Origin of the sequence: Streptomyces sp. E11-3 (assembly GCF_046540415.1) — a bacterium.
In the GTDB taxonomy this organism is placed as follows: Bacteria; Actinomycetota; Actinomycetes; order Streptomycetales; family Streptomycetaceae; genus Streptomyces.
This window is the reverse complement of the sequence record NZ_JAZGRL010000001.1, coordinates 1,547,542-1,605,212: the sequence shown is the minus strand read 5'-3', so window position 1 is coordinate 1,605,212 and position 57,671 is coordinate 1,547,542. Positions and strand designations below refer to the sequence as shown.

The window sequence follows — 57,671 nt, the reverse complement described above, 5'->3', positions numbered from 1 at the left end:
CGAGTACGCCTCCATGGCGCTGATGACCCTCGCCTACCGCAGGGCCGACGCCGACCTCCCCGCGGGCAGCGGCTTCCTCGTACCGCCCGTGGACGGCCACACCATCAAGGCGTCCACCTTCGCGAGCCAGAAGTGGGGCTGGATCGCCGACGAGGACCCGGACCTGCTGGTGCTGCGCACCTCGGTCGGGCGGTACGGCGAGGAGCGGGACCTCGGCCGGGACGACGCCGACCTCGTCGACGTATCGCGGCACGACCTGCGCGAGGCCACCGGACTCACCGCCACACCCGTCGCCACCCGCGTGACCCGCTGGACCGACGGCCTGCCGCAGTACCCCGTCGGCCACCACGCGCGCGTGGCGCGCATCCGCGAGCACGTCGGCAAGCTGCCCGGACTCGCGGTGTGCGGCGCGGCGTACGACGGGGTGGGCATCCCGGCCTGTATCGCCAGCGCGTACGCGGCCGTGGACCAGCTCGGCGGCGATTCCGGTGGCCTGGATCGGCTCAGCGCGAACCCGGTCCAGAGTCTGCACGGCGGCGCGGCAGAATAGCCCCATGAGTGACGACGCCCCCGCCAAGAGCCCGAACGCCGGCAAGAAGGCCAAGGACCTCAACGAGGTCATCCGCTACACGCTGTGGTCCGTCTTCAAGCTGCGCGACGTACTGCCAGCGGACCGGACCGGCTTCGCCGACGAGGTCCAGGAACTGTTCGACCAGCTCGCCGCCAAGGACATCACGGTCCGCGGCACCTACGACGTGTCCGGCCTGCGCGCCGACGCCGACCTGATGATCTGGTGGCACGCCGAGACCGCCGACGAGCTGCAGGAGGCGTACAACCTCTTCCGCCGCACCAAGCTCGGCCGCGCCCTGGAGCCGGTCTGGTCGAACATGGCCCTGCACCGCCCGGCCGAGTTCAACAAGTCGCACATCCCGGCCTTCCTGGCCGACGAGACGCCGCGCAACTACGTCAGCGTCTACCCGTTCGTACGCTCCTACGACTGGTACCTGCTGCCCGACGAGGACCGCCGCCGGATGCTCGCCGACCACGGCAAGATGGCCCGCGGCTTCCCGGACGTCCGCGCCAACACGGTGGCGTCCTTCTCGCTCGGCGACTACGAGTGGCTGCTCGCCTTCGAGGCCGACGAGCTGTACCGCATCGTGGACCTGATGCGGCACCTGCGCGCCTCCGAGGCACGGATGCACGTACGCGAGGAGGTGCCGTTCTACACCGGGCGCCGCAAGTCGGTGGCCGACCTGGTGGCGGGGCTGGCCTAGCTGACACCTGCCGGGGCGTACGGGGCGGCCGTCCGGCTGCCCGTCGCCTCGGGCTCCGGCTCCGGGCGCGGGTCGCAGCCCGCCGCGCGCCGCGCCGGGAGCCGGCCTTCCAGCAGGTAGGCGTCCAGGTGCCCGTTGACGCACTGGTTGGGGCCACCGGCGACACCGTGCGTCCCGGCCTTGCGCTCGGTGACCAGTGCGGAGCCCGGCAGCCTGCGGCGCAGCTCGTAGGCCCCGTGGTACGGGGTCGCGGCGTCCCGCTCGGCGGCCAGGATCAGTGTCGGGGGCAGGGCGCCGTCGGCGAGCCGGATGTCCAGCGGGCGCTGCCGGGGCACCGGCCAGTAGGCGCACGGCAGGTTCATCCAGGCGTTGTCCCAGGTCTCGAAGGGCGCCACGCGCGCGAGGCGGGTGTTGTCCTGGTCCCAGGTCCTGAAGTCCGTCGGCCAGGGCGCGTCGTTGCACTCGACGGCCGTGTAGACGGCGGTGCTGTTCTCGCTGTCCGCTGCCCTCGCCGGGTTGGGCGCGGCCTGCTCGACGAGCGGCTTCGGATCGCCCTTCAGGTACGCGGCGAGCGCGGCGGCCCGCTCCGGCCAGACCTCGTCGTAGTACCCGGTCTGCAGAAACGCGCTCTGCAGCTCGCCGGGGCCGACCTTGCCGCCCGCGGGCTTGAGCGCCAGCGCGGCCCGTACCTTCTCGTAGGAGCGCGCGACCTGCTGCGGGCTGCGGCCCAGGCCGTACGTCGTGTGGTGCTCCGCCACCCAGGTGCGGAAGTCCGCCCAGCGGCGCTCGAAGGCCAGCGACTGGTCGAGGTTGTTCTGGTACCAGATCTGCGACGGGTCGGGGTTGACCGCCGAGTCGAAGACCATCCGGCGCACATGGGAGGGGAACAGCGCCGCGTATAGGGCGCCGAAGTAGGTCCCGTACGAAGCGCCCAGGAAGTTGAGCTTCCGCTCCCCGAGCCCGGCGCGCAGCACATCGAGGTCGCGCGCGTTGTTGAGCGAGTGGTAGTGCCGCAGCGCCTCGCCCGTCCGGCTCAGGCAGCCCCGCGCGTACGTCTTAGCCCGCGCGACGCGCTCCTTCTTGTACGTCTCGTCCGGGTGACGCGGCGCGAGCGTCGGCGCCTTGTCGAGCCCCGCCGGGTCCTGGCAGGACACCGGAGCGGAGCGGCCGACACCGCGCGGGGCGTAGCCGACGACGTCGTACGCCTCGGAAATGCGCCGGAACGCGGGGAGATCGGCCGTCGAGACCATCGGGAAGTACATCCCGGAGCCTCCGGGGCCACCGGGGTTGAAGACCAGCGCGCCCTGCCGCTTGGCCGGGTCCATGGCCTTCACCCGACTGACCGTCAGCTTGATCTGCTCGCCGTCGGGGTCGGCGTAGTCCAGCGGTACGGACACGGTGCCGCACCGCACCGCCGACGGCAGGCGCTCCACCTCGGGGCAGCGGCCGAAGGTGATTCCGGCTGCCGCGGCGCGCTGGGCGGCGAGCCTGGTGCCCAGGTCCTCCGGAGCCTTTGGGGCGCCGCCCGCGGGCGATGCGGCCAGGCCGGTCAGGGCCAGCGATCCGGCGATGGCGTACAGGACAGGCGCTTTCCCGCGCTTCGGCATCCCTCGGCATCCCTTCGAGCGGCACTCGTATCAAGCGGCACACGTGTCCCGTGCACCACTCGCATAAAAGGGATACTTCGGTTGGCGGCGGGCGAAGTAAAGCACCGGGCTGCCGGTGTCGGAGCCATGACCCCGATGCCCGGCGCGGCGGGTATCGGTCACCGGCGTGGCGGGCATCGGCGTGGCGCGCCGGTCACCACCTCACGCGCCCCGCCAGCTCCTCACGCGCCCGCCCGTCACCACCTCACGCCCCCGCTCGTCACCTCCTCAACAGCGCGTAGCGGGCCGTCCTGGCCAGCCGGGCCATGGGGCGGCCGGTGAGCGGGGCCGGGCCCGAGCGCTCCAGCCACCACCGGGTCAACTCCCGCCGCGCGCCCGGCGAGCGGGGCCTGCGGGCGCGCAGCAGATACTCGGCGAAGTCCAGCGCGTCGCGCCGGTGCCCGGCGGTCAGCGGCCGGTTGCGTGCGTACGTGACGAAGGCGGGCCGGTACTCCGCGCCCAGAATCCGCGGGAGCTCGGGCGCCACCTTGGCCACCACATCGGCCCGCTTCCCCGTCAGCGCCCGACTCTGCACCCGCAGCCGCTGTGGGTCGAACCCCTCGGGTACGGGCGTACCGGCGACGAGCGCGGACAGCAGCGAGGCCTGCCGCAGGCCGACCCGCTGGCGCGCGGCGTCGCTCGCGGGTGCGGGGGCGGGGGCGGGTACGGCTGGCGGCGTTGGCGTCGGGGCCGGGGCGGTGGCGACGGGAAGCGGGGCACCCGACGGCCGCCCCGCGGTGACCAGAACCCGCTCGCGGGGCACGGCCGCCCTGTGCACGCCACGGGTCGCGGCGCCACGCACGTCGCGGGTCGCGGCCTGGCGGACGGCGTCGAGTTCGCGCTCCAACTCGGCCTGATCCGGGTAGTCCTCGTCGCGCTCCAGCAGGACGCCCGGTGGCGTCACCCGGGACGCGAGGTCGGCCAGGATGTCCAGGACCGGCTGCGGCACGGGGTGCGCGTGGCTGTCGTGCCAGACGCCGTCGCGGTGGACGCCGCCCGCGACATGGACGTACGCGATCGCCTCGACCGGCAGCCCGTCGAGCGCGGCTGACGCGTCCTCACCACGGTTGACCTGATTGGTGTACAGATTGGCGACATCGACGAGCAGCCGTACCCCGGTCCGCTCGACCAGCTCGGACAGGAACTGGCCCTCGGTCAGCTCCTCTCCCGGCCAGGAGATCAGCGCCGCGATGTTCTCCAGGGCGAGCGGCACCGGCAGCGCGTCCTGCGCGATCCGGACGTTCTCGCACAGCACGTCCAGCGCGTCCCTGGTGCGCGGCACCGGCAGCAGATGCCCGGCCTCCAGGCGCGGGGACGCGGTCAGTGCCCCACCCGCCCGTACGAACGCGATGTGCTCGCTGACCAGCGGCGCGCCCAGCGCCTCGACCCGCTCCGCGAGCGCCGCGAGCCGTCCCGGGTCCGGCCGCTCCGCGTCGCCGAGGCCGAGTGAGACGCCGTGCGGCACGACCGTGACACCGCGCTCGCGCAGCCGTAGCAGCGACGGCGCGACATGCCCCGGACAGACGTTCTCCGCCACCACCTCGACCCAGTCCACACCGGGCATCCGCTCCACCGTCTCGGCGATCTCCGGACGCCAGCCGATCCCCGTACCCAGCTGTACTCCACTGCTCATGGTCCCCCTCCTTCACTGCACGGCCCGGGGCGCGGGGCGCCGCGGGCCAGGTGTGCGTGAGGTTCTTCTCGCCCCGCAGGGACGGGTGAACCCACCTGGGGGGACGTTCAGAGCTTGATTTGAGGTTTCACCGGTGGGTTTCGGCCGTGGTCGTCATCGCGGCGCCTATCCCACCTCGGGACGGTTGGTGTTGATGTTCGCTGTGCCGGGTGCGGAGGGCCGCGAGGTGAAGGACTGGTCGCCGCCGGTCGGCCCGGCCGCGGGGGGCGGGAGCGGGGTGCTGCCCGGAGTGGGCGGCGGCGGTCCGGTCGGGCTGGCCGTCGACCGGCCCGCCGCGTCCCTGGCCAGAGCGTCGAAGTCCACGTTCCCGGTCCGTTCCAGCATGGTGATGTGGTCCAGTACCGCCTGGTTCGCGTCGGTGGCCAGCTGCCGTACGAGCGCGTTGCGGGTGGTGTGCCGGACCTGCGCGATCAGGGCGAAGACCTTGCCGTGGGAGTCGCGCAGCAGGTTCGCGAACTTCCGCTCGTACGTCTCGCCCTCGGCCTCCGTCAGCTCCTGCAGCCAGCCTCGCTGCTGCTCGGTCGGCTGGCTGGGCAACTCGACGCCGAGTTGCGCGGACACCTGCCGCACCCGCTTGTCCAGGTCGGTGTGCCCGACCACCAGATGGTCACCCGCGTCCTTGATGGCCGCGGTGGGCGCCCGCTCCATCGCCTGCTGACCAGCGGGGATCTCCCAGAGCCCGGCAAGCCTGACCTTCACCAGCAGGTCTCGGTCGGTCGCGCTGAGCGGGCCCCACTGCGTGGCGACGGTACTGGCCTCAAGGTTGGCCTCGCCGGTTCCCGAGCGGTCCGCGTAGGACCAGACGGGGTAGGCGAGCGCGGCGAGCGTCGCCACCAGCGCCGCGATGATGAGGGCCGTGCCGTTGATGCGTCGCAACAAAGTAACTCCCGGGGTAGCGCGTTCTCCGCACGAACCAACCGTCAACCGGGCAGCCGTACAACCCGAATGACAGTATTGAGAGATACGCGATGGCCTACGGGTGTGTTCAGCGGGCCGTGTGGTCCGGTGGTGACCAGTGGTGCGAGCGCCCACGATGGGCACGCACGATCCGTACGTGGTCGGGGCGGCTCACGAACTCCTTGAGCCACAACTCTTGAGCCACAACTCATCGGCCCACACCGAGACGGAGCCCGAGCGGCGGTGAGGCTCACGGTCATGGGGCCGGGGGAGGGGGATGCGGCCTCCAGCCCCTCGACGGACGCGAGGCCGACGGTATGCCGCAGCACCAGCTGCCGGGTGCGGTTACCGCGCTCGACCTTGCCGTCCAGACGCGTTCGGGCCATGACGCCCCTATCTGACGTTCGACATGACCCACACGCAACTGTCCCGGAAATCGTGGATCATGAGCGGGCGTAGAGGGGCGGGGCAGCTCGTCATGCGGAAGAATGCTCCGTATGACGACTTGAAGAGCACGGGGTGCGCGGCAACGGTGGCTCAAGCTCGGGACGTGGGAGACGGTCCCGGATGGAAACCGGCGGGTCTGTGAGACCTGCGGGACGGCTGTCCGCTCGTACCGATATCGGTTCCATCCGCCCGCGTCCTCCATGTTCGAACGATGCATCGGGCTCGCATGGTGTTCTGGCTGCCGGGTCTACTCCGGTTCGATGGTGCATGTTCCCCGGGAGCAGGTGCTCGTTGACGCCCTGGCATCGCTGCCCCGCGATCACAGGGAACGTCTCGAACGGAGCGAAACGCGGTTGGTCGAGTTTCTCGACCAGCGGTTCCAGCGCGAAGACACGCCACCTCGTTCTTGATGGTCGGACACTCGCGTCGGGTGACGTTGGCGTCCGTGCCTGCAATGCCTGCTCGATCCAGTCGGAGCCGGGGTGTGCGGTAGCACCACGGTCACTTGCGACTACCTCGGGCGCTCAGCGCGCGGATCGGCCCGATCAGCGCCCGGTAGACAGGCCGCACCACACGGCCGGGAAGATTGCGGTGACGTTCCTCCTGCCAGACCCTCGCCCTGCGGTGCGCCGCGAGGGGCGACCACCGGTCGGGATCGCGGGGTTGGGATGTGTGGAGTTCGATGCGGCAGAGGTGCTTTGTACTGACGAAGCCGTACTGGCTGGGGCTGACCAGTCGCACCGGAGCGCCGTGGTCGCTGTCGAGCGGCCGCCCGTTGAGACGGTCGGCGATGAGCACGTCGTCGGCTAAGGCGTCCTCAAGCAGCACGATCGACCGGTGGCCGTCGAGACCTTCGAAGGCGATATGGCTGATCGACGCGTCCGGGGCGAGCAGCGGTTCCACCCGTGTGCGGTAGAGGGTCTCGAACGCGGTTCCTTCCCACAGCAGGTTGGTTGCCGACCATCCGGCGACACAGTGGAAGTCCGCTCCGAGCTCTTGTCGTGGCAGCTTCGCGAGGTCGGTCACGGGCAGGGTGACGGCCTCGGCCAGAGCTCCGCCGATCTCGATCACCGGGTCGGCTGGGACGGGCGGCGGCGGGTGATGGAGATGTGTGCCGAAGCGTGGGAATCCGTCGACTGCACGTTGGCCTGGGGGAAGCGTCACGTCGGTCCTCCGTGAGCGTGTATCGAGATGTTGCGGGGTGGACTACCTACCTTTGGTGCCTCGGTGACGCGGTGCGTCGGTGCCTCTGATAGTCGCCTACGACCGGCAGGAGCGTCACGCGCGGCAGCACTGATCCGGCCGCGTCCCGCGGACGCAGCGCACCGACCCAGCGGGCAGGCCCTATCCCTCCAGGACGCCCAACTGCTGCAACAGGCCCAGCTCGTCTTCGTTCGTCCAGCACTCGGCCAGCTTCCCGCCCTCGCAGCGGAAGGTGCAGTGGCCGGTTCCGGCAACGTCCCGGTGGGTCGCCTCGATGCCCTGGAAGTCGCGGACGTGCCGGGCCTTGAAGGAGAACCGCACGGCCACGAGGTCGCCCTCGGCGACCATGCTCTCGACGGCGATCTGGGGCCCGAACGCCTCAATCCGGTCCCGGTATGCGCGCTTGGTCTGCTCGAGGTCGTGGGTCGAGAGGGCCGGGACGTTCTCGCGGTAGTCCGCGTAGTCCGGGGTGCACAGGGCGTCCACGGCGTCGACGTTGCCGCTGTTCACGACCTCCTCGAAGAACCGTTGAACGGTGTCCTTGTTCAGTTGCTCGTCTCGTACGACATCCAGATCGGTGAAGGTCGGCGCCACGTCGCACAGCGCCACCATCTCCTGGAAGATCCGGTCGGTCTCGGGAAGGTGCGAGTTCTTCATCGCCTCCTCGTACGAGGGGAACTCCACGATCTCCATCACATGCGAGGAGTCCGAGCGGTCCTGGCCCATGATCGTGTGGGTGGCGGTCCGCTTGCCCTTGGTGGCCTCGGCCCAGCTGTCCAGCAGCTGGTTCAGCTCGTCGATGCGGCTTGTCTGGCAGTCGATGACCTGCACGAATGTCATGACGCTCATCTCCCGGTCTCGGAGCGTCCCGATGTTTTCAGGCTATGCCCGCCCCACTGCCCTGTCGCGGGCGCGAACCGACGCGGTGGTGTCCGTCATGGAACGACCGTGCGGGAGCCTGACCGTCTACGTCGTCGACCGGACCCCTGACAAGTTGCCCCTGCTCATGGAAGGAGGCCCTGGACCACGATCGTGGTCCAGGGCCTCCTCGTGCTTGCACGAGCCATGGCAACGGGCGGCGGCGCCCGGCTGGGCTCAGCGCTTGGCCACGAAGACGTGCGTGGCGGTCTGCGTGGGGAGCTCAGTGGCCTCCCCGCCACCGCCGACTATCACGCCGCCGGGCAGCGACGTCACGCTGACGACCGCGCCGGGCCGCACTCCGGCGTGCCGCAGGATGTGCATCAGCTGAGAGTCGGTCTGAACCTGCTCCCCTATGCGCCGTACGACCACGCTCCCGCCGTTCGGCCCGAGCTCCAGATCGCTGAGGCTGACCATGCTCTCGTCGGGGAACGGATCCACCGCGCTCTTCCCGCCGAGCTCCTCCAGGCCCGGGATCGGGTTTCCGTAGGGCGAATGTGTCGGGTGCCGCAGCAGATTGAGGACGCGGCGTTCGACGGCCTCGCTCATCACGTGCTCCCAGCGGCAGGCCTCGGCGTGAACGTGCTCCCACTCCAGGCCGATGACGTCGACGAGCAGGCACTCCGCGAGGCGGTGCTTGCGCATCACGCGTGTCGCCAACCGGCGGCCCTCGTCGGTCAGTTCGAGGTGCCGGTCGCTGGCCACGGTCACCAGACCGTCCCGCTCCATCCGGGCCACCGTCTGGCTGACCGTCGGGCCGCTCTGCTTCAGGCGCTCGGCGATCCGGGCGCGCAGGGGGACCGCACCTTCCTCCTCCAGCTCGACGATGGTGCGGAGGTACATCTCCGTGGTGTCGATGAGGTGGGACATGCTGCTGGTCAGGCGGGTGTTTCGGCGGTGGCGGTCAGGACCGCGCGGCCGAGGATGTGGCCGGCCATGGTGAAGCCCAGGACGGCAGGGGTGGCGTCGGCCGCAACGCCGATGGACTCGACGTCGAGGGCGTGCACCACGATGACGTACCGGTGAGGGCCGTGCCCGGCCGGCGGGGCGGCACCGATGAAACGGGCCGCGCGGGCGTCGCCCGGCAGCTGGAAGGCGCCCTCGGGCAGGCCCGAGCCGGTGTCGTCGCCGGCGCCCTCGGGCAGTTCGGTGACGGTGGCGGGGATGTCGGCGACCGCCCAGTGCCAGAAACCGGACCCGGTGGGGGCGTCGGGGTCGTAGACGGTGACGGCGTAGCTCTTGGTGCCTTCCGGGGCGCCGCTCCAGGACAGCTGCGGGGAGACGTCCTTCCCGCCAGGGACGCCGAAGATGCCGGAGAACTGCTCCGGCGACCAGTCGGCGCCGTCGGTGACGGTGGTGCTGGTGACGGTGAAGGAGGCCGCCTCGGGGAGGCGGGCGAAGGGGTCGTTGGCGCTCATCGCGTCGTTCCTTTCATGCCGTGCTGTGGGGTGGCGTCATGCCGTGCTGTGGGGTGGCGGTGATGCGGCAATGGAGGCCCCGCGGCGTCCGCCGCGTAGAGGCACCGCCGTCACCGTCCATCTGTCGTAATCGACCATAACACTAATAATCGATTATTCACTGGATCGTCTATGCTGCAGTCATGACCCAGACGGTTCACACCTCGACCTCATCGGCCAAGCAGATGCTCTCCGAGCAGGTCTACGCGCATCTGCGGGGAGCGATCCTGCGCGGGGACTACGCCCCCGGTGACGCCCTCAAGCCCCATGACCTGGCCAAGGAACAGGGCGTGAGCCTGGCCGTCGTGCGCGAGGCGCTCGTGCGGCTGGTCGGCGAGGGCCTCGCCGACCGGCTGCCCAAACGCGGCTTCGCCGTCCCGGCCTTCTCCGACCGCCGCTGGCAGGAGATCGCGGAGGCCCGCCGGACCGTCGAGCCGGTCGTGCTGCGTATGTCCATCGAGCTCGGCGACGTCGACTGGGAGGCCCGCGTACGAGCCGCCCACCACCGTCTGGCCCGTACCCCGGCGTACGTGCCGCAGGAGGGCGAGTACTACAGCGCCGCATGGTCCGAAGCCCACCGGGTCTTCCACCGCACCCTGCTGGAGGGTTGCGGCAACCTGGTCCTGCTGGAGACCTTCGACCGGATGTGGACCGCGAGCGAACTGGCCCGCCGCTGGTCGGCGCACCGCCGCCCCGACCGGGACCACGTGGGCGAGCACCGCCGGCTGGAGGAAGCGGCGCTGGCCCGTGACGCCAACACCGCTGCCGAGGTGCTGGCCCAGCACCTCACTCTGACCGCGGCGGGGCTAACCGGGTGCACCCACCACGACGCCGCGAAGGAAGCCTGAGCGCCTCGACGGGAGCTGAGCGGCGCCGTCCGCCCGGCTCGTCAGGTCAGCGGGTCCCTGCAAGAGAGCCGTACCCGCAGCGGGTCACGCCCGTGGTGTGCGTGGCAGGGAACCGACACGGTGGTGGCCATCCGCGACGACTGTGCAGGAGCCCGGGGCGATCTCCGTGAAGCCCGCGTCGCGGACCACCGGCCTGCCGCTGGTGGTGAGTTCGTGCCAGCGGGCCGGGTCCGCGGTGCGGACAGTGAGAGGGAAGCCCGCGTCGCGCCAGGCGGTGCGGTCGGGGGCGGAGAGTTCCCACCAGGCGAGTTGGGCGCCGTGGCCTGCCTGGGCCATGGCCTTTCCGGCCGACATGTCGACTTCGGGGTTCATCCAGAGGACCGGGGCCGAGGCGTCGGGCGCGGCCGGGGGCTCCGGGTCGTCGAGGTCGGTGCCGGAGACCTGGAGGCGGGCCAGGTCCTTGGGCCAGCCGTCCAGGGGGACCGGTGGGAACACCCGGACCTCGGCTGTCTCTCCGGTGACCGTGATGCCCGGCAGCGCCTCGGCCCGGCGCCACTCCGCGCCCCGGGCCCGCCGTACGACCTTGCGGATCCTGGCGTCCTGCCAGTCGCGGATCGCCTGCGCCCACTCGCCGTCGCCGACCGACCGCTCGTCGCTGAGCATCACCAGCACGGCGCGAGCCGCGGTCTCCAGCGCGTCCGTACGGGCCGGGGGAGCGGCCTTCTCGATACGGGCGACCAGAGGCAGGACGAACTGCGGGGCTACGTCGCGTGCCTCGCTCTCGCGGCGGAACGGGCTGTCGGCGTCGGCGGTGGTGTTGGTGCTAGTGGTGGTGTCGTGGCTGCTCACGCTGTTCAGTCTGCCAGCTGCCTGTGGGGGCTACGGGCACTCTCGGGTGCGGCGGTAGTCCTGGCCGCTGACGTACTCGACGCGCAGGTCCGCGCTCTCCTCGACGATGAAGAGCGTTCCGTCCTGGGGGCTCCAGTGCCGGGGTACGAGGAAGAGCCGGTCGCCGGAGACATGGAAGAGCCGGAGTCCCGCGTACCGGTAGCGGTAGGGGCTGCCCTTCTCCGCGACGACGGCCAGGCAGCTGCCGCCGCCGCGGATCAGCAGGTCGTCCTTGCTGAAGGCGACGACGGCGGGGAAGCCGTCGGCGACCGTGTCCGCCGTCAGCGCGGCTCGGCCCCGACCGACGATCTCGGCGTACGACGAGACCGACCAGAACAGGGCCAGTACGGCGATCAGTACGGCCGGGCCCCACAGCCTCAGGCTGCGGCGGCGGTCCGCGTCGGAGGCGCTCGGGTCCTCGGGGCGGGGGTGGGTGAGTGCGTACGCGGTGAGCGGGGCGCCGGCCAGCAGGGCGAGTGGGATGAGCAGTTCGAAGAGGGCGGGGGAGAGCGCGTAGAAGGGGAGGAGGAGCAGGGCCGGGCCCCAGGCGTATCGGAGTGGGCGCAGCACTCGGCCGGCCCGCCGCGGCGGCACGCGGTGTACCCAGCGGTGCGCCGCCGTCGCGGCCAGCGCGGCTGCCATGGCCAGCAGCACGGGGATGTAGAGGGCGTCGACACTGCGGAGCAGGTAGTCGGCGGTGGAGAACCTGAAGAGCGTGGGGTGCAGGCCCAACGTCTGGGTCTCGGCGTCGGTGCTGGCCCAGCCGAAGTAGAAGAGCACGGCGGTGAAGAGGGAGAGCAGCGAGCCGATGGTGCCGAGGAGCTCCGGCCATCGGGTGATGGCCGACGGGCGCGGCGTGGGTGGAGTTGGTGGAGTTGGTGGGGGAGGGGCTGTGGACGGGNTCGTCAGACTCCCGTCGTCCGCCCGGAGGGCGGGCCGCGCGCCCGCTGCGAAGCAGCTGATGTCACTGTGGTGCGTGCGATCGCAAGGCGCCGGAATGGTCTCGAATGGGGTCTCCCCTGCTCGAGCGAAGCCGAGAGCTTGGGGAAGGAGCTACTAGGGCATTTCGGCAACGCGGCGAGCGTGCGCCCGCCGCGCCAGCGGCTGATGTCACTGCGGCGTCGCGCGGCAGGCGGGAGTCTGACGACAGGGCCTGGGGTCATGTAAGACTGCACCGCATGCGCAGCTTGTTCCCTGTGACCGACGAGACAGGCCAGTCGGGCGAGACAGACGAGACGGACGAGGCGGACGAGGCGGGCGGGACGGCAGGCCCCGGACGGGGAGCCGACCGCGAGTGGGAGCTCGACGCGCTCGCCGACTACTACGCCTATCCCGAGAACGAGCGTGCCGAGGGCGTCTGGCTGCGGGGCAACATGGTCTCCACGCTGGACGGCGCGGCCCAGCACGAGGGGCGCTCGCAGCCCATCTCCTGCCCCGCCGACATGCGGATCTTCGGGACCCTGCGGGGGCTCGCGGACGCGGTCGTGGTCGGCGCGGAAACGGTACGCCAGGAGGGTTACCGGCCGCCGCGCGCCCGGGAGGTGTTCGCCGCGCGCCGGGCCGCGGCGGGCCAGGGGCCCGCGCCCGCGATCGCCGTGGTCAGCGCGAGCCTGGACCTCGACTTCTCGCTTCCGCTTTTCACCGCGCCGCTGGTACGGACCGTGGTGCTGACCGGCGCCGAGGCCCCCGCGCAGCGGCTGCGGGCCGCCGAGAAGGCGGGTGCCGACGTGGTGGTCGCCGGGGACGGCAGAGGTGTGGACCCCGCCAGGGCCGTACGGGCGCTGGGGGAGCGCGGACTCACCCGGTTGCTGACCGAGGGCGGCCCGCGGCTGCTCGGCCAGTTCGTGGCGGCCGGAGTGCTGGACGAGCTGTGTCTGACCGTGTCGCCGATGCTGGTGGTAGGCGACGCGCAGCGGATCGCCCACGGACCCACTCTGGCGGTGCCTGAGCGGTTCGTGCTCGCCTCGGTGCTGGAAGAGGACGGGTTCTTGTTCACCCGCTACCGTCGAAGCTGACAGGCAGCGGAATTGGTCGTTCCGTTTAGCCTCCGCTGGGCACACTAAGACTCGGGGACCCCGTGCGGGTACGGGGCAGGATGGTTTCCGCAGGGGCCTGACGGCCCCCGAAGGAGAAGGGCGCCGGTCGTGTTCACGAGCGTATTGATGATCGAGAAGGCACTGTCGGCCGTCGACGTGGAGTTCGTCACCACCCTGCACGGCGACGAGCGGGTCTCCTTCGTCGTCCTCATGCAGCCGCGCGGCGACCAGGACCGCCTGCTGCGCGCCGTCGACGACGTCGCGCTCGGCGAGCTCGACGAGGCGGTCCGCGAGGCCGGCAAGGGCAAGGGCGGTGCCGCCGCGGCCCCCGCCCAGGTGGCCCTGGAGCACTCGCTCGGGGAGCTGCGCAAGGCGGGCAGCGAGGCGGTGGGCCAGCTCGTCGAGGACCACCCGCTGGACCTGCTGACCTCCGTCACCCAGGAGACCGGGGCCGACGAGGTGATCGTGCTGACCGCGCCGCACTACGTGGAGGAGTTCTTCCACCGGGACTGGGCGTCCCGGGCCCGCCACAAGGTCGGCGTACCGGTGCTCAAGCTCTACGCACACAGCGAATAGGCTGGGGGCGGGCGGCCCCCGCGCGCGACGCGGTCGCCGCCCGCACCGACGTACCGCCGCGCCCAGGAGACGTATATGACCCCCGGCCTTCCCCCCGCCATGGACCGACCGCACTTCATCGGCATCGGCGGAGCCGGAATGTCGGGGATCGCCAAGATCCTCACCCAGCGCGGCGCCGAGGTCGCGGGCAGTGACTCACGTGAGTCGGTGACGGCCGAGGCGCTGCGCGCGCTCGGCGCGACGGTGCACATCGGGCACGCCGCCGAGCACCTCGCCGCCGACGCCAGCTGTGTCGTCGTCTCATCGGCCATCCGCGAGGACAACCCGGAACTGGCCGCCGCCCGCGAGCGCGGCATCGAGATCGTGCACCGTTCCGACGCGCTGGCCGCGCTGATGAACGGTCTGCGCCCGATCGCCGTCGCGGGCACCCACGGCAAGACGACCACCACCTCGATGCTGGCCGTCTCGCTCTCGTCGCTGGGTCTCGACCCCTCGTACGCGATCGGCGGCGACCTGGACGTCCCCGGCTCCAACGCCCTGCACGGCACCGGCGAGATCTTCGTCGCCGAGGCGGATGAATCGGACCGCAGCTTCCACAAGTACGCCCCCGAGGTCGCCATCGTCCTCAACGTCGAACTCGACCACCACGCCAACTACGCGTCGATGGACGAGATCTACGACTCCTTCGAGACCTTCGCGGGCAAGATCGTCCCCGGCGGGACCCTGGTCATCTCCGCCGACCAGTCCGGCGCCGTCGAGCTCACCTCCCGGCTGCGCGACCTCTCCTCGCTCAAGGTCGTCACCTACGGCGAGTCGGAGTCCGCGGACGTACGCATCCACAAGATCACCCCCCGTGGTCTCACCAGCGAGGTCACCGTGGTGCTCGGGGGCAAGTTCCTCACCTTCACGGTCTCGGTCCCCGGCAGCCACTACGCGCACAACGCGGTCGCCGCGCTCGCCGCGGGCGTCGCCCTCGGCATCCCGGCGCACAACCTCGCCTCCGCGCTCGGCAAGTACACCGGCGTCAAGCGCCGCCTCCAGCTCAAGGGCGAGTCGGCGGGCGTGCAGGTCATCGACTCGTACGCGCACCACCCCACCGAGATGACCGCCGACCTGGAGGCCATGCGCTCCGCCGCCGGGGACTCCCGCCTCCTGGTCGTCTTCCAGCCGCACCTCTACTCCCGCACCCAGGAGCTCGGCACCGAGATGGGCCAGGCCCTGACCCTCGCCGACGCCTCGGCCGTCCTGGACATCTACCCGGCCCGCGAGGACCCGATCCCCGGCGTCACCAGCACCCTCATCATCGACGCGGCCCGCGCGGCCGGCGCCGACGTCACGCCCGTCGCGGACAAGGAGAGCGTCCCCGACGTGGTGGCGGGAATGGCCCGCCCCGGCGACCTCGTTCTCACCATGGGCGCGGGCGACGTGACGGACCTCGGCCCGAAGATCCTGGCCCGCCTGTCGCACTGACGCACTGGCCCCGAACCGAGGGAACGAGGAAACCGCTATGCCGTACGAGGTCGACAAGCCGGACGAGCAGTGGCGCAAGGAGCTGACCCCGGCGGAGTACGCGGTACTGCGCGAGGCGGGCACCGAGCCCGCCTTCGTCGGCGAGTACACGGACACCACCACGCACGGGGTGTACTCCTGCCGCGCCTGCGGGGCCGAACTCTTCACCTCCGGGACGAAGTTCGCCTCACACTGCGGCTGGCCGTCGTTCTACGACCCGAAGGACACCGACGCCGTCGAACTGGTCCAGGACCGGTCCCATGGCATGGTGCGCACGGAGGTCCGCTGCGCGAAGTGCGGCTCGCACCTGGGGCATGTCTTCGAGGGCGAGGGCTATCCGACGCCCACGGACCAGAGGTACTGCATCAACTCGATCTCGCTGCGGCTGGCGGCGGACGAGGGCTGAGGAGCTCGCGACACACTCCGGTACTCCGGGCGGTGCGCGCGAGGCGACCGGAGCGGGTTGAACACCCGCTCCGGTTTTTCATGCCCGGACGCCTCCGCACCGTCCGGGCATGGTCGTTTTTCAGCCGACCCCGATGAGTAACCCCACGCCTCCAGGAGCGTAATCCGAGACGGCCGGCGGGTGTGCTTTACATAAAGATGGATTCAGCCGCGCAGGGTCAGGTAAACATGGCTGTGCAGATCTGTTCGATCGGGTGTTCCTGTCGCGTGACCGGGGAATGACTGACACCGACTCAAACGATTGTGCGCATCTGTGACGTATGTAATAGTATTCTTGATCCTTGAACCGACCGTAGGGTGACCGGCTATGGTCGGCTGGGTAATTCATTCCCTTGACCAGGAATGCATTTACCCCTGTTCGTAGCTTGGACTCTCAATACGGGGTGATTCGGATGGATGCCACCACGGGCGTTCAGGATGCCAAGATCTCATGGCCGCGCAGGTCCTCGCCTTCGGTGCTTCGAAACGAGGGGGCTGGTGGTGAGCGACCCACGCGCGGCCAGGTGCTCACGACCGGGGTCGGCCTTCAGATGCCTGCCGACCTCACCTTTGAGGACTGGGAGCGGGCCGGTCAGCAACTCGCCGGTGTCGTCAACTCGTCCGTGTGGTGGCTGGGTGACTGGCTGGTCCACGGGAAGGATCATTTCGCCGACCGTTATGAGCGGGGGGTGCGTACCGCTGGGTTACGCTATCAAACCCTGCGTAACTACGCATGGGTTTCGCGTCGATTCGAATTACATCGACGACGGCCTCGGCTGAGCTTCCAGCATCATGCCGAGGTTGCCTCGCTTTCGGTCGACGAGCAGGAATTGTGGCTCGATCGGGCCGAGCAACTGCACTGGAATACGAAGCAGCTTAGGAATGGCATTCGGGAGGCACATGACAGTGCGTCCCGAGTGGGCAAGAAGGATTCGCCCGTGCGGCGGCTCGCCGTGCCGGCGAACCGTGTCCAGTGGTGGCGTGAGGCCGCTGAGCAGTCGGGGATCGACTTCGAGAAGTGGGTGCTGGAAACCCTCGACGGTGCGGCTCGGGAGGCGTTGGACGAGATCGAGTCGAGCGTCGAGTAGGTGACGGCTCCGAAGGGTCCGTGAGGCGTGGCGCGCGTACGAGGTCGGTGTGTTGCTCGGTGGAGAGCTGCAAGCCGGCCTCGACTGCTGTCTGGTTGCCTATGGTTTGGCTGAAATTTCCGCTTTGAGGTGTGATGGGCGGCCGGGGTGCTCGGCGGTGCCGCCGCGCTGTGTGGCGATTGCCGTGCCCATAGTGCGCGGGCCCGTCGGGTGGACCCATCGGGGATGGCCCCTCCTTCCGTAACGGCGCGGGTCTGACCCCGGATTCCGGTGCCGTTTCGGTGCGATTGCGGCTCGTGTCGTCTGTCCTGTTGACCGGACAGTGTCCGGTCGGTGTGTGGCGCCATCGATGCGCCATTGCTGCGCCACCGGGTGCCACCGTAGGACAGGCGTGGCGCCATCTCAAGCGCCCCTGAAGGCAGTGATGTTGAGAGCGGCGGGGGTGGGCCCGACCCTGCGGCGGAATGGGGCTGAGTCACTCTGGCACTTGCCATGGCGCCACATGTGCGCCACTATGGCGCCATGGACCTGACGCCCTATGTCGACAACCTCCGCCACGAGTTCCTGGCCGCGGCAGAGGCTCGCGGCGAGGAGGCTCTCGTCGTGGGAGAGGGCCTCACCGCAGCACTCGACTCGTCAGTCCGGCTCACGCTGCTCAAAGCGCTGTCGGATGCCGCGGATGAGATCACCCGCGACCTTGTGCCGGGCTCGGTGGATGTGCGGCTGCGCGGCCTCGACATCAGTTTCGTGGTGACACCACCGCCGGAACCGTCGCACGACGACGCCGCCGAGTACGGCGACGAGGCCCCACCGGCCGACGCCGGCGGTGCCCCGGCACGGATCAACTTCCGCCCTCCCGAAGGGCTCAAGGCACAGATCGAGGAAGCGGCGGGCACAGAGCGGCTTTCGGTCAACGCCTGGCTGGTGCGCACCGTCACCGGCGCCTTGCGCGCCGACGGTCGGCGTGCCGAGCGGCGCGGGCCACGGGGGAACCGGCACTACCGCGGCTGGGTGCGGTAGTAGAGCCATGAATAGGCAAGCGGACCCATGACGGAAGGACCGGCCGTGGCCAGTTTTGACACCCCTGAACCGATCTCCGTAGCAGTCGAGATCGCCATGGGTGACATCAGGCTCATAGCGAGTGACCGCACGGACACCGTCGTCGAGGTACGCCCGACCGACAGCTCCAAGGCGTCCGATGTGAAAGCCGCTGAACAGCTACGGGTTGGCCTCTCCCGCGGCACGTTGACCGTCAGGACGCCCACCCGGCTGTTGCGACGGTCCGACGTGGAGCGCGACGGTGGCTCGGTCGACGTGACGATCGAGCTCCCCGAGGGCTCCCGGCTGCGCGGTGGCTCGGTGTGGGCGGCGCTGCGCTCCGAAGGCCGGCTCGGGGAGTGCCGGTTCGAGACCGTGGAGAGCGACATCAGGCTGGACCGGACAGGGCCGTTGCGCCTGACCGTCGTCTGCGGCGACATCACGGTGGCTCGCGCGTCGGGTCACGCGGAGATCACCAACAGGTCCGGCAGGGTCCGGATCGGCGAGATCGACGGCTCAGCGGTGATCAAGAACGACCACGGGGACAACACGGTCGGCGAGGTCACCGGCACCCTGCGGGTGACCGGGATCAACGGCGACATCGACATCGACCGGGCATACGGAGGCGTCGAGGCCAAGACGGCCCACGGCAGCATCCGGGTCGGCGAGGTCAGGCGAGGCCTGGTCCTGCTGACGGCAGCGTCCGGCGAGGTCGAGGTCGGAATCCGGGAGGGCACCGCGGCGAAGTACGACGTCACCACGGTCTCCGGCGCCGTGCACAACTCCCTGGAGTCCGTGGACGGTCCCGGCAGTTGCACCGACATCGTGGAAGTCCGTGTCCGCACCTTCGACGGAAACGTAGCGATCCGTCGGTCCCAGTGACCACGTTGGTCCCAGCGACCACGTCGGTCTCACTGACCACGTCGGTCCCAGTGACCACAGAGCTGCCGACGGGAGGCGAGTGTGCCTCGCGTCGGTGTCAGCGCGGCGGCCCGGAACCGGCCATCCCCCGTTCCGGTGTCCGGGTCGCCGCTCCCTCGGGGCTGCCCCGTCCGCTCCCCCCGAACGGGGCAGCCCGCGCGGTTCTTTGACGAGGAGTGAAACTGCCATGAACACGAGCGACGAGGTCGTGCTCGATGTCGAGGGCCTGCGCATGCGCTATGGCTCCACCGACGTCCTGGACGACGTGACCTTCCAGGTACGGCACGGGGAGGTGATGTGCCTGCTCGGCCCGAACGGCGCCGGAAAGACCACCACGATCGAGATCCTGGAGGGCTTCCGGATGCGGTCGGCCGGGCGGGTCGAGGTGCTGGGCACCGATCCGGCGCACGGCGACGAGCGGTGGCGGGCCCGGGTGGGCGTCGTCCTCCAGTCGTGGCGTGACCACGGCCGCTGGTACGTGCGTGAACTGCTCGCGCATCTCGGGAGTTACTACGCCAGCTACTCCACCCCGGAGGTCAAGCGCCCCTGGGACCCGGACGAACTGGTCGCGGCGGTCGGCCTGACCGATCACGCGCACAAAAAGGTCAGGATGCTCTCCGGAGGGCAGCGGCGCCGGCTGGATGTGGCGGTCGGCATCGCGGGCCGTCCCGAGCTGCTCTATCTCGACGAACCCACCGCCGGCCTCGACCCCGTGGCGCGCCGCGAGTTCCATGAACTCGTCAACACCCTCGCTCACGAGCAGCAGACGACGATCCTGCTCACCACGCACGATCTGCAGGAAGCCGAGAAGCTCGCGGACCGCATCATGATCCTCGACGGTGGTCGGATCATCGGGGACGGTACGGCGAAGGAGCTCGCCCAGCGGATCGCGGGCCAGGACATGGTCCGCTGGTCCCTCCTGGGCGAGCACTTCGAGCAGTCCACCCCCGACGCCACCAAGTTCGTTTACGAACTGTTCCAGCGGCACGGCGAGGCGATCGCCGACCTGGAAGTCCACCGGGCCTCGCTTGAGGACACCTATCTCTCCATGGTGCGGAAGGCCGAATCAGCCCAGCACCACATGGCGAGTGAGACAGGAGCCGAACCGGCGGCCGAGACACCCGCCAAGCCGGCGGCGACGAACGAGCCGGAAGGGGCGGCCCGATGAACCCGACCGCGACAGCCCTGCGCGCGGGCTGGACCCGGGGCCTGATCGAAGTGCGGCAGTCGGTCACCAACGCCGGGGACATCTTCAACCACTTGTTCTGGCCGGTGCTGATGCTGGTCGTCATGTTCTTCATGCGGGACGTGGACTTCGGCAGCAGCGGGTTCATGCTGGGCACCCTCGTGCTCCCCAGCATCCTCGGCATGAACGCCTCGATGGCCATGATCACCATGAGCCAGCAGCTCACCGCCGACCGCGAGGACGGCACGCTGCTGCGGGCCAAGGCGACACCGAACGGGATGGTGGGCTATCTGACCGGAAAGATCCTCTCGGTCTCCGGCTGCCTGATCATCGACCTCGCGATCTTCCTGATCCCGGGTCTGATCATCATCGACGGCCTCTCGATCGGCAGTACGGGCGCCTGGCTGACCCTGGTCTGGGTGCTGGCCCTCGGGCTGATGGCGACCCTGCCGATCGGCGCGGTGCTCGGGTCGGTGTTCACCAGCGCGCGCAGCCAGGGCCTGCTGTTGCTGCCCATCCTCGCCATGATCGGAATCTCCGGCATTTTCTACCCCATCACCTCCATGCCGGACTGGGTGCAGGGCCTGGCCCAGGTGTTCCCGGTCTACTGGCTCGGCCTCGGCATGCGGTCGGCCCTGCTGCCGGACGCCGCGGCCAGCGTCGAGATCGGTGACTCGTGGCGCCATCTGGAGACCGTGGGAGTCCTGGGCCTCTGGGCGCTGGTCGGCCTGCTCCTCGCCCCCGCCGTGCTGCGCCGGATGGCGCGCCGGGAGTCGGGGTCGAGTGTGGCCGAGCGCAGGGAGAAGGCCCTGCAGCGCGTCGGCTGAGCAGATTCCCCGCATGGCCCGGCCATGCGCATACCGACAAGTGGGCCCCGTGGGCCGGCCGGAAGGCCGCCGACGGGGCCCACTTCGTGGTGTCCGGGAAGGGGTCGCACGGCCGCCGTATAGCCGTCGTACGGCTGCCGTATGGCCGTGCTCCACCTTTAGGTCATCGCGGGCAGGGAATTCCAGAATCCAGTATCTCCCGCACGGGCGTGGCCGCGTGGCGACTGTGGGGAATTGATGGCACTTCCGTAGGTGACGGATAGCAGGGCCGCGCAGACTCGTGACCGACGGACGGGGAATCGGCCCCGTGCAGTTGGTCAGTCATGCGAACTGAGGTGCTTACGTGAGCGCGCAGAATCCTGAGAAGGTCGTCATCGTCGGTGGCGGAACGGCGGGTTGGATGACCGCCTCGTACCTGAAGGCGGCATTCGGTGACCGGGTGTCCGTCACCCTCGTCGAGTCCGGAAGTATCGGCACCATTGGTGTCGGCGAAGCCACCTTCAGTGATATCCGGCACTTCTTTGAATTCCTCGACCTGAAGGAAGAGGAATGGATGCCGGCCTGCAACGCCACGTACAAACTGGCCGTCAGGTTCCAGGACTGGCGACGCCCGGGGCACCACTTCTACCACCCGTTCGAGCAGGTGCGGTCGGTCAACGGCTTCCCGCTGACCGACTGGTGGCTGCAGAGCGGGCAGACCGACCGGTTCGACAAGGACTGCTTCGTCATGGCGTCGCTGTGCGACGCCGGAAGCAGCCCGCGGCGGCTGGACGGCACGCTGCTCGGGGACCACACCGCCGGCGGGGCCGACGAACCCATCGGTCTGACGATGTCCGAGCACCAGGGCAAGACACAGTTCCCCTACGCCTACCACTTCGAGGCCGCGCTGCTCGCCAAGTTCCTCACCGGATACTCGGTGGACCGGGGTACGCGGCACATCGTGGACGACGTGGTCGACGTCCGGCTCGACGAGCGCGGGTGGATCGACCACGTCGTGACCAAGGAGCACGGTGAACTCCACGGTGACCTGTTCATCGACTGCACCGGATTCCGCGGACTGTTGCTCAACCGCGCGCTCGAAGTGCCGTTCGTCTCCTATCAGGAGACGCTGCCCAACGACAGCGCGGTGGCGCTCCAGGTGCCGCTGGACATGAAGAAGGAGGGCATACGCCCCTGCACGACCGCGACGGCTCAGGACGCCGGGTGGATTTGGACGATTCCGCTGTTCGGCAGGATCGGCACGGGCTATGTCTACGCCAAGGACTACTGCTCGCCCGAGGAAGCCGAGCGCACGCTGCGTGAATTCGTGGGCCCGGAAGCAGCCGATGTGGAGGCCAACCACATTCGTATGCGGATCGGCCGCAGCCGTGACTCCTGGGTGAACAACTGCGTTGCCGTAGGCCTGTCCAGTGGATTTGTCGAGCCGCTTGAGTCGACCGGCATCTTCTTCATCCACCACGCGATCGAGCAGCTGGTGCAGCACTTCCCCGGAGCCGACTGGAACCCGAAGCTCCGGGACATGTACAACTCCGCCATCGCCAACGTGATGGACGGCGTCCGGGAGTTCCTCGCGCTGCACTACAAGGGCGCGGCGCGCAACGACACCCAGTACTGGAAGGACGCCAAGACCCGGGCCGTTCCCGACGCGCTGGCCGAGCGCCTGGAGCGGTGGCAGGTGCGGCTGCCCGACTCCGAGAACGTGTTCCCGAGCTACCACGGGCTGCCCCCGTACTCGTACAACTGCATCCTGCTGGGCACCGGCGGTATCCAGCCGAGCCCCTCACCCGCGCTGGCCCTGTCCGACGACAAACTCGCCCAGAAGGAGTTCGAGGCCGTCCGGGCCAGGGCGCAGCACATGACCGACACCCTGCCCTCGCACTACGCGTATCTGGCACGGATGCGTGGGCTCGATGACTGACGCCACCGACTCGATCACACGATCGGTCGGCACGGTCACGCGGGACGGGTTCCGGGCCATGATGAGTGGCTTCCCGACCGGCGTGGCGGTCGTGACCGCGACCGATCCACAGGGCCGACCCTGGGGGATGACGTGTTCGTCGCTGTGCAGCGCCACGCTGGACCCGCCGACGCTGCTGGTGTGTCTGCGCGCCGCGAGCCCGACGCTGGCGGCGATCCGGGCCAAGGGCACCTTCGCGGTGAACCTGCTGCACGAGGGCGCTCGGACCACTGCCGAGCTGTTCGCGTCGGGCCGGCAGGACCGCTTCGACCACGTCGGCTGGAGCCTGGACGGTCTGCGCGCGGGCCCGCACCTGTGGGCGGACTCGCACGTCGTCGCGGACTGCAGGGCCGATCGCACCGTGCCGGTCGGCGACCATGTGGCGGTGTTCGCACCGGTCCTGGCCATAGAGCAGAGCGAGGACGGGCTGCCGCTCCTCTACGGCCTGCGCAGGTACAGCGGCTGGCCCGCCGCCTGACAGCACAGGTGCTCGCGGTTGCGCGGCGCGTCAAGGTCGCAGTCCGCCGTCAGGATGGCGTGGTGCACCTCGCGCAGCAGGGCTCCGGGGCCGACCCCGAGCTCCTCCGCGAGCATCTGCCTGCTGCGCTCGTACAGCGCCAGGGCCTCGGCCTGCCGGTCGCACCGGTACAGCGAGGTCATCAGCTGGGCCCGGAAGCGTTCGCGCAGCGGGTACTGGCCCACCAGCCGGGTCAGCTCGGGCAGCACCTGGGCGTGTCTGCCCACCGCGAGGTCCGCCTCGATCCGGCTCTCCAGGGCGGAGATCCGGGCCTCCTCGATCCGTGGCTGCTCCGCGTTGGACAGATACTCGGACACGTCGGCGAGCGTCGGCCCGCGCCACAGGGCCAGCGCGGCGCCGAGCAGACGGCGGGCCTCCTCGTACCGTCCGGCCGCCAGTGCGCCCTGGCCGCGCGCCGCCAGCTCCTCGAACTCGAGGAGGTCGAGCGAGGCCGTGCTGATCTGCATCTGGTAGCCGGGGGAGCGGCGCACGATGCTCGTGCTGCCCACGGTCTTCCGGAGCCGCGAGACGTAGTTGTAGATCTGGGCGCTGTGCGTCCCCGGCGGGCGGGACCCCCACAGCAGAACGGTCAGCTCGTTGTCGGAGAGGAAACCGCTCTCGGTGAGCAGCAGTGCCGCGAGTACGGTCCGCTGCTTCTCCCCGTCCAGCGGAATCGTGGTGCCCTGGTCCCGTACTTCGACCGGCCCCAGAAGGTGGTACTCCATCTCACGACCTCACAGATAACTCGGTCAGGATCACGAAGAGCGAAGAGCGAAGAGCGAAGAGCGAAGAGCGAAGAGCGAAAGCGGCGAGCGATGAGCGATGAGCACAGCGGGACGGCTGGGTCTGGCTCCGCCGTCCCGCTGTGCTCGGACCTCCGGTCCGCTCTCACGGACCTGCTACACGCTGGGCATCCCCTCGATGAGGTGGTAGTCGGGCATGCCGGGTTCGAGCTTCATGCTGACCGTCGAGGTGAGCGTGAAGCCCGCACCCGCCAGCAGCGACCCGAACTCGTCCGCGGTGCGCTCGCGGCCGCCGGTGTAGACGAGGTTGTTGAGGTCGGTCATGCCGTACGTGGCCGAGTCCTGCGGGGAGAGCACCGCGGGCACCACGGTCTCCACCAGGACCACCCGCCCGCCGGGAGCCATGGCCGCACGGCAGTTGCGCAGGATGGCCGTGGCCCGCTCGTCGTCCCAGTCCCGCAGCACATGGCCGAGCAGGTAGACGTCGGCGCCCGGCGGTACGGACGTGAGGACATCTCCGGCGTGTGGCTCGCAGCGCTGGGCGACGCCCGCGGCGGCCAGCGTCGCCATCGCGCGCTCCAGCGCCTGCGGCTGGTCGAGCAGCAGTCCCCGCAGGTCCGATGCGGCGGCCAGGACCGCCCCGAGCAGGGTGCCCTCGTCGCCGCTGAGATCGGCGACCGTGCCGAACCGGGAGAAGTCGAAGGCCTCGGTGATGCCCGCGGTGAGCACCTGGTTGCTCTGGATCTTGGCGATCCGGAACTTCTCGGCGAGCTCGGGATCCCGCACCAGGGTCTCGTGCGGTGTCAGTCCCGTGTCGGGATGCCGGGGAACCTGTCCGCCTCGCATGACCTGGGGCAGCTCGCCCCAGGCCCGCCACAGCTCGGGCATGGCGGACAGCAGGATGTCGTCCCGCAGCGATCCGGGCGCACCGCTGATCAGCTGCCGACCGGACTCGGTGAGGGCGAACCGCTCCGGGTCCTGCTGAGCGACTATGCCGAATCCCACCAGCGCCCGCAGCAGCCGGCGGAGCGCGGCCGGGTCTGCGCCGCTGTGCCGGGCGATGTCGTGGTAGTCGCGCGCGCCGTCCGCGAGCGCGTCGGCGATCCCCAACTCCGCCGCGGTGTAGATGATCTGTGCGGGAATGTAGCCGAAGGACAGCTGTGCCGGGGACTGTTCTTCCATCGTCACGGATTCCTTAACTGGTGTGCATGGGCAGCGAGTTGATGCCGATCATGTCGGCGGTGGGGAAGAAGCCCGGCGGCTTGTCGGGGTCCGTGCGGAGCACGGGGAAGCGGTCCAGGAGCTTGTTCAGCGCGATACGGCCTTCGAGCTGGCTCAGCGCGGCCCCGATGCAGTAGTGGATGCCCCGGCCGAACCCGAAGTGCGGATTCGGGGTGCGGGCACAGTCGTACACCTCCGGATCGGTGAACTGCCGCGGGTCACGGTTGGCCGCGCCGAGCCACAGGAAGACCAACTGGTCCTTGGGGATGTGCTGTCCCGCGATCCGCACGTCCTGGGTGGTGCCCCGGGCCAGGGCCGCCGACGGAGGCAGCATCCGCAGTGCCTCCTCGATGGCGCCGGGTACCAGCGACCGGTCCTCGCGTACCCGCGCGAACTGGTCGGGGTAGGCGTCCAGGCACAGCATCGTGTTGCCGAGCAGCATGGTGGTGGTGATGTGCCCGGTGACGAGCAGGATGTTCGCGACGTTCACGACCTCGTTGTCGGTGAGCCGTTCACCGTCTGCCTCGGCCAGGGCCAGATGGGTGAGCAGGTCGTCCTTGGGGTTGCGGCGCCGGTCGGCGACATGCCCGGCCAGATAGTCGAGGAGGGGCTTGAGCCGCTCTGTCGCGTCCCGCAGATCCTGCTCGCCCTGCTCGCTGCCGTCGAGGAACGAGGCCCCGCTGAAGCCCTCGATGATGTCGTCGGCCCACTTCTTGAACAGGTCGCGGTCGCTGGCCGGGACGCCCAGGAGCTCGGCGATGACGATGACCGGCAGTGGGTACGCCAGGTCGGCGACGAGTTCGAGCTCGGCCTTGCCGTCCATCTCCTCGATCAGACCGTCGACGACCTCGGTGATCCGAGGTTCGAGGCCGGCGATCAGGCGGGGGGTGAAGGCGCGGCTGACCAGGCTGCGGAACGTGCGGTGCCGGGGCGGGTCCATCTGGGACATGTCGCCCTCGCTGAGCGACGGGTCGACGCTGACCGGCATCAGCCGTGCGGTGTTGGATGAGAACGTCTCGGGGGTGCTCAGTATCTCCAGGGTCTCGGGGTAGCCGTAGACGTTCCACAGCCCCTGGGACTCGTCGAACTCGACGGGTGATGCGGGCCGCTGGCCGCGCAGCCAGCGATGGTCCGGGTGGATGTTCCACCGGTCGACGACCGTCGTCATCAGGATCACTCTTCTTCCGGGATGGGCCAGGGCAGGTCCGTGGGTGCTCCTGGCCTGAGGGACTGCGGTACGGGCCTCAGCCGTTCAGGACGGGCAGCCTGGCCACGCCGGTGGCGTCCACCACGTGCCCGAACTTCGGCGGGTCGGCCGGGTCGGTGCGCAGCTCGGGAAGGCGGTCGAGCAGGATGTTCGTCGCGGACCTGGCTTCCAGCCTGGCCAGCCTCCGGCCCATGCAGAAGTGGACACCGCGGCCGAAGCCGAGGTGCGCGTTGGGAGAGCGTCCGGCGTCGAACACGTCCGGGTTGGCGAACTCGCGCTCGTCCCGGTTGGCCGCGCCGCACCACGCCATCACCATCTGGTCCTTGGGGATGAGCTGCCCGGCGACCTCCACCTCGGTGGTGCTCACGCGCATCACTCCGGCGAGCGGGCTGAGGAACCGGAGGGACTCCTCGATCAGCGTGGGGGTGAGGGTCCGGTCCTCGCGTACCCGGGCCGCCTGGTCGGGGAACTCGATCAGGCACAGCGCGGTGTTGCCGATGACCAGCTCGGTCGTGTGGTGTCCGTTGATCAGGATGCGGTTCGCGATGTTGAACACCGCGCCGTCGGAGAGCCGTTCGCCCTCGAACTCCGCGTGGACGAGGTGGCTGAGCAGGTCCTCCCGCGGCTGCCGCCGACGTTCCGCGGCCTGCTCGGCCCAGTAGTCGCGCATCTCCCGGAGCAGTCCGAACTGCTCGTCCATCGCGGCTTCCTGCTCTTTGATGCTCTCGGGCGAATCCAGCTCGCCCGCGTCGTCGAGCAGTGCGTGCATCCACCCCTTGAACAGATCCCGGTCACTCCGTGGGACGCCCAGCAGGTCGGAGATCACCGCCACCGGCAGCGGGTTGGCGAAGTCGGACACCAGGTCGAACCGGTCCCGGCCCGCCAGGTCGTCGATCAGCTCATGGACGATCTCGTCCACCCGGGGCTCCAGTTGGGCCACCAGCTTGGGAGTGAACGCGTAGTCGACCAGCCCCCGCAGCTTGCGGTGCTGCGGCGGGTCCATCTGGGCGAAGTCACCCTCCTTGACCCAGTCCTCGACCGGGACGTCCACCAGACGCCAGCCGTCGTTCGAGAACTTCTGGGGCTGGGTGAGGACCTCGACCACTTCCGGATAGCCGTAGACCATCCACATCTGCAGCTCTTCGTTGTACTCGACAAGTTGCTCCGGCCGCTTTCCGGTCAGCCAGAAATGGTCCGGATGTATATTCCACTGGTCCACGAGCGTAGGCACGGAATATGTCCCTCCTGAAGGGGGCTGGATGTGTGGGGTGTTGAGGTGATTCGCCGCCTCAGTGTTCAAGCGGCGCCTTCCGGCTGTCAAGGTTCGACGGATTGCCGAAGCCGTTTGTCCCGGTGACGGGACACCGCGCCGTGCAGGGGCGGGAAGGTCAGCCCGTCGCGGGAAGTCGGCTCATCATGGCGGCTACCCCGCGCTGATTGCTGGACGGTTGCCCGGCGAACGAGCAGCGCACCCGTTCCCGCGTTTCGTATTCCTGCTCCTGGCTCAGCTTGAACATCCCGTCAGCCTGCGAAACCTCGATACGGAACGCTCCGACGCCAGGCAGGATTCGGTGGAAGTGGTCCATCGAGTGGGACATGTCCCAGCCCGTTCCGAACTCGGCTTCCAGCGCGCGCACCGTGGCCTTCACGACGTCCAGGGTGTCCTCGGCCGCCCCCATCTTGTGCAGGACGCCGCGTACATGAACCGCGGTGAAGTTCCAGGTCGGAGCAGCAGGCGTCTTCTCGTACACGGTCGGCGAGACATAGGCGTGGGGGCCGGTGAAGGTCACCACGACAGGGGTGGTGTCCCCGAGGGCCGACCAGTGCGGATTCGCCCTGTTCATATGCCCCCACAGGGTGGCGCCGGGCAACTCGGCGGGTTGTTCCAGCAGTGTCGGGTCGAGGATGACGGGCACATGCGTCGCGTACGGCGCGTTTCCGTCGGCACCATTACTGACCAGCTGGGCCAGCGGGTTCTTGCGGACCAGGTCGACTATCCATGATCCTTCTGGTTCACGGTACTGGTCGGGAACAAACATGTGTGGCTCCTATCTCGGAGTTCACGGGTTCACGGGTTCACGGAGTTTCACAGGTTCACGGGGAAACCTTGAACCGGCTTCACCCAAGGGTGACTCGGCGTGCAGACAATAGTTCGCCCTACCGGCCCGCGGCCACCCTTTTGCCGGGCGCGGGAAGTTCGGAATTCACGCCCGCCCGTAAAGTCGCGCGGGATGGTATGTTCGGCGCTCCGCGGCGCGGTCATAAACCCCCATGCCGCATGCGGAAAAGCGGAACGCCGTCGAATTCACGACCGCGTTATCCGGAACGCGCCGTCCGCTCACCCACCATGACTGGAGTGCCATGAACGTTCGTCGCCAGCGGCTGCGCCGCTACCTGATGTGCCGGCCCAGCCACTTCGACGTCACGTACGCCATCAACCCGTGGATGGACCCCTCCAAGCCGGTCGACCCCGAGCTGGCCGTCGCCCAGTGGGAGCGACTGTGCTCGCTGTACCGGGAGTTGGGGCACCAGGTCGAGCTCATCGACCCCGTGCCAGGTCTCCCGGACATGGTGTACGCGGCCAACGGGGCGACCGTCGTGGACGGCAAGGTGCTCGGTGCCCGCTTCCGCAACGCCGAGCGGTACGCCGAAGGCCCCGCGTACCTCGAATGGTTCCGCGCCCACGGCTTCACCGAGCTGCACGCCCCCGAGCACATCAACGAGGGCGAGGGCGACTTCCTCGTCACCGGCAGCTGGGTGCTGGCCGGGCGCGGCTTCCGCAGCAGCCCCGAAGGCCACGCCGAGGCACAGGAGTTCTTCGGCCGCCCCGTGATCAGCCTCGAACTGACCGACCCCCGCTACTACCACCTCGACACCGCACTCGCGGTCCTCGACACGGACGAGGTGATGTACCACCCGCAGGCCTTCTCGCCGGGCAGCCGGGCCGTCCTGGAGCGGCTCTTCCCCGACGCGGTGCTCGCCGCGCCGCAGGACGCCGCCGCGTTCGGCCTCAACGCGGTCAGCGACGGTCTGCACGTCATCCTGCCCGAGGCCGCCACCGGCCTCGCCGACCAGCTGCGGGAGCGCGGCTTCATACCCAAGGGCCTGGATCTGTCGGAGCTGCTCAAGGGGGGCGGCAGCGTGAAGTGCTGCACCCTCGAACTGCGTGCGTCTGCCTGACGGCTGACGGATCGGGGTAGTCCGGGCCGCATGGCGCCTCCGGCTTCACGACGTGCGCTCTTCGACCAGGCCGATGAACTGGCCCGCGGTCGAGTGGGCGTAGAAGTCGCGAGGCGTCACCTGGGGCAGGCCGCGTTCGCGCATCTCCGCGAGGACACGGACCACCAGCAGGGAGTTCCCGCCCCGCTCGAAGAAGTTGTCCTCGACGGTCACCTCGGACTTCAGGCAGTGGCTCCAGATGTCGAGGATGTCGTCGGCGAGGCCTCCCGAAGGCCCGGAGACGGGCCTCGGCTCTCCGGGCGTGCGCTCCGCGGCCGTTGGGGGAGGCAGCCGGGTGAGGTCCGGTTTCCCGTTGTCCGTCAGCGGCACCGCGGCGATCTCGGTGAGCGTGGCGGGCGTCATGTAGTCGGGCAGGATGCGCCGGGCGTTGTCGAGGACCCGCGGGGCGACCGGGCCGGGCGCGGAGAGCGCCGGAACGACGTACGCGTCGATCCGGCTGCTCGCGGGATCGCCCGGTATCGCCTCGTTGACGACCACGACGGCCGCGCTGACGCCAGGATCGTCCATCAGTACGGAGCGGATCTCGCCCAGCTCGATCCGATGCCCGCGGATCTTGACCTGGCTGTCGAGGCGGCCCAGGTGGTCGAGGGAACCGTCGGGGTGCAGCCGCCCCTTGTCGCCGCTGCGATAGAGACGTACTCCGGTGTCCTGGTCGACGATGAACCGCTGCGCCGTCAACTCCGCCTGGCCGAGGTACCGGTCCGCCACCCCCGCCCCGCCGACGTAGATCTCCCCGGCCGCGCCGGGCGGAAGCACGCGCCCCTGGGCGTCCCGCACGGACACCGACCAGCCCGGCAGTGCACGGCCCACCGATCGGGAACCCGCCACGACATCCGCAGGGGTGAGGGTGCGCGCGGTCACATGCACGGTGGTCTCGGTGATGCCGAACATGTTCACCACCCGGCATCGGGAGGGCGAGTGCCGGGCGAACCACGGCCCCAGCACCGCCACGTCGAGCGGCTCGCCGCCGAACACCAGGAGGCGCACCGGCATGTCGCCCCGCTCCTGCTGGTCGGTGCGCATCAGCTGGGCGAAGGCCGACGGAGTCTGGTTGAGCACGGTGACGCCGTGCTCCGCAAGCAGCCGGTAGAAGGCGTGGGTGTCCCGGGCCACCCAGTAGGAGACGACGACCAGCCGGCCGCCGGTCAGCAGACAGCCCCAGATCTCCCAGACCGAGAAGTCGAAGGCGCTGGAGTGGAAGAGCGTCCACACGTCGTCGGGCCCCAGACCGAAGTCCGTGGACGTGGCGTCCAGCAGGGCGGCCACGTTTCGGTGCGGAACGACGACACCCTTGGGGCGGCCCGTCGAGCCCGATGTGTAGATCACGTACGCGTCGTCGTCCGCGCTCGCGGCCGCGGCGCCCGCGTCGGCGGTGCCCTCGGCGTCGTCGGCCGCGGTCAGTTCGTCGGGGCGTACGACCCGGACGCCCGGGACCGCGGGGAACTCCGCCGCACCTCCGATGACCAGCGGCAGCTGAGCGCTCGCGGCGATGTAACGGAGCCGGTCCGCAGGGTAGTTGACGTCCATCGGCACATAGGCTCCGCCCGCCTTAAGGACGCCAAGCAGAGACACCACCAGGGAGGCGTCGCGGTCCAGGAACACCCCGACCCTGCTCCCGCGCGCGATGCCGAGCGCCCGCAGCCCGGCCGCGATCCGCTCCGCCCGCTCATCGAGTTGGCGGTACGTCAGTTCGCCGGTGTCGTCCACGAGGGCCACGGCGTCCGGGCGGCGGCGGGCGACCTCGGCGAAGAGCTCGTCGATCCGCCTGGCCGGTGCTGCCCGCTGGGCCCCCTGCCCCAGACGCAGGATCCGCTCGGTCTCCTCCGTGCCGATGAACGGGACCTGCGACAGCGGGACTTGGGAGTGCGGGTCTTGGGAGTGCGGGACCTGCGCGTCCTCCTGCGCGAACCGTGCGGCGAGCCGTTCGACGGACGCGCAGAACAGCCCCGCCACGCGCGGCGCGACCACGCCTTCGTCGAACCAGCACGACCCCGTGAACGTGCCGTCGGGCCGCTCGGTCGACAGGACGGTGAGCGGGAAGAGCGGCGTCTGGCACGGCACATACGTACGGTCATCCGCTGCCGGGCCGAGCACGACACCGACCGCGGGCAGCTCGGCACCGGCCTCGACGGGGGCCACGGCGTCGAGGCGCGCGAGCAGACCCGCGGGCGCCTCGACGTCCACGACATCCGCCATCCGCACGACTTCCGCCCGCGGGGCGTCGTGCGTCGCGTCGAATCGCCCGACCGCGACCGTCGGATCACCGCTGTACCTGGCCAGGGTGAGCGCCACGGCCGCCAGCAGCCACCGTCCGTTGGCTCCCGGGCCACCGGGCAGGACCAGCGGGAGGGCGCTGACCAGACCCGTACGGCGTGCGTCCCCCAGCCCCCAGTCGGCCGTGGCCCGCGAGGCCGATGGCCGTACCGCCCCGGTGCGCCGCGCCGGAACCGCGGCATCCCGAACCGCCCCGGGGCCGTACACCAGCAGGTCGGCGACCGCGTCCAGGGCGGTGCGCGAGACCCGCGACCGCTCGGCGACGAGCACCAGATCCGCCGCGCCGTCGGTGTATCGCAGCAGGACCGCACGCAGCGGGGCCCGGCCGTCGCCCACCGGCCGCAGGGCCTCCCGCCGCGCCCGTTCCCGCGCGGCCGGAGCCTCGTAGGGCTCCGGCACCGCCGTCTCCCAGAGCCGTATCTCCCCCAACGCGGGCCAGCGCCAGGCGGTCTCGGCCAGCCGGCGCCGGATCTCCGCGGTGTCGTCGGGCCGGGGGATGCGCACCATCAGACCGTGGCACTCGCGGCCCCGCGCGGACAGGCGCTCGGCGGACGGCGGCGCGAGGTGTCCCGGCTCGGCCGGGTACACCGGGTGCGGCGGCCCGCCTCCGGCAGCTGCGGGGGGCGGGTTCTTCGCGGCTGTCGCCATCGTGCGGGCCTCCTGAGCGCCCCTGTCCCTCGCGTCACGCGGCAGGGGCTCGTGGGTGGTGGTCGGTCAAGCTGCTCGGGGGACGGAAGGCGGCGGGAGAGCGGGCCGGGCCGCCTACCGGCTGGTGAATCCGCCGTCGACGGTGAGTACCGTGCCGGTCACCTGCCGGGAGTCGTCGCCGGCCAGCCACAGGGCGGCCCCGGCGATGCTGGAGGTCTCGACGAGCGCGTTCATCGGCTGGTCCCGCAGGAAGACCTCTTCGTGCTCGTCGACCGGTACGTCGAGCGCACGGGCGATCTCCCCGAGCATCCGTCCCTCGACCAGCGGGTTGTCGCGCACCGAGCCGGGACACAGCGCGTTGACGCGGACCTGGAACGGCGCGTAGTCGAGTGCCGCGGCCTTCGTCAGGCCGATGAGGCCGTGCTTGGCCGTCACATATCCGCTGAAGTCGCGGTAGCCCACGAGCCCGGCGGTGGACGCGACGTTGATGATGCTCCCGGCCCGCCGCTCGATCATCGAAGGCGCCACGGCCTTGATCATCCGCCAGGTGCCGTTGAGATTGGTGTCCTGCATGAGCAGCCAGTCCGGCTCGCTGATCTCGTGCACGGGCAGGCCCGAAGGCGCGGCGATCCCCGCGTTGTTGACAAGGACGTCGACCGCGTCGAAGCGGTGCAGCGCCTCCTGCACCGCCGCAGCGGTCTGCGCCAGGTCGCGCACGTCGACCGCGCGGGCGACGACGGAACTCCCGTGCTGTTCACACAGCTTCGCGGTGTGCTCCAACTGGCTCTGGCTGCCGAGCGGATACCCGACGCCCTCGATGTCGCGGCCGATGTCGAGCAGCAGCAGATCGGCGCCCTCGCGTGCGAACCTGACGGCGCACTCGCGGCCCAGTCCGCGTGCCGCTCCCGTGATCACGGCTGTCCTGCCCTTGAGTTGCATGCCCGCGGTCTCCGTTCGAGGTCCTTCAGCGTCCGGCGATGGTGCGCAACAGCTCGTCGGGCGAATCGACGAGGTACATATGGCCGCCCGGCAGTTCCGTGTACCGGAACTCCGCGCGGGTGGTGGGCTGCCACTGGCGTGCGTGCTCGCGGGAGACCAGGGCGTCGTCCGTGCCGCGCAGCGCGGTGACCGGCGCCGGCAGCGGCTCGTCCGACGACGGCTTGTAGTTCTCGTGCATCGCGACGTCGGCCCGGAGCACGGGCAGCAGCAGCTCGCGCAGGTCCGGGTTGTCGAACGCCTCGTGCCGGTACCCGGCGAACTCCTGCACCCGCTCCAGGAACTCCTCGTCACTGAGCCCGGTCGCCCTGGCATCGCGTCCGTGCCACGGCCCCGGTGAGCCACTGACGTAGACGTGGGCCAGGCCCGGATGGCCGAGCCGGTCCAGTTCATGCGCGATCTCGTAGGCCAGTACGGCGCCGAGGCTGTGGCCGAACAACGCGAACCGGCCCGCCCCGGCGGTGAGGTCGACGACCTTGGGTGCGAGCAGCGCGGCCGCCTCTCCCGCGTCGGTGAGGGGTTCCTCCAGGAACAGCTCCTCACGTCCCGGCAGTTGCACCGGCAGGACCGTAAGGCCGTGTGTCGGCACTTCCGCCCAGGCGCGGTAGAAACCGGCGCCGCTGCCGGCGAAAGGCAGGCACACCAATGACAGGGACTCTGGCGACATAGGTTCCTCGTTCTTTATCGGACTGCCGGCTGCGGCCTCGGAACTCCGTATGGTGCCGAGGCCAGAAGAACGATGACGAAAACGGCGGCCGGTCGATACCGGAGAGCGGTCAAGCATGTCGGACCGCGTAGGCGCTGTTTTGTCCGGAGGTTATCCGAGGCAGGGAATCCTGTGCAATCAGCCGCCGACTGGTCGCCAGACTGCCCTGGTGCGGGTCGAGTTGGATGTCCCGTCGACAGGACGGGCCGGTGCCCTGGCCGACCGGACAGCGTGAATCGTCGAGGTGGCGTGCCGACACAATCCTGCTTGACCTCGGCAGCACCCAGGAGTGAAGCTGAGGTCCGTCCTGGGGGTGGTGCGTCGTGCCCTGCGGGATTCCTGTCCGGGAAATCCCAGAGGTTCTCCCGATGAATGCGAATGGGCGGGTTCCGCCGTCGTCTGTGAAATTGATGCCGCGTTGTCGCGGACATCAGCGCTACCCGAACCGATTCACTGGTCCACTTGTTCAGCTGGGGTGATGCACGTGCGTGATCCGGTCCCCGCCACAACGATTCCCGCGCAGTTCGCACTGCGGGCCGCGGCGACCCCCGAGGCCGTCGCGGTCGTCTCGGACGACCGCCAGCTGACCTACCGGGAGCTCGACGTCCGGTCGGCCCGGCTGGCGGGCGAGTTGCGTCGGCGCGGCGTGGGCCCGCAGTCGCTCGTGGCGGTGGCGTTCCCGCGCTCCACGGAGCTCGCCGTGGCGCTGTTGGGGGTGCTGCGGGCCGGTGCGGCGTATCTGCCGGTGGACCCCGACTACCCGGCCCAGCGGGNCGGCTGGCGGGCGAGTTGCGTCGGCGCGGCGTGGGCCCGCAGTCGCTCGTGGCGGTGGCGTTCCCGCGCTCCACGGAGCTCGCCGTGGCGCTGTTGGGGGTGCTGCGGGCCGGTGCGGCGTATCTGCCGGTGGACCCCGACTACCCGGCCCAGCGGGTCGAGTTCATGGTGCGCGACGCCCGGCCCGTGCTGCTGCTCACCCTGGCCGGGGTGGCGGCGGACTTCCCCGACAGCTGTCCCCGCGTGGAACTCGAAACCCTGGAAGGGGGTGAGCTGGAGGGGCGGGACGAGCGGATTTCGGACATCGCCCCCGAGCCGCTGGAGGACCCGGCACAGCTCGCGTACGTGATCTACACCTCCGGATCGACCGGGACCCCGAAGGGCATCGGCATCACCCACCGCGACGTGCTCGGCCTGGCCGCGGACCGGCGCTGGCGCGGCGGAAACCACGCGCGGGTGCTGCTGCACTCCCCGCTGGCCTTCGACGCCTCGGTCTACGAGCTGTGGGTACCGCTGCTCAACGGCGACGTGGTCGTCGTCGACCCGGCCCCGGATCTGACCCCTGACTCGCTGGCCGCGTTGGTGGACCGGCACGGCGTCACCGCGGTCTTTCTGACCAGCGCTCTGTTCAGCCTTCTGGTCGGCGAGGACGCGGGCTGCCTGAGCGGACTGCGTGAGGTGTGGGCCGGTGGTGAACGCGTCTCACCGCAGGCGGTCCAGCTGGCCCGCGAGGCCTGCCCGCACACGGCGTTCATCAATGTCTACGGGCCGACGGAGACGACGGTGTTCGCCACCCACCACCGGGTGGACCCCACCGAGTCCGTCGGCGCGGAGATCCCCATCGGGCTGCCGATGGACCAGATGCGCGGCTACGTGCTCGACGAGGAGCTGCGCCCGGTGGCGCGGGGAATGCCCGGTGAGCTGTACCTCGCGGGTACGGGACTGGCCCGCGGCTATCTGAACCGGCAGGCCCTGACCGCGGAGCGTTTCGTCGCCTGCCCGTTCGGCACCGCGGGCGACCGGATGTACCGCACCGGGGACCTGGTGAGCACCACCCCCGAAGGCGAGCTGGTGCACCTGGGCCGCACCGACGAGCAGATCAAGCTCAGGGGCTTCCGGATCGAACCGGGCGAGATCGAGACGGTGCTGCTGTCACACCCCGAAGTGGCGCAGGCCGCGGTCATCCTCCGCGAGGGAAGCGGCACGGGGACGGGGCGGCACCTCGTCGGCTACGTGGTCCCGTCGGGTACGGGCCCGGGCGACGCCGAGTTCACGCTCGGCTCCGGTCTGGTGACAGGGGAGCTGCGGGGATTCGTCGCCGACCGCCTGCCGCGGTTCATGGTCCCCGCGGCGTTCGTGGTGCTGGACCGGCTGCCGCTGACACCGAACGGCAAACTCGACCGGGACGCGCTGCCCGTCCCCGAGTTCACCGGCGAAACGTACCGGGCGCCCCGCACCTCTGCGGAGGAGACCATCGCGGGACTCTTCGCGGAGGTACTCGGCCGGGAACGCGTCGGTGTCGACGACGACTTCTTCACCCTGGGCGGCGACAGCATCCAGGCGATCCAGGTGGTCACCCGGGCCCGCGCCCAGCGCCTGACGCTCAGCCCCGGAGAGGTCTTCCAGCACCGGACGGTGGCCGAACTCGCCGCGCACGCGCACGGACGGGCCGACACAGAGCCGGAACTGGCCGAACTCACCGGCGCCGGGGTCGGCCGGATGCCGCTGATGCCGGTGGCCAAGTGGATTCAGGAGCTCGGCCCCGGACTGGACCGGCTGTCACAGGCCGTGGTCCTCGAACTGCCGCCGGACATCGACCGGGACGGTCTGGCCGTGACGATCACGGCGGTACTGGACCGGCACGACCTCCTGCGTACGCGCCTTGAGCCCGACGGCCTGCTGGTCGGCCCGCCAGGCTCGGTCGACGCGGACGCCCTGGTCCGGCGCGTCGGCTGCGACGGGGACTGGTCGGCCGGCGCCTGGCGCCAGCTGCTGCTGAGCGAACTGGACCAGGCCGCGGGGCGGCTGTCACCCGCCGCGGGCGTGGTGGCGCAGTTCGTGTGGTTCGACCCCGGACCAGATGCGGGCGCCGGACCCGGACGGCTGCTGGTGGTGCTGCACCACCTGGTCGTCGACGGGGTGTCCTGGCGCATCCTGATGCCGGACTTCGCCACGGCCTGGGACCACGTCAGGGCCGACAAACCCCCGGCGCTCCCGGCCGTCGGCACCTCGGTACGCCGCTGGGCGCACGCCCTCGCCGAGACCGCGACAGCCCAGGACCGTACGGCGGAACTGCCCGTGTGGCGGTCCATCGTGGAAGGACCTGACCCGCTGCTCGGCGCCCGGCGGCTCGACCCCGCCGTGGACGTCATGGCCACCGTCGACAAGACACGCGTCCTGCTGCCGGTCGCCGTCACCGAAGCGCTGCTGACCGCCGTACCGAAGGCCTTCCACGGGGGGACGGCCGACGCCCTGCTGGCGGCATTGGCCCTGGCAGTCACCCGGTGGCGCCGCACGCGGGGCGTCGACGAACCGTCGACCCTGCTGCGGCTCGAAGGCCACGGCCGCGAGGAGGACGCTGTTCCGGGCGCGGACCTGGCCCGCACCGTGGGCTGGTTCACCAGTGTCTTCCCGGTACGTATGGACCTGGCGGGCATCGACGTCGATGAGGCGTTCGCGGGCGGACCCGCCGCGGGAGCGGTGATCAAGGCGGTCAAGGAACAGCTACGCGCCGTTCCGGGCAAGGGACTTGGCTACGGATTGCTGCGCTACCTCAACGACGAGACCGCCGCCGTGCTGCGTGACCATCCGCTGGGCCAGATCGGGTTCAACTACCTGGGCCGGTTCTCGGCCGCCGACATGCCCGAGTACCTGCGCGGCCTCGGCTGGACACAGACCGATGACCTCACGGAGTTCGCCGAACTGGCCGAGCTCGACGCGGGACACGACGCGCGGATGCCCGCCCTGTCCGAGGTGGACATCAACGCGATGGTCACCGACACACCCGAAGGCCCCCGCCTCGGCGCCCTGTTCGGCGCCCCCACCGGAGTGCTGCCGCCCGACGAGGTGCGGCGGCTGGCCGACCTGTGGCGGGCCGCGCTCGAAGGGCTCGCCCGGCACGTCGCCGCACCCGGCTCGGGCGGGCTGACCCCGTCGGACGTACCGCTGGTACGGGTGCAGCAGGGCGAACTGGAGGAATGGGAGGCGCGCTACCCGGGACTGGCGGACGTCTGGCCGCTCACCTCACTGCAGGCCGGGCTGCTCTTCGAGTCCATGGCCGGCGACTTGGCCGTTGACGCCTACCAGGTCCAGTACACCCTCCACCTGTCGGGACCGGTCGAACCGGCCCGGATGCGGGCCGCCGGACAGGCGCTCCTCGACCGGCACGCCGCCCTGCGCACCGCGTTCGTGCCCAACGCGGCGGGAGACCTGGTCCAGTTGGTCGTCGAGGGCGTCGCCCTGCCCTGGCGCGAGACCGACCTGAGCGGACTCGCCGAGCCGGAGCGCGACGAGGCGTTCGACCGACTCCTCGCCGACGACCTGGCGACGCACTTCGACCCGGCGACACCACCCCTGCTCCGGCTCACCCTGGTCCGCAAGGGGCCCGAGCACGCGGAACTGGTCCTGACCGCACACCATGTGCTGTTCGACGGCTGGTCGATCCCGCTGCTCGCACAGGATCTGCTGCGGCTCTACGGATCGGGCGCGGACGGTACGGCGCTGCCCCGCACCCGCGGCTTCCGCGACTTCCTGGCCTGGCTGTCCCGCCAGGACCACGCCGAGTCGGCCCGGGTGTGGGCGCGCGAACTCGACGGCTTCGATGAGCCCGCGCTCCTCGCCCCCACCACCGGACCCCGGACCGGCCGCACCGGCGTCGGCCAGACCGAGGTGCCGCTGCCCGCGGACACCGCCCACACCCTGGCGCGCCGGGCAGCGGAACTCGGCGTCACCCTGAACACAGTCGTCCAGGGAGCCTGGGCGCTACTCCTGGGGCAGCTGACCGGACGCCAGGACGTGGTGTTCGGGGCCACCGTGGCCGGCCGCCCGCCCGCACTGCCCGGCGTGGAGTCGATGGTCGGCCTGTTCCTCAACACCGTTCCGGTACGGGTGCGCTGCGCACCGGGGGACAGCGTCGCCGAGGTCCTGACCGCACTGCACGACCGGCAGGGCGCCCTGCTCGACCACCACCACCATCCCCTGCACGAGATCCAGCGCGCCACCGGCCTGCCCGCCCTGTTCGACACCTACGTCGCCTTCGAGTCCTTCCCGCTGGACCGGGCCGGGATCGCCGAGGCGAGCAAGGAGGCCGGTGTCACCTTCACCGGTCTGCGCCCCGTCGCCACCACGCACTATCCGTTGTCCGTGATGGCGCTGCCCGCCGACGGCGGCACCCCTCTGCGGCTCGTACTGCAGTACCAGCGGGACCTCTTCACCCCCGACGCCGCGGACGGTCTCGCACAGCGCTTCGGACGGGTCTTGCGGCAACTGGCCACGGACACCGGCCGGCCGGTGGGCTCGATCGACCTGCTCGCACCCGCCGAACGGGACGTGCTGCTCAGGGAGTTCAACGACACGGCCGTACGGGACACCCCGACGACGATCCCGCACCTCTTCGCCTCGCAGGCGGCCCGGACACCGGACGCGGTCGCGGTGGTCTGCGGCGAGACGACCCTGACGTACCGGGAACTCGACGAGCGGGCCGACCGGGTCGCCCACGGCCTCGGCCGGCGCGGCGCGGGCCCCGAGTCGCTGGTGGCGGTGGCCCTGCCGCGGTCCGCCGAGCTGGTCGTGGCGCTGCTCGGCGTACTGAAGTCCGGCGCCGCGTATCTGCCGCTCGACCCGGAGTACCCGGGCCACCGCCTGCAGTTCCTGCTCGCCGACGCGAGCCCCGCGCTGATCCTCACCGACACACCCACCGGCAGCACCCTGCCCCCCACCGACGCGCCACCGCTGCGGCTGGAGGAACTGCTCGACGGCCCCAGCGACGCCGACGGCCCCAGCGACTCCGACGACCCCGGCGACTCCGACGGCACCCGGTACCTCCAGGGACCACGCCCGCACAACGCGGCGTACGTGATGTACACCTCCGGGTCCACCGGTACCTCCAAGGGCGTGGCCATCACCCACCGCAACGTCACCAGCTGCCTGCCCGCGCTGGCGGCCGGACTGGGAGTCGGCCCAGGCGCCCGGATGCTCGCGGCGGCCTCGGTCAACTTCGACGTATCGGTGTTCGAGATCTTCTCCACGCTGTGCACGGGCGGGGTCGTCGAGGTCGTCAGGGACGTCCTGACCCTGGCCGAGCGTGACGGCTGGTCCGGTGGAGTGATCAGCACGGTCCCCTCGGCGTTCGCCGAACTCCTCGACCAGGTGCCGGGCCGGATCAGCGCCGAGACGGTCATGCTGGCCGGTGAGGCACTGCCCGACCCGCTGGTCCGACGGATCAGGGCAGCCATGCCCGGGGTCCGGGTGGTCAACGGCTACGGGCAGAGCGAGACCTTCTACGCCACCACATACGCCCTCGCGGGCACCGACCCATGGGACGGCAACGCTGCCGGAGCCCCGATCGGCACCCCACTCGACCAGGTACGGGCCTATGTCCTGGGCACCGGCCTGCAGCCCGTCCCACCCGGTGTGGTGGGGGAGTTGTACGTGTCGGGCGCCACGGTCGGCCGCGGCTACCGGGGCCGGTCCGCGATGACCGCCGGACGGTTCGTCGCCGACCCGTTCGGGCCCGCCGGGGCCCGGATGTACCGCACCGGAGACCTGGCCCGCTGGAACGCGCACGGTCAGCTGGAGTACGCCGGGCGCGGCGACGCCCAGGTGAAGATCCGCGGGGCCCGCGTCGAACCGGCCGAGGTCGAGGCGGCACTGGCCGCCCACCCCGAGGTCGAGCAGGCGGTCGTCGCCGTCAAGGACGGCCGCGGCGCCAGCGCGGCCCGGCGGCTGGTCGCCTATGTGGCTCCCGGTGGCACGCCCGACGCGCTGCGCGGGTTCCTGGCGGAGAAACTGCCCGACTTCATGGTGCCCACGGCCTTCGTCGTCCTGGACAGGTTCCCGCTGATGCCGAACGGAAAGCTGGACCGCGCCGCGCTCCCGGAACCGGAGTTCACCGGGGCCGCCTACCGCGCACCCAGAGACGCCGACGAAGAGGCACTGTGCCGGCTGTACGCGGAGGCCCTCGGCGTCGAACGCGTCGGCATCGACGACGACTTCTTCGCCCTGGGCGGGCACTCCCTGGTGGCGACCCGGCTGATCAGCCGCGTCCGTACAGAGCTCGGCCGGGAGATACCGGTCAGCGCGGTGTTCCAACGCTCCACCGTCGCCGAGCTGTCCCGTGAACTCAAAACCCTGGCCACCCCCAGCAGGCCGCGCCTGCGCAGGATGACCGACCGATGAGGAGACGCCGAGTGATCCCCCTGTCCTTCGCCCAGCGGCGGCTGTGGTTTATCGACCGGTTCCAGGGGCCGTCGGCCACCTACAACCTCCCGTTCGTGCTCCGTCTGCACGGCACTGTGGACGTGACCGCGCTGGCCTCTGCCGTACGTGACGTGGTCACCCGTCACGAGAGCCTGCGTACGGTCTTCGTCGAGGACGACGAGGGCCTGCCCACGCAGCACGTCGTCCCGGCCGACCGCCTGGACCTCGCGGTGCCGGTCGTCGACGTGCCGCCGGACGGCGAGGCCGACGCGCTGGCGCGGGCGGTTGCCCACCGCTTCGACCTCACCGCCGAGATCCCGGTCCGCGCGTCCGTGCTGCGCAGCGGCCCCGAGGCACACCTCCTCGTCCTGGTGGTGCACCATGCCGCGGCCGACGGCGAGTCGATGGCGCCCCTGGGCCGCGACCTGGCCGCCGCGTACACCGCCCGGCTGCGCAACGAGCCGCCGAGCTGGCCGGAACTGCCCGTGCAGTACGGCGACTACACCCTCTGGCAGCGCGAACTGCTCGGCGACGAGCAGGACCCCGACAGTGTGCTGGCCACCCAGCTGGAGTACTGGCGGACCGAACTCGCGGGCGCCCCCCAGCAGCTGCGGCTGCCCACCGACCGGCCGCGGCCCGCGACCGCCAGCCACCGCGGCGACATGGTCGAGTTCGCCATCGAGCCCGGTCTCCTCGCGGCCGCCGAGGAGGCGGCGCGGGCCCGGGGCGTGACGACGGCGATGGTGATGCAGTCGGCGCTGGCCGTGACCCTGCACCAGCTCGGTGCCGGAGACGACCTCACCATCGGGTCCACGAACGCCGGGCGCCCCGACGAAGCGCTGACCGAGCTGGTGGGCTTCTTCGTCAACACCTGGGTGCTGCGCGCCGACCTCTCCGCCAACCCGTCGCTGGCCCAGGTCCTGGACCGGGTACGCGACACGGCACTGCGCGCCTACGACCACCAGGACGTGCCCTTCGAGCGGCTGGTGGAGGCACTGAACCCGGAGCGCTCCACCGCGTACCACCCCTTGTTCCAGACGATGTTCACCTGGCAGAACCACGCCCGCCTCGACCTCGCGATGCCGGGCCTGAGCGCCGAGTTGGAGGCGGTCCCCACTCCGACCGCCAAGTTCGACCTGGAGTTCAACTTCGCGGCCGACGCCCCCGGCCAGGGCATGCACTGCAACCTCGAGTACGCCACCGACCTGTTCGACCGGTCCACCGTGGCCGACATCGGGGCGCGCTTCCTGCGCGTCCTGCGGTGCCTCACCGAGGCACCGGACACCCTGGTCGGCGCGGTGGACGTACTGGCGCCCGCCGAGCGCGACCTGCTGGCCGGGTTCAACGACACGGCCGCCGCCACACCCGACCTGACGATCCCCGAGTTGATGGAGCGTCAGGCACACCGGACGCCGGATGCGGTCGCGGTGGTCCACGACGAACAGCAGCTGACATACCGCGAACTGGAGGCGCGCGCCGCCCACCTGGCCCGCGAGCTGAACCGCCGTGGCGCGGGCCCCGAGACCTGTGTCGGCCTGGCCCTGCCCCGCTCGGCGGACCTGGTCGTCGCGATGCTGGGCATCCTGAAGTCCGGTGCCGCCTACCTGCCGATCGACCCGCGGTACCCGAGCAAGCGGCTGGACTTCATCCTCTCCGAGACCCGGCCGCAGCTGGTCCTCACCGACTCCGACACCGCTCAGACCCTCCCCGACCAGGGCACACCCCGCCTGTACCTCGACGACCTCAAGCTCGACGAGGGCAACGCGGACGCCTGGGCACCGCCCCCGGTCCGGCCGGACAACATCGCCTACGTGATGTACACATCGGGCTCCACCGGCAATCCGAAGGGCGTCGCCATCACGCACCACGGCGTGGTCAACGGCGTGACCCGGCTGGCCTCCGTGGTCGGCGTCGGCCCCGGCTCACGGATGCTGGCCGGTACGTCGGTCAACTTCGACGTGTCCGTCTTCGAGATCATCACCACCCTCGGCGTCGGCGGCACCGTGGAGATCGTCCGGGACGTGCTGGCCCTCGGGGAACGGCCCTCCTGGTCCGGCAGCGTGATCAGCACGGTCCCCTCGGTCTTCGCCGAACTCATCGACCACATCGCCGACACCACCACCGTCGACACCGTGGTGTTCGCGGGAGAGGCGCTGCCCGCCGCCCTGGTGCACCGCGTCCAGGAGGCGTTCGACGGCGTTCGGGTGGTCAACGCCTACGGGCAGAGCGAGAGCTTCTACGCCACGGCCCTCATCGCGGCGCCGACCGCATCGGACGCCTCGGGCAGCGCCCCGATCGGAGCGCCGCTCGGCAACATGCGCGCCTACGTCCTGGGCCCCGGGCTGCTGCCGATGCCGCCCGGTGTCGTGGGCGAGCTCTACGTCGCCGGCGCCGTGGGACGCGGCTACCACGGTCGGGCGGGGCTGACCGCCGACCGGTTCGTGGCCGACCCGTACGGCCCGGCCGGGTCCCGGATGTACCGCACCGGCGACCTCGCCCGCTGGAACGCCGACGGCCAGCTGGAGTTCGCCGGGCGCGACGACACCCAGATGAAGGTACGCGGCTTCCGGATCGAGCCCGGCGAGGTCGAGGCGGCGCTGACCGCGCATCCGGGAGTGGCGCAGGCCGTGGTGACCACCCACCAGCGGCCCGGTGGCACCCAACTCGTGGGCTATGTCGTCCCGGTGGCCGTCGGAAACCTCGGCACCGTCGAGAGCCTCGGCCATATCGACGTCGACCTGACCGCGGGCGTGTCCGTGCCGGAGCTGCGCACCTTCGTATCCGCCAGGCTGCCCGAGTTCATGGTCCCCTCGGCCTTCGTGATGCTGGACCGACTCCCGCTGGCGCCCAACGGGAAGCTGGACCGCGCTGCCCTCCCCGCACCGGAGTTCAAGGGCGGCACCTACCGCGCACCGGATTCCGTGGAGGAGAAGATCCTTGCGGGGGTCTATGCGGAGGTGCTGGGCCTGGACCGGGTCGGCGTCGACGANTCGGGCGGCGACGGTACGACGCTGCCCCGCGTACGGGGATACCAGGACTTCCTGGGCTGGCTGTCGCGGCAGGACCGGGAGGCCGCCGCCCAGGCGTGGGCGGACGAACTCGCCGGAGTCGACGAACCCACCCTGCTCGCCCCCGCCACCGAAGCCGACATGGCCACCGCGGACATCGGATCGGTCGACGTACCGTTGCCGCCCGAGCTGGCCATCGCACTCTCCCAGCGGGCCGCCGAGCTGGGGGTCACCCTCAGCACCCTCGTACAGGGCGCCTGGGCCGTACTGCTGGGCCAGCTCACCGGCCGCCAGGACGTCGTCTTCGGCGCCACGGTCTCGGGCCGACCCGCCGCGGTGGACGGGGTGGACTCCATGGTGGGGCTGTTCATCAACACCCTGCCGGTACGGGTGCCGTCGGTGCCCGGCGAGTCACTCGCCGAGCTGCTGACCAGCCTGCAGAACCGACAGGCCGCCCTGCTCGACCACCACCACTACGGTCTGGCCGACATCCACCAAGCCGCAGGTCTCAACGCTCTGTTCGACACCGTCGTGGTCTTCGAGTCCTTCCCCGTCGACCGCGTCGGCATCAGCGAGGCCAACAGCGCGGCCGGGGTCACCCTCACCGGCCTGACCCCGTTCAGCGGCAGCCACTACCCGCTGGCCGTGACGGCCGACGCGGACCCCCATCTGCGGCTGGCCCTGCAACATCAGCACGCGGTACTCGACCACGACACGGTGACGGCCATCGCCGACCGGTTCCTCCAGGTGCTGCGCCAAGTGGTGGACGACCCGCACGGTCAGGCCGGGCAGGTCGACATCCTCACCCCCGCCGAGCGGGAGCAGGTCCTTGAGCGGTGGAACGACACCGCGCGGCCGGTACCGGCCGCCACGGTCTCCGAGGCGTTCGCGGCACAGGCCGCGCGCACGCCCGACGCCACCGCCGTGGTCTTCGACGACACCGCGCTGACCTACGCGGAGCTCGGCCGGCGCGCGAACCGGCTGGCACGACACCTGGTCACCCAGGGCGTCGGACCGGAGACCGTGGTCGCGGTGATGCTGCCCCGGTCCGTCGAGATGGTCGTCGCGCTGCTCGCGATCCACAAGGCGGGCGGCGCCTACCTCCCCGTCGACCCCGGCCTCCCCGCCGAGCGGATCGCCTTCCTGCACGCCGACGCGCGCCCGCTGCTCACCCTCACCACCGCGGACGCCCCCGAGGTGGCAGGGGTCCCCCGCGTCGCGGTCGACGATCCCGCGCTCGCCCTGCCGGAGGCCGACACGGATCTCACCGACGCCGACCGGGTCCGGCCGCTGACCCCGGCCCACCCCGCGTACGTCATCTACACCTCCGGGTCGACCGGCCGCCCCAAGGGTGTGCTGGTCGAGCACGCGGCGATCGTGAACCGTCTGCAGTGGATGCGCGAGAACTACGGCGTGGCCGCGGGCGACCGCATCCTGCAGAAGACCCCGCTGGGCTTCGACGTGTCGGTCTGGGAGGTGTTCCTGCCCCTGATCGCCGGCGCCACCCTGGTCGTCGCGAAGCCGGACGGCCACCGCGACCCGGCCTACCTGGCCCGGCTGATCCAGGAGTCCCGGATCACCCTCGCGCACTTCGTGCCCTCCATGCTGCAGGCGTTCCTCCAGGAACCCGCGGCGGGCGCCTGCACCAGCCTGCGTGAGGTCATCTGCAGCGGAGAGGCGCTCCCCGCGCACCTGCGCGACCAGTACTACACCGTCCTGGACGCGCCGCTGAACAACCTCTACGGCCCGACCGAGGCCGCCGTCGACGTCAGCGCCACCCCCTGCCCCCGGACGGACACCGGCACGGTGACCATCGGCAGCCCTGTGTGGAACACCCGGCTGTACGTACTGGACGGGCATCTCAAGCCCGTCCCGCCGGGCGTGGCGGGCGAGCTCTACATCGCCGGAGACCAGCTGGCCCGCGGCTACCTCCACCGGGCAGGACTGACCTCCGGGCGGTTCGTGGCCAACCCGTTCGGCGCACCGGGCAGCCGGATGTACCGCGCGGGCGACCGGGTCCGCTGGGACGAGCACGGCCGCCTGGAATACCTCGGCAGGACCGACGACCAGGTCAAGATCCGCGGGTTCCGAGTGGAACTCGGCGAGATCGAGAGCGCGTTGACCGGCCACCCCGGCGTCGAACACGCGGCCGTCGTCGCCCGCGAGACCCCCGGCGGACAGCAACTGGTGGGGTACGTCGTCCCCGCGCCCGAGACCGCGGGGGAAGTGGCGCGGATCAGCCGCCTCAGGCGCGAGGGCCGACTCGACGGGGTGGAGCTGCACGAGCTGCCGAACGGCATGCTGGTGTCCGCCCGCAACCGGTCGAACGTCCTCTTCCTGTACGACGAGATCTTCACCAGGAACGAGTACCTCAGGGGCGGGGTGACCCTTCCCGAGGGTGCGTGCGTCGTCGACGTCGGCGGACACGTGGGCCTGTTCTCGCTGTTCGTGAAGACCCTGCGGCCCGACTCCACGATCCACGCCTTCGAGCCGATGCCCGAACTGGCCGAGATGTTCCGCCTCAACGCCGCACTCCACGACATCGACGTCGTGGTCACCAACTGCGCCCTGGGGCGCGAACCGGGCCACGCGGTGTTCACCTACTACCCGGAGATGTCCCTGCTGTCCGGGCGCTTCGCCGACGAGAGCGAAGAACGCCACATGCTGGAGCGGGTCATCGACAACGAGCGCGACCGCGAGGTCGACGCCCCCGGCCCCGAGGCCGATCCCGCCCAGGACGACGAGGCGGTGGCGGAGCTGCTGACGGAGCGTCTGCGGAGCGTGCCCGTCGATGTCGAGCTGCGGACGCTCTCCCAGATGATCCGGGAGAACGGCATCTCCGTCATCGACCTGCTGAAGATCGACGCGGAGAAGGGCGAACTGGACGTCCTGCTGGGCATCGAGCCCGAGCACTGGCCGATCATCCAGCAGATCGCGGCCGAGGTCCACGACATCGACGGCCGCCTCGACACCGTCGTCGCGCTGCTGCACGAGCACGGGTTCCACACCACGGTGGACAGCTCCCAGGAGCTCGCCCAGACCGGCATGCACTCCCTCTACGCCGTACGCCGGCCCACCGGCCACCCGGCCGCCCGGCCCGCGCTGTCGGCCGAACCCGGCCCGTCCGTTGCACCGGATCCGTCCGCCGAAGGGAACCACTGGTACAACCCCGGCCAGCTCACCGACGCCGTCCGCACGCACAGCGGAACCCGACTGCCGGAGTACATGGTGCCCTCGGCCCTCGTCGTCCTGGACACACTTCCGGTGACCGCGAACGGCAAACTGGACCGGGCGGCGCTGCCCGCCCCCGAGTTCGCGGGTGGCACCGGAGGCTCGCGGGACCCGCGCACCCCGCAGGAGGAGATCCTGTGCGCCCTGTTCGCCGAGGTGCTCGGTGTGGACGGCATCGGGATCGACGACGACTTCTTCGCGCTGGGCGGGCACTCCCTGCTCGCCACCCGGCTCATCAGCCGAGTCCGTGCCGCCCTGGGCGCCGACGTCCCGATCCGCACGGTGTTCGACTCGCCCACCGTCGCCGAACTGGCGGCGCGGGTGTCGGCCGGTTCCTCGGCACAGCCACAGCTCCGCAGGGCCGAACCCAGGCCGGAGCGGGTGCCGTTGTCGTACGCCCAGCGCAGGCTGTGGTTCGCGGACCGGTTCGAAGGGCCGTCCGCCACCTACAACCTGCCCGTGGTACTGCGCCTGGAAGGCACCCTGGACGTGCCCGCACTGCGGGCGGCGGTACACGACGTGGTGGCACGCCACGAAACGCTGCGCACCCTCGTCGCCGAGGACGACGGAGTGCCGTACCAGCGGATACTGCCCGCCGACGAGGTCTCCCTCGACGTCCCCGTCGTAGCGGCGGGCCCCGAGGGCACGGACCGCCTGATCGCCGACGCGGTGGGTCACGCCTTCGACTTCGCCACCGAACTCCCGCTACGGGTCCACGTCTTCCGGGAGAGCCCGCAGGACCACGTACTGCTGCTGGTCATCCACCACATCGCGGGAGACGGCGAGTCCCTCGCCCCCCTGACCCGCGATCTCGGGACGGCCTACGAAGCCCGCCGCCGTGGCACGGCACCCCAGTGGCCCGAACTGCCCGTGCAGTACGCCGACTACACGCTCTGGCAGCGTGAACTGCTCGGCGACGACAGCGATCCGGACAGCGTCCTGGCCCGGCAGTCGGCCTACTGGCGCAACGAGTTGGAGGGGGTGCGGCAGCCGTTGCCGCTGCCCACCGACCGTCCCAGGCCGCCCGTGGCCAGCCACCACGGAGACCTGGTGGACTTCACCCTCGACCCCGCGCTGACGGCAGCGGTGGAGGACCTGGCCAGGGCACACGGCGCGACCGTGCCCATGGTGCTCCAGTCGGCCCTGGCCGTACTGCTCAGGCAGCTCGGCAGCGGGGACGACTTCACCATCGGGTCCCCGATCGCCAACCGCACCGACGCCGCCCTGGCCGATCTGGTCGGCTTCTTCGTCAACACCTGGGTGCTGCGCGTACGGATGCCGGCGGACCTCTCGTTCGTCCAGCTGCTCGACCAGGTACGGGACAAGGCACTGGCCGCCTACGACAACCAGCACGCACCCTTCGAGCACCTGGTGGAGCTCCTCAACCCGGACCGCTCCACCGCCTACCACCCGCTGTTCCAGGTGATGTTCGGCTGGCAGACCATCGGAGCCGACGACCTCGAACTGAGCGGCCTGCGTGCGGATCTGAAGACGATCGCCACGCAGACCGCGAAGTTCGACCTGTTCCTCACCATGGCCGACGTACCGGGACAGGGAGTCGTCGGCAACCTGGAGTACGCCACGGACCTGTTCGACCGCTCCACGGCGGACGACATCGCGGCCGGTTTCGTCCGTACCCTGCGCCACCTCGTGGCTCACCCCGACCGTCCGCTCGGGACGGCGGCGGGTGCCCACCAGGAGACCCACGACGAGACGCGCGTGACGATCCGCGGCGCCGAGGTCGACCTGCGCGAGGTCGAGGCCGTACTGTCCGCGCACGCCGGTGTGGCCGAGGCGGTGGCGGTCGCGAACACGGGCCGCAACACCGGCCGCCGACTGGTCGGTTACGTCGTTCCGGTTCAGCCGGGTGAGCGCGAGACCAGCATGGACTTCACCGCCGGCGTCTCCTCCGTGGAACTGCGTACCCATGCGTCGGCACGGCTGCCCGAGCACATGGTCCCCTCGGACTTCGTCGTACTCGACCGGCTGCCCCGCACGCCAGACGGCACCCTGGACCGCGCCGCCCTCCCGGAGCCGACCCTCACCGGTGGCGCCTACCTGGCCCCCCGGACGGCCGCGGAAACGGTCCTTGCGGGGGTCTATGCGGAGGTGCTGGGCCTGGACCGGGTCGGCGTCGACGANACGGGCGGCGACGCAGCCGCGCTGGCGAAGCCACCCGCGTACGGCGACTTCCTGACGTGGCTGTCGCGGCAGGACCGGGAGGCCGCCGCCCAGGCGTGGGCCGACGAACTCGCCGGAGTCGACGAACCCACCCTGCTCGCCCCCGCCACCGAAGCCGACGTGGACCTGGGTGACACCGGGCAGCTTGAGATACCACTCCCGGCCGATGTCGCGGCAGAGCTGTCCCGGCGGGCCACCGAACTGGGCGTCACGCTCAACACGGTGGTGCAGGGCACCTGGGCGCTCGTCCTGGCGGGCCTGACCGGCCGCCAGGACGTGGTGTTCGGCGCGACGGTTTCGGGCCGCCCCGCAGAGGTGCGAGGCGTGGACTCGATGGTGGGGCTGTTCATCAACACCCTGCCCGTACGGGTACGGCTGTCACCGTGGGACAGCGTCGGCGGGATGCTCACCGGCCTGCAGAACCGGCAGGCCGCCCTGCTCGACCACCACCACTGCGGACTGACCGAGATCCACCGGGCCACCGGGCTCCCGGCGCTGTTCGACACGGTGACGGTCTTCGAGTCGTTCCCCGTCGACCGCGAGGGCATCAGCGAGGCGAACCAGGCGGCCGGAATCGCGATCACCGGCGCGAGTTCGGCGAACGGCACCCACTACCCGCTGGGCGTGGCGGCCACCGCCGAACCCCATCTCCGGGTGGTCCTGCAGTTCCAGCGCGACCTGTTCGACGCGCCGACCGCCGAGGACATCGCCGACCGGTTCGCCCGGGTCCTGCGACAGGTGGCGGCCGATCCGGACACCCCGGTCGGAGCGGTGGACGGGCTTGGCCCGGCCGAGCGGAACCGGCTGCTGGCCGACGTCAACGACACCCTCCCCACCGAGGTGCGCGTACCGCAGGGGACGGTCCCCGAACTGTTCTCCGCACAGGCCGCCGCCAGCCCGGACGCGCTCGCCGTGGTCTGCGACGACATCTCGCTCACGTACCACGACCTCGACACCCGGGTGAACCGCCTGGCCGGCGAACTGACCAGGCGCGGCGTGGGCCCCGAGTCGGTGGTGGCGGTGGCCCTGAGGCGCTCGCCCGACCTCGTCGTGGCGCTGCTCGCGGTGATGCGGGCCGGAGGTACCTATCTGCCCGTCGACCCCGCCCTGCCGGACGAGCGGATCGCCTTCATGACCGCGGACTCCGGCGCCCGGCTGGCGCTCGTGGACGGGACGACGGCCGCGAAACTCTCCGCGCTCCCGGTCCCGGCCCTGCGCGTGGACCAGGCGCCGGACGGCCCGGGGGAGACGGACGCCGGATGCGCGGCGCTGCTCGACGGCGCCGCCTACATCATCTACACGTCCGGCTCGACCGGGCGTCCCAAGGGCGTGGCCGTCCCGCACCGCGGTCTCGCCGCCCTGGCCGCGGCCCATGTGGAGCGGCTCGGCGTCACGGCCGGGAGCCGTATGCTCCAACTCGCCTCGCCGAGCTTCGACGTATCGCTCTGCGAGCTGTTCACGGCCCTGCTGTCGGGCGCGACCGTGGTCATGGCCGACATCAGCCGCCTGGCCCCGGGAACGCCCCTCGCCGACACGGTCGCCGACCATGCGGTGACCCATGCGATGATCCCGCCCGCGATGCTCGCGATGGTGCCCGCCGAGGCCCTGCGCACGGTGCGGTCGCTGGTGGTCGGCGGCGAGGTGACCCCGCCGGAACTGGTGGCCGCCTGGGCGCCGGGCCGCCGGATGGTGAGCGTCTACGGGCCGACGGAGACCACGGCCTGCGTCACCATGAGCGCACCGCTGGCCGCGGACAGCGGACTGCCGCCGATCGGCCGGCCGATCCCGGACACCCGGGTGTACGTACTGGACGAGGCCCTGCGCCCGGTGCGGCCCGGAACGGCCGGCGAACTGTACATCGCGGGCGCGGGCGTGGCACGCGGCTACGTCGGCCGCCCCGCCCTGACAGCGGGACGCTTCCTGCCGTGCCCGTTCGGACCGCCCGGTGAACGGATGTACCGGACAGGCGACATCGTGGTGTCCGCCCCGGACGGGCAGCTGATGTTCCAGGGGCGGGCCGACGACCAGGTGAAGATCCGCGGGTTCCGGATCGAGCCGGGCGAGATCGAGGCGGCGCTGCTGGCGCATCCCGCCGTCACCCAGGCCGCCGTGGTCGTGGACGACCACAACGGCGACCGGCGGCTGGCCGGATACGTCGTGCCCGGGTCTCAGCACCCCGGCGGCGAACTGCCGTCGGAACTGCGCCGCCATCTGCGGGCGCGGCTGCCGGAGTACATGGTGCCCGCGGCGCTGATGACCGTCGGCGAGCTGCCGTTCACCCGGAACGGAAAGCTGGACCGTCGGGCGCTCCCCGCCCCGGACTACGCCGCGGCGTCGACCGGCCGCCGCGCCGGGACACCACGGGAGGAGATCCTGTGCGCCCTGTTCGCCGAGGTGTTGGGCATCGACCGGGTGGGCGTCGACGACAGCTTCTTCGCCAGCGGAGGCCACTCCCTGCTGGCCACCCGGCTGATCAACCGGATTCGGGTGGTGCTCGGCGTCGAACTGCCCATCCGTACGGTGTTCCAGTCGCCCACCGTCGCCGAACTCGCGGCCCAGCTGGAAACCGGTGGTGTGGCGGCCGGTGCCTCGGACCCGTTCGCGGCGGTCCTGCCCATCAGGCCGGGCGATGCCACCAAGGCCGGGAAGGAGCCGCTGTGGTGGATTCACCCCGGCGGCGGAATCTGCTGGCCCTACCTGGGATTCGCCGGGCTGCTCCCGCAGGACCGGCCGGTCTACGGCATCCAGGCCAAGGGCTTCGACGGGGCGACGCCGCTGCCCGAATCGCTCGACGCCATGGTTGCCGACTACGTCGCGGAGGTGCTGGCCGTGCAGCCGCGGGGTCCGTTCCATCTGCTGGGACTCTCCATCGGGGGCACCCTCGCCCACGCGATGGCGGCGGAACTTCAGCGGCAGGGACACGAGGTGGCGCTGCTGGCCCTGCTGGACAGCGCTCCCAGCGGCTATCTGGCGGAGCAGGCGCCGCCCACCGCGGCCGAGATACGGGAGTACTTCACCGAGCACCTCGCCGGTATCTCCGGCACCACCGAGGGGGATTCATTCCTGGAGAACGCGGTATCGGTCATCGTCAATCACACCAGCCTCCTGCCGGAGTTCAGCTCGCCGACCTACCGTGGCGATGCCCTGTTCTTCAACGCCGTGCCGAAGCCGGAAGGGTCGTTCGCGGACCTGTGGCGGCCACACATCCAGGGCACCGTGCAGGAACACGACATCGACAGTGCGCACGGCGACATGTATCTGCCCGGACCAGCCGCCGAAATCTGCCGGATCATCGGCGCTTCACTGTCGGAGGCCGACGGGACGCCGTGAGTTCCCGCAGGGTTGCATCAGCTCGGCCGTCAACAAGGGGAAGAATCTATGGAAACGCGTGAGCCTGAGATATACGACGTCGTGGGAATCGGGTTCGGGCCTTCGAACTTATCGCTCGCCGTCGCCCTGGAGGAGCAGCCGGAACCGGTGACGGCCACCTTTCTCGAACGGCATCCGTCGCTCAGCTGGCATCGCGGAATGCTGATGTCCGGTGCCAAGTTGCAGGTGTCCTTCCTGAAAGACCTGGCGACATTCCGCAACCCGGTCTCGGAGTTCAGTTTCGTGTCGTATCTGCACGACATGGGACGGCTGACGAGGTTCGTCAACAACCAGGACTTCTTCCCGACCCGGCAGGAGTTCCACGACTACCTCGAATGGGCCGGGGCGAAGGTCGCGCACCGCGTCGCCTACAACTCGGAGGTCACCGCTGTCCGGCTCCCCGCGACCCACGCGGGCGGACCGGCCGAGCATCTGCGGATCGAGGTGCGCGACCCCCAACGGCCCGGCCAACCGCGGCTGGTCGACGCACGCAACATCGTCATCTCCACCGGGCTCGTGCCCAAGATGCCCACCGGGATCGCCCGCGACGCATCCGTGTGGCACAGCTCGGAGTTCCTGCACAGGCTCCGGGAGCGGGACACCGACGCGCTGAAGAGGGTGGCCGTGGTCGGCGCGGGGCAGAGCGCCGCGGAGATCGTCCGGTACCTGTACGACACCCTGCCGGGCGTCAGCGTCTCCGCGATCCTGCCGTCGTACGGCTACTCCATCGCGGACGACACCCCCTTCGCGAACCAGGTCTTCGACCCGAGCGCGGCGGACGACTTCTACCGGGGCTCGGACCGCGCGAGGGAAGCGATCTGGCAGTACCACAAGAACACGAACTACTCCGTGGTCGACGACGAGGTGATCCGCGACCTCTACCGGCGTGCCTACGACGACGAGGTCGGCAAGGCGGGACGGTTGGACTTCATCAACCTGGCCAGGGTCGTCGACGTCAAGCACGGCGCGAACGACACCCGGGTCACCGTGCACTCGCTGGCCAGCGAGGAGTCGTACGACCTGGATGTCGACCTGCTGATCTGTGCCACCGGCTATGAACCGATGGACCCGGCGGAGGTACTCGGCGACCTCGCCGCGCACTGTGTCCAGGACGCGGAGGGCCGCTACCAGGTCAGCCGGGACTACCGACTGGTCACGACCGCTGAGCTGAAGAACTGCGGAATCTATCTGCAGGGCGGGACCGAACACACCCACGGGCTGTCCTCCTCGCTCCTGTCGAACCTGGCCGTCCGCAGTGGGGAGATCGCGACGTCTCTCCTGGACCGACGAGTCACCACGCAAGAGGCGCAAGAGGACGAGAAGGAGATCCGCGTATGAGCACCAACCCGTTCGACGACGAGGACGGCCGGTTCTACGTCCTGGCCAACGAAGAGGACCAGCATTCGCTCTGGCCGACGTTCACGCCGGTGCCGGACGGCTGGCGGGTCGTGTTCGGCGAGGACGGCCGTCAGCAGTGCCTGGAGTATGTGGAGGCGAACTGGACCGACATGCGTCCGAAGAGCCTGCGGGAGGCCATGGCCGCGGACTGACACGCCCGGGCCAGGCCCCAGGCCCCCGGGCTAGGCCCCCGGGCGGGGGCCTAGCCCGCGGTGACCTTGGCCGCGAAGGCGTCCAGGTTGCCCGTCATACGGGCGATGCGCTCGTCCAGGGTGAGGGACTCCGCGTAGCGCACCGAGCGCAGCTTCGGCTGGCGCTTGCCGCGGAGGTACTGGGGGCAGGCGAGGTCGGCGCAGATGTAGGTGCCGACCGTGTTGCCCTCGCGGCCGCGGGCGCCCGCGAGGCGGGCGGCGAGCAGGGTGACCCCGGAGGAGGCGTGGGCCGTCAGGCAGATCTGGCACAGGCTGGACTTCACCGCGCTGCTGCGGGTCACGGCCGGGACGCGCAGGGTGATGCCTAGGGGGCCGTTCGCGCGGGGCAGGACGAGATGGGCGCGCAGCGGTGCACCCGGATCGACCCAGCCCAGGAAGTCCAGGTCCTCCCAGGGCAGTTCGGCGAAGTCGAGCGGCAGCTTGGCGCGCGCCGCCTCGCCTTTGGTGCAGTTCACGAAGGACGAGCGGATCTGTTTCTCACTGAGCGGTTCCACGGGCGTCGACCCTACGTACGCCCTGCTCGTGCCGCACCCCAATATCCGGAGCCTCGCCCTGGCAGCCCACCACCGCCAGGGCGAGGCTCCGGTCAGGTGTTGGTTCCGGCGCCTGCCAGGATGCGGGGTTCGGCGGTGTCGTACTCGCGCTCCTGGTTCTCCTGGTCGCCCTGGCCGCTCTGGATGGTGCCCAGCCAGCCGAGGAAGAAGCCGAGGGGGATGGTGACCAGGCCGGTGGTGTGCATCGGGAACCAGGCGAAGTCGAGGCCGGTGAAGAGGGCGTGCTCGCCGCCGGAGACCACCTCGGAGAAGGTGAGCAGCACCAGTACGGAGACGGTGCCGCCGATCATCGTGTAGAGCAGCCCGGTGTTGGTGTACCGGCGCCAGAACAGACGGTAGACCAGGGCCGGGGCGATCGCCGACGCGCCGATGCAGAGCGAGAGGGTGATCAGGGCCTGCAGGCCCCAGTCCTGTACGGCGATCGCCAGCACGATGGCCGGTGCGCCCACCGCCACGGCGGCCAGCCTGGCGGCCCGCAGCTCCCGGGCGGCCGGCAGGGGCTTGCGGCGCAGGCCCAGGGCGTAGAAGTCATGCGCGAGCGAGGAGGCGCAGGCCATGATCATGCCCGAGACCGAGGAGAGGAGCGTGAGGAACACCGCGGTGGCCACGGCGGTGAAGAGCAGACTGGCGACCATCGAGGAGCCTTCGGCGACGCCCTGGCTGACCTGGAGGATGGCGAGGGTGCCCTGCGGGCCGCCCGCGGCGAGCGCGTCACGGCCGATGATCGCCGCGGCGCCGAAGCCGATGATCGCGAGCAGGAAGCTGACGACACAGACCGTGCCGACCGCCCAGGACATCGAGCGCCGGATGTGGCGGGCGCTGTGAGCGGTGTACATACGCATGGTGACGTGGGGCAGGACGGCCGCGCCGAGCACCACGGTCACCATGCCGCTGACCGTGTCGAGTTTGCCCAGGCCGTCGGTTCCGAAGCGCATCCCCGAGGTGAGGTAGGCCTCGCCCGCGCCGCTGCCGGTCTTGGCGTCGGACAGGAGCTGCGCGGGGTTCCAGTCGAACTTGTTCATGATCAGGAAGGCGACGGCGGCGGACGCGATGAGCAGCACCACGATCTTGATGGTCTGGATCAGCGCGGTGCCCTTCATCCCGCCGATCGCGGCGTACGCGATCATCAGGGTTCCCAGGACGACGATGCACCCGGTGCGGATCGCGTCGCCGTCGAACCCGAGGATGAGGGCGACGAGATAGCCACTCGCGGCGAGCTGCACGATCATCATCGGCACCAGGCCGATCAGCGTCACCGCGGAGGAGACCATCCGCACCGTACGGTCCTTCGAGCGCCGCGCGAGCGCGTCGCCCATCGTGAAGCGGCCCGCGTTACGCAGCGGTTCGGCCAGCAGGAACATCAGCAGCAGCAGGGAGAGCGCGCTGCTGAGGGCCAGGGTCAGGCCGTCGAAGCCGGTGAGCGCGATGAAGCCGACGGTGTTGAGGATGGTGGCCGCGGAGATGTAGTCACCGGCGATGGCCAGACCGTTCGGGATCGACGACATGCCGCGGTAGCCGGTGTAGTAGTCGCTCAGGTCGTCCCGCTCCGCGCTGTTGATGATGCACAGCAGCAGCGTGAAGGAGGCGATCGCGCTGAACGCCACCAGGGAGAACATCTGAGCCGAGGAGCCGAAGGTGTTCACCGGGCGCCTCCCTGGGCGCCGCGCTGCTCGACGGCGCGGCGGACGTCACGGGCGAGCGGGTCCACGGTGCGTACGGCGGACCGCTCATAGCCGATGATCGCGGCGAAGGTGACCGGGAACTGCAGCAGTCCCATGACGAGCCCGAACGTGAACCCGCCGAACATCTCGGTCTCCATCAGCTCCGGCGCGTACCCGGTGAGCAGCAGGAACAGCGTGAAGTAGCCCAGCGCCGCGAGGGTCATGGAGCGCCGCAGCAGGCGGTACGAGGAGCGCAGCCGCGGCAGTCCGGCCGGGGGGCCTTCCGGTACGGGGGCCGGGCCCGGGTGTCCGTGACCGTGCGGGGCGAACAGGCCCGCCGACGGGGACGGTGGTGGCGGGAACGGGTCGGGTCCGATTGACATGTGGGGGCAGCTCCTGTGCGTCGGGTGCGACGGGGCCCGTCGCCTTGCCGCTGGTGCCGGGGGCGGCGGGCAGCGGGT

39 protein-coding genes and 2 pseudogenes (1 of these 41 running past the window's edge) are annotated in these 57,671 nt (G+C 70.5%); 20 read left to right on the top strand and 21 right to left on the bottom strand.

Annotated features, from left to right (window positions below):
* Positions 1-550, top strand: partial view of a protoporphyrinogen oxidase gene (gene hemG, locus U9R90_RS07360; RefSeq protein ID WP_411055577.1) — the 3' end only. It extends 953 nt beyond the left edge of the window; 550 of the gene's 1,503 nt are visible here — the last part of the coding sequence; the start codon falls outside the window, past its left edge; its stop codon occupies positions 548-550.
* Between the two features lie 4 nt (positions 551-554).
* Entirely contained in the window at positions 555-1,274 is a 720-nt protein-coding gene (gene hemQ / locus U9R90_RS07355) for a hydrogen peroxide-dependent heme synthase (protein WP_411055576.1), read from the top strand.
* Here the strand turns inward: hemQ and U9R90_RS07350 are convergent.
* The 8 genes and pseudogenes from U9R90_RS07350 to U9R90_RS07315 all read right to left on the bottom strand — a co-directional run bounded on the left by U9R90_RS07350 (position 1,271) and on the right by U9R90_RS07315 (position 9,496).
* A complete protein-coding gene (locus U9R90_RS07350; protein ID WP_411055575.1) occupies positions 1,271-2,881 on the bottom strand; it encodes an alpha/beta hydrolase in 1,611 nt (536 codons plus the stop codon). The two genes, hemQ and U9R90_RS07350, sit on opposite strands and share 4 nt — an antisense overlap.
* A gap of 259 nt (positions 2,882-3,140) precedes the next feature.
* A complete protein-coding gene (locus U9R90_RS07345; RefSeq protein WP_411055574.1) occupies positions 3,141-4,553 on the bottom strand; it encodes a DUF692 domain-containing protein in 1,413 nt (470 codons plus the stop codon).
* Positions 4,554-4,718: 165 nt separating this feature from the next.
* Positions 4,719-5,489: a DUF4142 domain-containing protein gene (locus U9R90_RS07340; RefSeq protein WP_411055573.1), complete on the bottom strand. Its 771-nt coding sequence runs from the start codon at positions 5,487-5,489 to the stop codon at positions 4,719-4,721.
* 296 nt (positions 5,490-5,785) lie between these two features.
* Positions 5,786-5,896 (bottom strand): annotated as a pseudogene (locus U9R90_RS07335) (TetR/AcrR family transcriptional regulator); the annotation flags it as partial.
* A 562-nt stretch (positions 5,897-6,458) separates the two neighbouring features.
* Complete coding sequence (locus U9R90_RS07330; RefSeq protein ID WP_411055572.1) at positions 6,459-7,121, bottom strand: molybdopterin-dependent oxidoreductase; 663 nt, start codon at positions 7,119-7,121, stop codon at positions 6,459-6,461.
* Between the two features lie 180 nt (positions 7,122-7,301).
* Complete coding sequence (locus U9R90_RS07325; protein WP_411055571.1) at positions 7,302-8,000, bottom strand: ester cyclase; 699 nt, start codon at positions 7,998-8,000, stop codon at positions 7,302-7,304.
* A gap of 255 nt (positions 8,001-8,255) precedes the next feature.
* Positions 8,256-8,948 carry a metal-dependent transcriptional regulator gene (locus U9R90_RS07320; protein WP_411055570.1) on the bottom strand — a complete coding sequence of 231 codons (693 nt, stop codon included), beginning with the start codon at positions 8,946-8,948 and terminating at the stop codon, positions 8,256-8,258.
* Between the two features lie 8 nt (positions 8,949-8,956).
* Positions 8,957-9,496 (bottom strand): YbhB/YbcL family Raf kinase inhibitor-like protein, encoded by a 540-nt coding sequence (locus tag U9R90_RS07315; protein WP_411055569.1) that lies wholly within the window; start codon positions 9,494-9,496, stop codon positions 8,957-8,959.
* Positions 9,497-9,678: 182 nt separating this feature from the next.
* Between U9R90_RS07315 and U9R90_RS07310 the strand changes: the two genes are divergently transcribed.
* The gene (locus U9R90_RS07310; protein WP_411055568.1) at positions 9,679-10,383 is read left to right on the top strand and encodes a GntR family transcriptional regulator; all 705 of its coding nucleotides are present in this window, start codon (positions 9,679-9,681) and stop codon (positions 10,381-10,383) included.
* An 84-nt stretch (positions 10,384-10,467) separates the two neighbouring features.
* On the opposite strand, the gene U9R90_RS07305 is transcribed toward U9R90_RS07310, so the two are convergent.
* A complete protein-coding gene (locus U9R90_RS07305) occupies positions 10,468-11,232 on the bottom strand; it encodes a peptidyl-tRNA hydrolase (RefSeq protein WP_411055567.1) in 765 nt (254 codons plus the stop codon).
* Between the two features lie 30 nt (positions 11,233-11,262).
* Positions 11,263-12,051, bottom strand: coding sequence for a hypothetical protein (locus U9R90_RS07300; protein ID WP_411055566.1), 789 nt, complete (start codon positions 12,049-12,051; stop codon positions 11,263-11,265).
* Between the two features lie 398 nt (positions 12,052-12,449).
* Here U9R90_RS07300 and U9R90_RS07295 point away from each other — a divergent pair, with 398 nt between their 5' ends.
* The 11 genes from U9R90_RS07295 (at position 12,450) to U9R90_RS07245 (ending at position 23,331) form a co-directional block, all read left to right on the top strand.
* A complete protein-coding gene (locus U9R90_RS07295; RefSeq protein ID WP_411055565.1) occupies positions 12,450-13,286 on the top strand; it encodes a pyrimidine reductase family protein in 837 nt (278 codons plus the stop codon).
* Between the two features lie 129 nt (positions 13,287-13,415).
* Entirely contained in the window at positions 13,416-13,883 is a 468-nt protein-coding gene (locus tag U9R90_RS07290) for an indole-3-glycerol phosphate synthase (RefSeq protein ID WP_411055564.1), read from the top strand.
* A gap of 75 nt (positions 13,884-13,958) precedes the next feature.
* Positions 13,959-15,353 (top strand): UDP-N-acetylmuramate--L-alanine ligase, encoded by a 1,395-nt coding sequence (gene murC, locus U9R90_RS07285; RefSeq protein ID WP_411055563.1) that lies wholly within the window; start codon positions 13,959-13,961, stop codon positions 15,351-15,353.
* 37 nt (positions 15,354-15,390) lie between these two features.
* Positions 15,391-15,798 (top strand): peptide-methionine (R)-S-oxide reductase MsrB, encoded by a 408-nt coding sequence (gene msrB, locus U9R90_RS07280; protein WP_411055562.1) that lies wholly within the window; start codon positions 15,391-15,393, stop codon positions 15,796-15,798.
* A 451-nt stretch (positions 15,799-16,249) separates the two neighbouring features.
* A complete protein-coding gene (locus U9R90_RS07275; RefSeq protein WP_411055561.1) occupies positions 16,250-16,924 on the top strand; it encodes an LmbU family transcriptional regulator in 675 nt (224 codons plus the stop codon).
* Positions 16,925-17,446: 522 nt separating this feature from the next.
* Positions 17,447-17,944 (top strand): hypothetical protein, encoded by a 498-nt coding sequence (locus U9R90_RS07270; RefSeq protein WP_411055560.1) that lies wholly within the window; start codon positions 17,447-17,449, stop codon positions 17,942-17,944.
* Positions 17,945-17,989: 45 nt separating this feature from the next.
* On the top strand, positions 17,990-18,844 hold the full coding sequence (locus tag U9R90_RS07265; RefSeq protein ID WP_411055559.1) for a DUF4097 family beta strand repeat-containing protein: 855 nt from the start codon (positions 17,990-17,992) through the stop codon (positions 18,842-18,844).
* A gap of 226 nt (positions 18,845-19,070) precedes the next feature.
* Positions 19,071-20,051 (top strand): ABC transporter ATP-binding protein, encoded by a 981-nt coding sequence (locus U9R90_RS07260; RefSeq protein ID WP_411055558.1) that lies wholly within the window; start codon positions 19,071-19,073, stop codon positions 20,049-20,051.
* Entirely contained in the window at positions 20,048-20,896 is an 849-nt protein-coding gene (locus U9R90_RS07255) for an ABC transporter permease (RefSeq protein WP_411055557.1), read from the top strand. The genes U9R90_RS07260 and U9R90_RS07255 overlap by 4 nt, the downstream gene beginning before the upstream one ends.
* 400 nt (positions 20,897-21,296) lie before the next feature.
* On the top strand, positions 21,297-22,814 hold the full coding sequence (locus U9R90_RS07250; protein ID WP_411057667.1) for a tryptophan halogenase family protein: 1,518 nt from the start codon (positions 21,297-21,299) through the stop codon (positions 22,812-22,814).
* On the top strand, positions 22,807-23,331 hold the full coding sequence (locus U9R90_RS07245; RefSeq protein WP_411055556.1) for a flavin reductase family protein: 525 nt from the start codon (positions 22,807-22,809) through the stop codon (positions 23,329-23,331). The genes U9R90_RS07250 and U9R90_RS07245 overlap by 8 nt, the downstream gene beginning before the upstream one ends.
* On the opposite strand, the gene U9R90_RS07240 is transcribed toward U9R90_RS07245, so the two are convergent.
* The 5 genes from U9R90_RS07240 to U9R90_RS07220 form a co-directional block, all read right to left on the bottom strand.
* Positions 23,292-24,095 carry an AfsR/SARP family transcriptional regulator gene (locus tag U9R90_RS07240; RefSeq protein ID WP_411055555.1) on the bottom strand — a complete coding sequence of 268 codons (804 nt, stop codon included), beginning with the start codon at positions 24,093-24,095 and terminating at the stop codon, positions 23,292-23,294. The genes U9R90_RS07245 and U9R90_RS07240 overlap by 40 nt on opposite strands.
* Positions 24,096-24,269: 174 nt before the next feature.
* On the bottom strand, positions 24,270-25,295 hold the full coding sequence (locus U9R90_RS07235) for a methyltransferase (protein ID WP_411055554.1): 1,026 nt from the start codon (positions 25,293-25,295) through the stop codon (positions 24,270-24,272).
* A 13-nt stretch (positions 25,296-25,308) separates the two neighbouring features.
* Complete coding sequence (locus tag U9R90_RS07230) at positions 25,309-26,502, bottom strand: cytochrome P450 (protein ID WP_411055553.1); 1,194 nt, start codon at positions 26,500-26,502, stop codon at positions 25,309-25,311.
* A gap of 76 nt (positions 26,503-26,578) precedes the next feature.
* Positions 26,579-27,772 carry a cytochrome P450 gene (locus U9R90_RS07225; protein WP_411055552.1) on the bottom strand — a complete coding sequence of 398 codons (1,194 nt, stop codon included), beginning with the start codon at positions 27,770-27,772 and terminating at the stop codon, positions 26,579-26,581.
* 157 nt (positions 27,773-27,929) lie between these two features.
* Positions 27,930-28,580 carry an FMN-binding negative transcriptional regulator gene (locus tag U9R90_RS07220; protein ID WP_411055551.1) on the bottom strand — a complete coding sequence of 217 codons (651 nt, stop codon included), beginning with the start codon at positions 28,578-28,580 and terminating at the stop codon, positions 27,930-27,932.
* A 322-nt stretch (positions 28,581-28,902) separates the two neighbouring features.
* On the opposite strand from U9R90_RS07220, the gene ddaH reads away from it, so the two are divergent.
* Positions 28,903-29,721, top strand: coding sequence for a dimethylargininase (ddaH, locus tag U9R90_RS07215; protein ID WP_411055550.1), 819 nt, complete (start codon positions 28,903-28,905; stop codon positions 29,719-29,721).
* 45 nt (positions 29,722-29,766) lie between these two features.
* Here ddaH and U9R90_RS07210 read toward each other — a convergent pair whose 3' ends face one another.
* The 3 genes from U9R90_RS07210 to U9R90_RS07200 all read right to left on the bottom strand — a co-directional run bounded on the left by U9R90_RS07210 (position 29,767) and on the right by U9R90_RS07200 (position 34,366).
* Complete coding sequence (locus tag U9R90_RS07210) at positions 29,767-32,703, bottom strand: non-ribosomal peptide synthetase (protein WP_411055549.1); 2,937 nt, start codon at positions 32,701-32,703, stop codon at positions 29,767-29,769.
* 114 nt (positions 32,704-32,817) lie between these two features.
* On the bottom strand, positions 32,818-33,642 hold the full coding sequence (locus tag U9R90_RS07205; RefSeq protein WP_411055548.1) for an SDR family oxidoreductase: 825 nt from the start codon (positions 33,640-33,642) through the stop codon (positions 32,818-32,820).
* A 25-nt stretch (positions 33,643-33,667) separates the two neighbouring features.
* On the bottom strand, positions 33,668-34,366 hold the full coding sequence (locus tag U9R90_RS07200; RefSeq protein ID WP_411055547.1) for a thioesterase II family protein: 699 nt from the start codon (positions 34,364-34,366) through the stop codon (positions 33,668-33,670).
* A gap of 517 nt (positions 34,367-34,883) precedes the next feature.
* Here U9R90_RS07200 and U9R90_RS07195 point away from each other — a divergent pair.
* The 5 genes and pseudogenes from U9R90_RS07195 to U9R90_RS07175 all read left to right on the top strand — a co-directional run.
* Positions 34,884-35,129: pseudogene (locus U9R90_RS07195) on the top strand (AMP-binding protein); the annotation flags it as partial.
* Positions 35,130-35,233: 104 nt separating this feature from the next.
* A complete protein-coding gene (locus U9R90_RS07190; protein ID WP_411055546.1) occupies positions 35,234-41,575 on the top strand; it encodes an amino acid adenylation domain-containing protein in 6,342 nt (2,113 codons plus the stop codon).
* 11 nt (positions 41,576-41,586) lie between these two features.
* Positions 41,587-53,346 (top strand): amino acid adenylation domain-containing protein, encoded by an 11,760-nt coding sequence (locus tag U9R90_RS07185; RefSeq protein WP_411055545.1) that lies wholly within the window; start codon positions 41,587-41,589, stop codon positions 53,344-53,346.
* Positions 53,347-53,394: 48 nt separating this feature from the next.
* Positions 53,395-54,723 (top strand): lysine N(6)-hydroxylase/L-ornithine N(5)-oxygenase family protein, encoded by a 1,329-nt coding sequence (locus U9R90_RS07180; RefSeq protein ID WP_411055544.1) that lies wholly within the window; start codon positions 53,395-53,397, stop codon positions 54,721-54,723.
* Positions 54,720-54,935, top strand: a complete 216-nt coding sequence (locus tag U9R90_RS07175; RefSeq protein WP_411055543.1) for an MbtH family protein — start codon at positions 54,720-54,722, stop codon at positions 54,933-54,935. The genes U9R90_RS07180 and U9R90_RS07175 overlap by 4 nt, the downstream gene beginning before the upstream one ends.
* A gap of 50 nt (positions 54,936-54,985) precedes the next feature.
* Here U9R90_RS07175 and U9R90_RS07170 read toward each other — a convergent pair whose 3' ends face one another.
* From U9R90_RS07170 to U9R90_RS07160, 3 genes are all read right to left on the bottom strand, one after another.
* On the bottom strand, positions 54,986-55,489 hold the full coding sequence (locus tag U9R90_RS07170; RefSeq protein ID WP_411055542.1) for an FBP domain-containing protein: 504 nt from the start codon (positions 55,487-55,489) through the stop codon (positions 54,986-54,988).
* Between the two features lie 92 nt (positions 55,490-55,581).
* Positions 55,582-57,192 (bottom strand): cation acetate symporter, encoded by a 1,611-nt coding sequence (locus tag U9R90_RS07165; RefSeq protein WP_411055541.1) that lies wholly within the window; start codon positions 57,190-57,192, stop codon positions 55,582-55,584.
* Positions 57,189-57,593, bottom strand: coding sequence for a DUF485 domain-containing protein (locus U9R90_RS07160; RefSeq protein ID WP_411055540.1), 405 nt, complete (start codon positions 57,591-57,593; stop codon positions 57,189-57,191). The genes U9R90_RS07165 and U9R90_RS07160 overlap by 4 nt, the downstream gene beginning before the upstream one ends.
* Positions 57,594-57,671: the final 78 nt, after the last annotated feature.

Bases quoted from the DNA above. Each gene is read 5' to 3' on its own strand.
- hemQ (WP_411055576.1), top strand. From the start codon at position 555: ATGAGTGACGACGCCCCCGCCAAGAGCCCGAACGCCGGCAAGAAGGCC.
- U9R90_RS07350 (WP_411055575.1), bottom strand. From the start codon at position 2,881: ATGCCGAAGCGCGGGAAAGCGCCTGTCCTGTACGCCATCGCCGGATCG.
- U9R90_RS07345 (WP_411055574.1), bottom strand. From the start codon at position 4,553: ATGAGCAGTGGAGTACAGCTGGGTACGGGGATCGGCTGGCGTCCGGAG.
- U9R90_RS07325 (WP_411055571.1), bottom strand. From the start codon at position 8,000: ATGACATTCGTGCAGGTCATCGACTGCCAGACAAGCCGCATCGACGAG.
- U9R90_RS07320 (WP_411055570.1), bottom strand. From the start codon at position 8,948: ATGTCCCACCTCATCGACACCACGGAGATGTACCTCCGCACCATCGTC.
- U9R90_RS07315 (WP_411055569.1), bottom strand. From the start codon at position 9,496: ATGAGCGCCAACGACCCCTTCGCCCGCCTCCCCGAGGCGGCCTCCTTC.
- U9R90_RS07310 (WP_411055568.1), top strand. From the start codon at position 9,679: ATGACCCAGACGGTTCACACCTCGACCTCATCGGCCAAGCAGATGCTC.
- U9R90_RS07295 (WP_411055565.1), top strand. From the start codon at position 12,450: ATGCGCAGCTTGTTCCCTGTGACCGACGAGACAGGCCAGTCGGGCGAG.
- murC (WP_411055563.1), top strand. From the start codon at position 13,959: ATGACCCCCGGCCTTCCCCCCGCCATGGACCGACCGCACTTCATCGGC.
- msrB (WP_411055562.1), top strand. From the start codon at position 15,391: ATGCCGTACGAGGTCGACAAGCCGGACGAGCAGTGGCGCAAGGAGCTG.
- U9R90_RS07275 (WP_411055561.1), top strand. From the start codon at position 16,250: ATGGATGCCACCACGGGCGTTCAGGATGCCAAGATCTCATGGCCGCGC.
- U9R90_RS07270 (WP_411055560.1), top strand. From the start codon at position 17,447: ATGGACCTGACGCCCTATGTCGACAACCTCCGCCACGAGTTCCTGGCC.
- U9R90_RS07260 (WP_411055558.1), top strand. From the start codon at position 19,071: ATGAACACGAGCGACGAGGTCGTGCTCGATGTCGAGGGCCTGCGCATG.
- U9R90_RS07255 (WP_411055557.1), top strand. From the start codon at position 20,048: ATGAACCCGACCGCGACAGCCCTGCGCGCGGGCTGGACCCGGGGCCTG.
- U9R90_RS07250 (WP_411057667.1), top strand. From the start codon at position 21,297: ATGACCGCCTCGTACCTGAAGGCGGCATTCGGTGACCGGGTGTCCGTC.
- U9R90_RS07245 (WP_411055556.1), top strand. From the start codon at position 22,807: ATGACTGACGCCACCGACTCGATCACACGATCGGTCGGCACGGTCACG.
- U9R90_RS07240 (WP_411055555.1), bottom strand. From the start codon at position 24,095: ATGGAGTACCACCTTCTGGGGCCGGTCGAAGTACGGGACCAGGGCACC.
- U9R90_RS07235 (WP_411055554.1), bottom strand. From the start codon at position 25,295: ATGGAAGAACAGTCCCCGGCACAGCTGTCCTTCGGCTACATTCCCGCA.
- U9R90_RS07230 (WP_411055553.1), bottom strand. From the start codon at position 26,502: ATGACGACGGTCGTCGACCGGTGGAACATCCACCCGGACCATCGCTGG.
- U9R90_RS07220 (WP_411055551.1), bottom strand. From the start codon at position 28,580: ATGTTTGTTCCCGACCAGTACCGTGAACCAGAAGGATCATGGATAGTC.
- ddaH (WP_411055550.1), top strand. From the start codon at position 28,903: ATGAACGTTCGTCGCCAGCGGCTGCGCCGCTACCTGATGTGCCGGCCC.
- U9R90_RS07210 (WP_411055549.1), bottom strand. From the start codon at position 32,703: ATGGCGACAGCCGCGAAGAACCCGCCCCCCGCAGCTGCCGGAGGCGGG.
- U9R90_RS07205 (WP_411055548.1), bottom strand. From the start codon at position 33,642: ATGCAACTCAAGGGCAGGACAGCCGTGATCACGGGAGCGGCACGCGGA.
- U9R90_RS07200 (WP_411055547.1), bottom strand. From the start codon at position 34,366: ATGTCGCCAGAGTCCCTGTCATTGGTGTGCCTGCCTTTCGCCGGCAGC.
- U9R90_RS07180 (WP_411055544.1), top strand. From the start codon at position 53,395: ATGGAAACGCGTGAGCCTGAGATATACGACGTCGTGGGAATCGGGTTC.
- U9R90_RS07175 (WP_411055543.1), top strand. From the start codon at position 54,720: ATGAGCACCAACCCGTTCGACGACGAGGACGGCCGGTTCTACGTCCTG.
- U9R90_RS07160 (WP_411055540.1), bottom strand. From the start codon at position 57,593: ATGTCAATCGGACCCGACCCGTTCCCGCCACCACCGTCCCCGTCGGCG.